This is a genomic window from Bradyrhizobium sp. SRS-191 (genome assembly GCF_024586915.1).
Classification (GTDB): Bacteria; Pseudomonadota; Alphaproteobacteria; order Rhizobiales; family Xanthobacteraceae; genus Bradyrhizobium.
This window is the reverse complement of record NZ_JANBVS010000004.1, coordinates 172,483-228,294: the sequence shown is the minus strand read 5'-3', so window position 1 is coordinate 228,294 and position 55,812 is coordinate 172,483. Positions and strand designations below refer to the sequence as shown.

58 protein-coding genes (2 of these 58 cut by a window edge) are annotated in these 55,812 nt (G+C 64.9%); 26 read left to right on the top strand and 32 right to left on the bottom strand.

From position 1 onward, the window contains the following. Positions 1-73, top strand: the 3' portion of a protein-coding gene (locus NLR35_RS09830) for a hypothetical protein (RefSeq protein ID WP_257166360.1). It extends 371 nt beyond the left edge of the window; 73 of the gene's 444 nt are visible here — the last part of the coding sequence; the start codon falls outside the window, past its left edge; its stop codon occupies positions 71-73. A 99-nt stretch (positions 74-172) separates the two neighbouring features. Here NLR35_RS09830 and NLR35_RS09825 read toward each other — a convergent pair whose 3' ends face one another. Next, complete coding sequence (locus NLR35_RS09825; protein WP_257166535.1) at positions 173-610, bottom strand: hypothetical protein; 438 nt, start codon at positions 608-610, stop codon at positions 173-175. A gap of 363 nt (positions 611-973) precedes the next feature. On the opposite strand from NLR35_RS09825, the gene NLR35_RS09820 reads away from it, so the two are divergent. Further along, entirely contained in the window at positions 974-1,426 is a 453-nt protein-coding gene (locus NLR35_RS09820) for an energy transducer TonB (protein ID WP_257166359.1), read from the top strand. Between the two features lie 75 nt (positions 1,427-1,501). Here NLR35_RS09820 and NLR35_RS09815 read toward each other — a convergent pair whose 3' ends face one another. Beyond that, positions 1,502-2,305 carry a response regulator gene (locus NLR35_RS09815; RefSeq protein ID WP_257166358.1) on the bottom strand — a complete coding sequence of 268 codons (804 nt, stop codon included), beginning with the start codon at positions 2,303-2,305 and terminating at the stop codon, positions 1,502-1,504. 197 nt (positions 2,306-2,502) lie between these two features. Here NLR35_RS09815 and NLR35_RS09810 point away from each other — a divergent pair, with 197 nt between their 5' ends. Both NLR35_RS09810 and NLR35_RS09805 read left to right on the top strand, forming a co-directional pair. Beyond that, complete coding sequence (locus NLR35_RS09810) at positions 2,503-2,739, top strand: NepR family anti-sigma factor (protein WP_257166357.1); 237 nt, start codon at positions 2,503-2,505, stop codon at positions 2,737-2,739. After that, a complete protein-coding gene (locus NLR35_RS09805) occupies positions 2,740-3,288 on the top strand; it encodes a sigma-70 family RNA polymerase sigma factor (RefSeq protein WP_006612137.1) in 549 nt (182 codons plus the stop codon). Positions 3,289-3,398: 110 nt separating this feature from the next. On the opposite strand, the gene NLR35_RS09800 is transcribed toward NLR35_RS09805, so the two are convergent. From NLR35_RS09800 to urtA, 15 genes are all read right to left on the bottom strand, one after another. Beyond that, complete coding sequence (locus NLR35_RS09800) at positions 3,399-5,054, bottom strand: HWE histidine kinase domain-containing protein (RefSeq protein WP_257166356.1); 1,656 nt, start codon at positions 5,052-5,054, stop codon at positions 3,399-3,401. Between the two features lie 287 nt (positions 5,055-5,341). Further along, complete coding sequence (ureG, locus tag NLR35_RS09795) at positions 5,342-5,965, bottom strand: urease accessory protein UreG (protein WP_257166355.1); 624 nt, start codon at positions 5,963-5,965, stop codon at positions 5,342-5,344. 86 nt (positions 5,966-6,051) lie between these two features. Then, positions 6,052-6,771: an urease accessory protein UreF gene (locus tag NLR35_RS09790; RefSeq protein ID WP_257166534.1), complete on the bottom strand. Its 720-nt coding sequence runs from the start codon at positions 6,769-6,771 to the stop codon at positions 6,052-6,054. Next, positions 6,758-7,390: an urease accessory protein UreE gene (ureE, locus tag NLR35_RS09785; protein WP_257166354.1), complete on the bottom strand. Its 633-nt coding sequence runs from the start codon at positions 7,388-7,390 to the stop codon at positions 6,758-6,760. The genes NLR35_RS09790 and ureE overlap by 14 nt, the downstream gene beginning before the upstream one ends. Positions 7,391-7,430: 40 nt before the next feature. Continuing rightward, positions 7,431-7,730 carry a putative quinol monooxygenase gene (locus tag NLR35_RS09780; RefSeq protein WP_257166353.1) on the bottom strand — a complete coding sequence of 100 codons (300 nt, stop codon included), beginning with the start codon at positions 7,728-7,730 and terminating at the stop codon, positions 7,431-7,433. 47 nt (positions 7,731-7,777) lie between these two features. Continuing rightward, positions 7,778-9,493, bottom strand: coding sequence for an urease subunit alpha (gene ureC, locus NLR35_RS09775; RefSeq protein ID WP_257166352.1), 1,716 nt, complete (start codon positions 9,491-9,493; stop codon positions 7,778-7,780). Positions 9,494-9,547: 54 nt separating this feature from the next. Continuing rightward, positions 9,548-10,087, bottom strand: coding sequence for an HD domain-containing protein (locus tag NLR35_RS09770; RefSeq protein WP_257166351.1), 540 nt, complete (start codon positions 10,085-10,087; stop codon positions 9,548-9,550). A 4-nt stretch (positions 10,088-10,091) separates the two neighbouring features. Further along, positions 10,092-10,397: an urease subunit beta gene (locus NLR35_RS09765; protein WP_257166533.1), complete on the bottom strand. Its 306-nt coding sequence runs from the start codon at positions 10,395-10,397 to the stop codon at positions 10,092-10,094. A gap of 124 nt (positions 10,398-10,521) precedes the next feature. Next, entirely contained in the window at positions 10,522-10,824 is a 303-nt protein-coding gene (locus NLR35_RS09760) for an urease subunit gamma (protein WP_257166350.1), read from the bottom strand. 48 nt (positions 10,825-10,872) lie between these two features. Next, positions 10,873-11,709 carry an urease accessory protein UreD gene (locus NLR35_RS09755; RefSeq protein WP_257166349.1) on the bottom strand — a complete coding sequence of 279 codons (837 nt, stop codon included), beginning with the start codon at positions 11,707-11,709 and terminating at the stop codon, positions 10,873-10,875. A 60-nt stretch (positions 11,710-11,769) separates the two neighbouring features. Continuing rightward, complete coding sequence (gene urtE / locus NLR35_RS09750) at positions 11,770-12,465, bottom strand: urea ABC transporter ATP-binding subunit UrtE (RefSeq protein ID WP_257166348.1); 696 nt, start codon at positions 12,463-12,465, stop codon at positions 11,770-11,772. Between the two features lie 3 nt (positions 12,466-12,468). Next, the gene (gene urtD, locus NLR35_RS09745; RefSeq protein ID WP_257166347.1) at positions 12,469-13,230 is read right to left on the bottom strand and encodes an urea ABC transporter ATP-binding protein UrtD; all 762 of its coding nucleotides are present in this window, start codon (positions 13,228-13,230) and stop codon (positions 12,469-12,471) included. A 4-nt stretch (positions 13,231-13,234) separates the two neighbouring features. Continuing rightward, the gene (gene urtC, locus NLR35_RS09740) at positions 13,235-14,398 is read right to left on the bottom strand and encodes an urea ABC transporter permease subunit UrtC (protein ID WP_257166346.1); all 1,164 of its coding nucleotides are present in this window, start codon (positions 14,396-14,398) and stop codon (positions 13,235-13,237) included. Next, the gene (urtB, locus tag NLR35_RS09735) at positions 14,395-15,957 is read right to left on the bottom strand and encodes an urea ABC transporter permease subunit UrtB (RefSeq protein ID WP_306577359.1); all 1,563 of its coding nucleotides are present in this window, start codon (positions 15,955-15,957) and stop codon (positions 14,395-14,397) included. The genes urtC and urtB overlap by 4 nt, the downstream gene beginning before the upstream one ends. Positions 15,958-16,097: 140 nt before the next feature. Continuing rightward, positions 16,098-17,420, bottom strand: coding sequence for an urea ABC transporter substrate-binding protein (urtA, locus tag NLR35_RS09730; protein WP_006612152.1), 1,323 nt, complete (start codon positions 17,418-17,420; stop codon positions 16,098-16,100). Between the two features lie 509 nt (positions 17,421-17,929). On the opposite strand from urtA, the gene NLR35_RS09725 reads away from it, so the two are divergent. From NLR35_RS09725 to NLR35_RS09715, 3 genes are all read left to right on the top strand, one after another. Then, positions 17,930-19,339 (top strand): DEAD/DEAH box helicase, encoded by a 1,410-nt coding sequence (locus NLR35_RS09725; protein WP_257166344.1) that lies wholly within the window; start codon positions 17,930-17,932, stop codon positions 19,337-19,339. A 24-nt stretch (positions 19,340-19,363) separates the two neighbouring features. Continuing rightward, positions 19,364-19,651: a translation initiation factor IF-1 gene (infA, locus tag NLR35_RS09720; RefSeq protein ID WP_006612154.1), complete on the top strand. Its 288-nt coding sequence runs from the start codon at positions 19,364-19,366 to the stop codon at positions 19,649-19,651. Between the two features lie 299 nt (positions 19,652-19,950). Next, positions 19,951-20,163 (top strand): cold-shock protein, encoded by a 213-nt coding sequence (locus tag NLR35_RS09715; protein ID WP_006612155.1) that lies wholly within the window; start codon positions 19,951-19,953, stop codon positions 20,161-20,163. A 145-nt stretch (positions 20,164-20,308) separates the two neighbouring features. Here NLR35_RS09715 and NLR35_RS09710 read toward each other — a convergent pair whose 3' ends face one another. From NLR35_RS09710 to NLR35_RS09695, 4 genes are all read right to left on the bottom strand, one after another. Then, positions 20,309-20,863, bottom strand: coding sequence for a TadE/TadG family type IV pilus assembly protein (locus NLR35_RS09710; protein ID WP_257166343.1), 555 nt, complete (start codon positions 20,861-20,863; stop codon positions 20,309-20,311). Between the two features lie 59 nt (positions 20,864-20,922). Further along, entirely contained in the window at positions 20,923-21,468 is a 546-nt protein-coding gene (locus tag NLR35_RS09705) for a TadE family protein (protein WP_257166342.1), read from the bottom strand. Between the two features lie 291 nt (positions 21,469-21,759). Continuing rightward, entirely contained in the window at positions 21,760-22,254 is a 495-nt protein-coding gene (locus NLR35_RS09700; protein ID WP_374940802.1) for a pilus assembly protein N-terminal domain-containing protein, read from the bottom strand. Between the two features lie 134 nt (positions 22,255-22,388). Then, entirely contained in the window at positions 22,389-23,216 is an 828-nt protein-coding gene (locus tag NLR35_RS09695; RefSeq protein WP_257166340.1) for a sterol desaturase family protein, read from the bottom strand. Between the two features lie 436 nt (positions 23,217-23,652). Here NLR35_RS09695 and NLR35_RS09690 point away from each other — a divergent pair, with 436 nt between their 5' ends. The 10 genes from NLR35_RS09690 (at position 23,653) to NLR35_RS09645 (ending at position 33,892) form a co-directional block, all read left to right on the top strand. Continuing rightward, the gene (locus tag NLR35_RS09690) at positions 23,653-23,817 is read left to right on the top strand and encodes a Flp family type IVb pilin (protein ID WP_008964729.1); all 165 of its coding nucleotides are present in this window, start codon (positions 23,653-23,655) and stop codon (positions 23,815-23,817) included. A gap of 322 nt (positions 23,818-24,139) precedes the next feature. Further along, positions 24,140-24,664 carry a prepilin peptidase gene (locus NLR35_RS09685; RefSeq protein ID WP_257166339.1) on the top strand — a complete coding sequence of 175 codons (525 nt, stop codon included), beginning with the start codon at positions 24,140-24,142 and terminating at the stop codon, positions 24,662-24,664. Between the two features lie 126 nt (positions 24,665-24,790). Further along, on the top strand, positions 24,791-25,591 hold the full coding sequence (gene cpaB, locus NLR35_RS09680; RefSeq protein WP_257166338.1) for a Flp pilus assembly protein CpaB: 801 nt from the start codon (positions 24,791-24,793) through the stop codon (positions 25,589-25,591). A 17-nt stretch (positions 25,592-25,608) separates the two neighbouring features. Then, entirely contained in the window at positions 25,609-27,090 is a 1,482-nt protein-coding gene (locus tag NLR35_RS09675) for a type II and III secretion system protein family protein (RefSeq protein ID WP_257166337.1), read from the top strand. 23 nt (positions 27,091-27,113) lie between these two features. Then, the gene (locus tag NLR35_RS09670; protein WP_257166336.1) at positions 27,114-27,851 is read left to right on the top strand and encodes a CpaD family pilus assembly protein; all 738 of its coding nucleotides are present in this window, start codon (positions 27,114-27,116) and stop codon (positions 27,849-27,851) included. Further along, positions 27,848-29,116, top strand: a complete 1,269-nt coding sequence (locus tag NLR35_RS09665; protein WP_257166335.1) for a CpaE family protein — start codon at positions 27,848-27,850, stop codon at positions 29,114-29,116. The genes NLR35_RS09670 and NLR35_RS09665 overlap by 4 nt, the downstream gene beginning before the upstream one ends. 21 nt (positions 29,117-29,137) lie before the next feature. Continuing rightward, a complete protein-coding gene (locus NLR35_RS09660; protein ID WP_257166334.1) occupies positions 29,138-30,601 on the top strand; it encodes a CpaF family protein in 1,464 nt (487 codons plus the stop codon). Between the two features lie 11 nt (positions 30,602-30,612). Further along, a complete protein-coding gene (locus NLR35_RS09655; RefSeq protein ID WP_257166333.1) occupies positions 30,613-31,587 on the top strand; it encodes a type II secretion system F family protein in 975 nt (324 codons plus the stop codon). Positions 31,588-31,597: 10 nt separating this feature from the next. After that, entirely contained in the window at positions 31,598-32,572 is a 975-nt protein-coding gene (locus NLR35_RS09650; RefSeq protein WP_257166332.1) for a type II secretion system F family protein, read from the top strand. An 84-nt stretch (positions 32,573-32,656) separates the two neighbouring features. Further along, on the top strand, positions 32,657-33,892 hold the full coding sequence (locus NLR35_RS09645) for a Zn-dependent hydrolase (protein ID WP_257166331.1): 1,236 nt from the start codon (positions 32,657-32,659) through the stop codon (positions 33,890-33,892). 6 nt (positions 33,893-33,898) lie between these two features. On the opposite strand, the gene NLR35_RS09640 is transcribed toward NLR35_RS09645, so the two are convergent. Continuing rightward, entirely contained in the window at positions 33,899-34,711 is an 813-nt protein-coding gene (locus NLR35_RS09640) for a tetratricopeptide repeat protein (RefSeq protein ID WP_257166330.1), read from the bottom strand. 200 nt (positions 34,712-34,911) lie between these two features. Here NLR35_RS09640 and NLR35_RS09635 point away from each other — a divergent pair, with 200 nt between their 5' ends. From NLR35_RS09635 to NLR35_RS09625, 3 genes are all read left to right on the top strand, one after another. Further along, complete coding sequence (locus tag NLR35_RS09635) at positions 34,912-36,294, top strand: M17 family metallopeptidase (protein ID WP_257166329.1); 1,383 nt, start codon at positions 34,912-34,914, stop codon at positions 36,292-36,294. Continuing rightward, positions 36,287-37,126, top strand: a complete 840-nt coding sequence (locus tag NLR35_RS09630; RefSeq protein WP_257166328.1) for a C40 family peptidase — start codon at positions 36,287-36,289, stop codon at positions 37,124-37,126. Before NLR35_RS09635 ends, NLR35_RS09630 begins: the two co-directional genes overlap by 8 nt. A 1,231-nt stretch (positions 37,127-38,357) precedes the next feature. Next, on the top strand, positions 38,358-38,942 hold the full coding sequence (locus NLR35_RS09625) for a DUF1349 domain-containing protein (protein ID WP_257166327.1): 585 nt from the start codon (positions 38,358-38,360) through the stop codon (positions 38,940-38,942). A gap of 108 nt (positions 38,943-39,050) precedes the next feature. Here the strand turns inward: NLR35_RS09625 and NLR35_RS09620 are convergent, their stop codons facing one another. From NLR35_RS09620 to NLR35_RS09585, 8 genes are all read right to left on the bottom strand, one after another. Continuing rightward, complete coding sequence (locus tag NLR35_RS09620; RefSeq protein ID WP_257166326.1) at positions 39,051-39,587, bottom strand: hypothetical protein; 537 nt, start codon at positions 39,585-39,587, stop codon at positions 39,051-39,053. Positions 39,588-39,633: 46 nt separating this feature from the next. Next, the gene (locus tag NLR35_RS09615; protein ID WP_257166325.1) at positions 39,634-39,891 is read right to left on the bottom strand and encodes a hypothetical protein; all 258 of its coding nucleotides are present in this window, start codon (positions 39,889-39,891) and stop codon (positions 39,634-39,636) included. 39 nt (positions 39,892-39,930) lie between these two features. Next, complete coding sequence (locus tag NLR35_RS09610; RefSeq protein ID WP_257166324.1) at positions 39,931-41,568, bottom strand: ABC transporter ATP-binding protein; 1,638 nt, start codon at positions 41,566-41,568, stop codon at positions 39,931-39,933. A gap of 33 nt (positions 41,569-41,601) precedes the next feature. Continuing rightward, the gene (locus tag NLR35_RS09605) at positions 41,602-42,774 is read right to left on the bottom strand and encodes an ABC transporter permease (protein ID WP_257166323.1); all 1,173 of its coding nucleotides are present in this window, start codon (positions 42,772-42,774) and stop codon (positions 41,602-41,604) included. A 2-nt stretch (positions 42,775-42,776) separates the two neighbouring features. Beyond that, complete coding sequence (locus NLR35_RS09600) at positions 42,777-43,889, bottom strand: microcin C ABC transporter permease YejB (RefSeq protein WP_257166322.1); 1,113 nt, start codon at positions 43,887-43,889, stop codon at positions 42,777-42,779. A 3-nt stretch (positions 43,890-43,892) separates the two neighbouring features. Continuing rightward, on the bottom strand, positions 43,893-45,767 hold the full coding sequence (locus NLR35_RS09595; RefSeq protein WP_257166532.1) for an extracellular solute-binding protein: 1,875 nt from the start codon (positions 45,765-45,767) through the stop codon (positions 43,893-43,895). 5 nt (positions 45,768-45,772) lie between these two features. Beyond that, on the bottom strand, positions 45,773-47,617 hold the full coding sequence (locus NLR35_RS09590; protein ID WP_257166531.1) for an extracellular solute-binding protein: 1,845 nt from the start codon (positions 47,615-47,617) through the stop codon (positions 45,773-45,775). Positions 47,618-47,992: 375 nt separating this feature from the next. Beyond that, positions 47,993-48,541, bottom strand: coding sequence for a cytochrome c family protein (locus tag NLR35_RS09585; RefSeq protein WP_257166321.1), 549 nt, complete (start codon positions 48,539-48,541; stop codon positions 47,993-47,995). Positions 48,542-48,793: 252 nt separating this feature from the next. On the opposite strand from NLR35_RS09585, the gene NLR35_RS09580 reads away from it, so the two are divergent. Then, positions 48,794-49,534, top strand: coding sequence for a 3-deoxy-manno-octulosonate cytidylyltransferase (locus tag NLR35_RS09580; protein WP_257166320.1), 741 nt, complete (start codon positions 48,794-48,796; stop codon positions 49,532-49,534). An 18-nt stretch (positions 49,535-49,552) separates the two neighbouring features. After that, entirely contained in the window at positions 49,553-50,413 is an 861-nt protein-coding gene (locus NLR35_RS09575; RefSeq protein WP_257166319.1) for a prephenate dehydratase, read from the top strand. Between the two features lie 183 nt (positions 50,414-50,596). On the opposite strand, the gene NLR35_RS09570 is transcribed toward NLR35_RS09575, so the two are convergent. Beyond that, positions 50,597-51,487 carry a LysR family transcriptional regulator gene (locus tag NLR35_RS09570; protein WP_257166318.1) on the bottom strand — a complete coding sequence of 297 codons (891 nt, stop codon included), beginning with the start codon at positions 51,485-51,487 and terminating at the stop codon, positions 50,597-50,599. 102 nt (positions 51,488-51,589) lie between these two features. On the opposite strand from NLR35_RS09570, the gene NLR35_RS09565 reads away from it, so the two are divergent. Continuing rightward, the gene (locus NLR35_RS09565) at positions 51,590-52,459 is read left to right on the top strand and encodes an SDR family oxidoreductase (RefSeq protein ID WP_257166317.1); all 870 of its coding nucleotides are present in this window, start codon (positions 51,590-51,592) and stop codon (positions 52,457-52,459) included. Between the two features lie 75 nt (positions 52,460-52,534). Then, positions 52,535-53,203 carry an NAD(P)-dependent oxidoreductase gene (locus NLR35_RS09560; protein WP_257166316.1) on the top strand — a complete coding sequence of 223 codons (669 nt, stop codon included), beginning with the start codon at positions 52,535-52,537 and terminating at the stop codon, positions 53,201-53,203. A 213-nt stretch (positions 53,204-53,416) separates the two neighbouring features. Here NLR35_RS09560 and NLR35_RS09555 read toward each other — a convergent pair whose 3' ends face one another. Beyond that, on the bottom strand, positions 53,417-54,436 hold the full coding sequence (locus NLR35_RS09555) for an LLM class flavin-dependent oxidoreductase (protein ID WP_257166315.1): 1,020 nt from the start codon (positions 54,434-54,436) through the stop codon (positions 53,417-53,419). A 372-nt stretch (positions 54,437-54,808) separates the two neighbouring features. On the opposite strand from NLR35_RS09555, the gene metF reads away from it, so the two are divergent. Next, the gene (gene metF, locus NLR35_RS09550; RefSeq protein WP_257166314.1) at positions 54,809-55,726 is read left to right on the top strand and encodes a methylenetetrahydrofolate reductase [NAD(P)H]; all 918 of its coding nucleotides are present in this window, start codon (positions 54,809-54,811) and stop codon (positions 55,724-55,726) included. Continuing rightward, positions 55,726-55,812, top strand: the start of a protein-coding gene (metH, locus tag NLR35_RS09545; RefSeq protein ID WP_257166313.1) for a methionine synthase. 3,786 nt of this gene lie beyond the right edge of the window; 87 of the gene's 3,873 nt are visible here — the first part of the coding sequence; it begins with the start codon at positions 55,726-55,728; its stop codon lies off the right edge, out of view. The genes metF and metH overlap by 1 nt, the downstream gene beginning before the upstream one ends.

The following is a 55,812-nucleotide window of genomic DNA, read 5'->3' as shown; positions in this document are numbered from 1 at the left end:
GGCCGTAGGGGGATTGGCGCTGGGCCTTCTCGCCCGCGGTCAGATGTCCGACAGCGCCGAAGCTGCCGAGTAATCAACACGGCGGCGGGCCGGATATCGTCGATCAACTTGGTGACGACAGACGCCGGCCGGCGCCATTAGCCGCGCATGCCGCCCCACGCCACCACGCTCCTCAGGTCACGCAACGGCCGGGCTGGAGGCGTTTCGCGATCTCGGTCAGGACGGACACGGACGGCTCGCATGCGATCGGCTTGGCCACCGGGCGGTCGTTCTCCGTGCTGATGATCTGGGATCCCTGCGGCGCGTTCGCCGCCCCGGCAGCAGCGCCCGAGGGCTGTAACGGGAGCCTCATCAGGAATGTGGTGTCGGCAAACGCACCGAGCTTGATCGACACGGTCCGCGTCGCCGTGGCGGCGGACACCACAGCGGCCCGGTCGGATTTGCCCTCGCGATTCACATTGCCCGCCGTTGCAGCGAGAAGCTCCGGCGCAGACGCCTGCATCGGCAGGCTCGACGCGAGATCATGTCCCGAGGCAAGCTGCATCGCACCCACCAGCATCACCGACGCTGCGAGCGCACCCGAAACCACCAGTTTTCCAGTCTGCGACATGTCTCTGCTCCCCTCGCCCGCAGGCGATCGGCTCTTCAACGTAAGTCGCAGGAACTGGGTTCTGGGACGGACAAATCACTTAACCGTGTCTTAAGCAGGCGCCGCTCGCCAAAAGTATTGGAGCCCCAAAAATATCGGTGCCCTATGGGAACGACTTTTCGGCTCGCGCGTCATCCCGGCAGCCGGTTATTCCCCCTGCCCCATTGACCGGCGACGCGGGGCACCGCCGTGGTGATGCCGGCGGTGCCCCGCATCCTTTTCTGGCCCGCCTTGGCAGGCGGCTGTTCCCCCTCGATCGATCCAGCGGTATATCTCAGCCTGTGCGGCCCCAACGATGGCAGCGCGGCGAGGATGGGAATGCGGATGGCGAGCCTGATCGGCGCGTTGAGGGGCCTTGCACTATCGTTGATCCTCGCCACACTGATTCCGCCCCCTGCCCTGGCCGGCAGCGCCAAGGACGACTGGATCAAGAGCCTCGTCGTCCGGCTGAAGCTGAACCGCCGCTCTCCGGCTCAGGCCACCGATGAGGGCGGAACGGCGAAGGTGGTCTTCCGGATCGACCGCACCGGTCATCTGCTGTCCGCCGCTCTCAGCGAGAGCACTGGCGACCCTGCGCTGGACCAGGAGGCCCTGGCCTTGATCGAACGTGCCCAGCCCTTCGCTCCGCCACCTCCAGAGCTGTCTGATGGTGACCTGACGTTCATGGTGCCGATCGTGTTTGCACCTCGGCGCACATCTGGCGTCCAGTTCGACGAAATGACACTGAATGACACCGTGCTGAAGGCCAGGCTGAACGGGATCTGCCGCGGCTGCTGAGCAAGCATCTTCGCAAAACAAATCGGCGCGCCCATCGAGAGCGCGCCGATCCATCTGAACCTAATCGAAAACGTCTCAGGCCGCGGGCTTCGGCATGCGATTGCGTGAATTACGCTGGAAGAACAGCGCCTGGCTGGCCACGGCTGAGACCATCGCAGGCTGGAACGGCTTGGAGATCAGGAAGGCCGGCTCCGGCCGCTCACCGGTCAGGAAGCGCTCCGGATAGGCGGTGATGAAGACCACCGGAACCTCGAACGTGCGCAACAGCTCGTTGACCGCGTCCAGGCCGGACGAGCCGTCTGCGAGCTGAATGTCGGCGAGGATCAGGCCGGGCTTCTTGTTCTTGGCAAGAGCAACCGCGTCGGCATGGGTGCGGGCGACCCCGATGACGTTGTGGCCGAGGTTCTTGACCAGGCTCTCGAGATCCATCGCGATGAACGTTTCATCTTCGATGATCAGCACATCGGTTGCGATCTCCGCCGCGAGCTCGCGGCCTGCAGCGTCGGCGAGGCGGCGGGTTTCCGCCACGTCGATGTCGAGAATGAATGCCACTTCCTCTTCCGGGAATCCTTCCAGGGACAGCAGCAGGAAGGCTTGGCGCGGTAGCGGAGTGATGTTGGACAAGCGCCGCTCGGGCGGCATCGGCAGCGTGGCCACCTCGGCGTCATCGTTGAGGGCGACGGAGTTCCAGATCTGTGTGAACAGTCGGAACAGCGCAGCGCGTGCCCCATACCGTTCGTCCAGCAAAGCCGGATCCTGGATCAGAGCCTCCAGCATGGCCCCGACGTAGGCGTCTCCGGAACCCTGGCTACCGGTGAGAGCACGCGCATACCGGCGCAACAGCGGCAAATGTTCAGCAACTAGCTGTGATCGGCTCATCCCCACTCCATTTGGTGATCTGGGCTTTCCGCCCGGGTTCCATGATGGGCTGATTACGCCTGAAACCAAGAAAAGTTCCCCAAACGCGTGGAACTTTTATCGCGCGGTTGCATTAGTTCCCGATCAGACCCCCTCGATGGCGAGGATAATTCTTGAAGCTTCAGGGACTTAACTCTCGGGGAAACGTGGAAAAGGTCATGAAAGATGTAAAGTCTCAAGCCAGCAAGAATGCGGCACCGCGCAAGCCCGGCGGACTCAACGCGGAAATCCAATCGAGGATCGGTCATCAACTCCGCGCGATGTACGACGATGTCGTGCGTCAGGGAGTTCCCGATCGGTTTACCGATTTGATCCGCAAGCTTGATGGGCCGACAGCTCAGTCCCACGTGGAGAACGGCGGGGGATCCAACGACCAGAACGACGGGAGGGAGTGAATGCCTCTCACTGATTCCTTGCGGGACGATATCCTTGCGGCCGTCCCAAGCCTCCGCGCATTTGCGATTTCCTTGAGTGGTAACAGCGATCGCGCCGACGACCTGGTGCAGGAGACGCTGCTCCGGGCATTGGCGAATATCGACTCGTTTCAACCGGGCTCCAATCTGCCCGCGTGGTTGTTTACGATCTTGCGCAACCTGTTCCGCTCCGACTACCGCAAACGCCGGCGCGAAGTTGAAGATGCCGAAGGCAACTACGCCAAGACGCTCAAGACGCATCCCTCGCAAGGGGCGCATCTGGAGTTCGAGGAGTTCCGTGCCGCGCTCGAGAAGCTGCCTCAGGATCAACGCGAAGCGCTGATCCTCGTCGGTGCGTCCGGCTTCTCGTACGAAGATGCGGCCGCCATCTGCGGTTGCGCTGTTGGCACCATCAAGAGCCGCGTCAACCGCGCGCGTTCGAAGCTGGCGGCTCTGCTCTACGTCGAAGGTGCCGAGGATTTCGGTCCCGATGAGACCGTGCGGGCCGTGATCGGCGGCAGCGGCGGCTGACGTCGCACACAGGTATTAGCAAATCGAAGAGGCGGCTCCATCGCGGGGCCGCCTCTTTTGCAATGGGCAATCAATGAGCCACCGCCGGTTCGGCCGGGTCACCCGCACAACTACTTGGGCGGACGGACCGGCGCGGAGAACTGCTCGGTGCGGTCACGCTCCGTCATGTCGATGACGGTCTCCATCGGAGCCGTCAGCTCATAGACGTAGCTGCCTTCGGTGAAAAAGCGCTTGGATGTGCCGCCCAGCGCCTCCGGCGCGACACGGTCGAGCAGGATCAGGCCGAAATCGCTGTCGGGACGCCGCGTGGCTTCGCTGGTGTTGCGCTCCTCCCAGCGGAAGTTGAACACGGCGTTGGGCTCCTCGCCCGTGACGTCCCACTTCGCCGTAATGTGCGGGTGCTTGCCGACCAGCGAGAGGCCCTCATCGGAATGCGACGCCAGCTCGAAGAACAAGAGCGACAGGCTCTGCGCTGCGCGCGCGCTCACCGTGATATCCGGCCCGCTGACCGCGATCCGCTCCGCATGGGGAATGGCGCGAGCTTCGAACAGACCGCGCAGTTGGACGCCCTGCCACTGACTCTCGCTCAACAGCGTGACGACGTTGGACATGGCGTGAATGCGCCCGATCAGCAGTTCACGGGCGACATCGATGTCGCTGCCATGCCTGAGGGTCCGTGTGACGATCGACTGGATCACCGCCAGGATGTTCTTGACCCTGTGGTTCAACTCATCGATGACCGCGGTCAGGCGCCGCTCGAAGCCGATGCGAACCTGAATCTCGCGACTGAGCCGCAGATTGTTGTACGCGACATAGCCGAACAGGCCGCAGATGATGCCGGTGAGCGCGAGCCCGATGACGCCGACGATCGCCGCCGTTTGTTGCGCGCGCCGCACGGCGTTGCTCTTGGCGTAGTACACCAGCGACCAGTCGTGGTTGCCGAACCCGACGGTGCGCGTCGAGGACGGCGAAGGATCGTCGGGGCCTCGCGTCCGGCTGGTCACCACGCCCTGGTCGTTCGCCACCAGCTCGTCTGAGGCGTTCCGTGGGTCCTTCAGCGCGACTGAAAACAGCGAGAGATCGTCGTTTGTCAGCAGCAGCGGGCCGATCTCATAGGAGAAGGTGACGAAGCCGGCGGGTGCCGTCGCGCCCTGCGGGACGACGGGAGCCGCCAGGACGATCCCGACCGGACCGTTGGCCCGCAACAGCGGCGTGGGATCGGACGCCACCGGCTTGCCTTCCGCCATCGCCCGGGCCAGCATCGGTCCGACGATGGGTTGGCTATCGAGCGCCATTCCCGGCAACCGCGATGTTTCGGCATTGCGCGGCTCGAGATCCATGAGGACGTCAAGGGGACGGTCGACGTTCGGCCCGAGCGGCGTGTCGTCAAAATTGCGAATGGTGGGGTTGGGAAAGCCGGCCTGACGCAGTTCGGCCTGCGCCACGGGGAGCTCATCCGGACGCAGTCGCGCAATCCAGGACGCCACCACGAAGTCGGTCTTGAAGGCGTAGATCGACGACCGCAGCGGCTCCAGCATGTTGGCCTTGATCACGGAGGGCGCCCGAAACAGGCCTGAAGCCACCCGTGCCAGCAGCTCGCGCTCGGTCAGCCGGTCCTGCACCAGGCTGGCATGGACGTCGATGGCGCGCGCCAGCGCAATGCGGTCGAGAGCCAGCTCCTGATCATGGACCCGGTAGGCCGCCAAGCCGGACAGCGCCGTCCCCACCAGCGCGATCAGACCAATGATGACACCCAGCCGGAACACTCGTTTACTCTAAGGTCAAGGGTTGGCGGAGGAAACGAGGCATTCAATAACCGGCTCTGCTACTCAAGTAACGCGCACCTGCAGGAAGTGATCGAGGCAAATCGACAAAAACTCTCCTAGGATACCGGCCGGTTATTCGCCGGCCATCTCCTTCCGGAAAGGCGCGCACCCCGGCGTGAGGCAACACGCAGAGGCTCAACTTGTTCCGGCCCGTTGTGGGCTTTTTTGCGTCTGGCCAACGCCCCGACACGTCCAGCAACGATGCGATCGGCCGTTCGGATCAAGCGCTAGGCCGACGGCGTCAGACCTCCCTTGGCTTCGATGAAGCCGATGATGCGGTCGAGGCCCTCGCTCTTTTTCAGGTTGGTCATGACGAAGGGACGCTCGCCGCGCATCCGCTTGGCGTCGGTTTCCATCTTCTCGAGCGAGGCGCCGACATGCGGCGCCAGGTCGATCTTGTTGATCACCAGCAGGTCGGAGCGAGTGATTCCTGGACCGCCCTTGGACGGGATCTTGTCGCCAGCCGCGACGTCGATGACGTAGATCGTGATGTCGGCAAGCTCAGGCGAGAAGGTCGCAGCCAGATTGTCGCCGCCGGATTCGATCAGCACCAGATCGAGGCCGGGAAACTTGGCGCGCATGTCGGCGACGGCCGCGAGATTCATCGAGGCGTCCTCGCGGATCGCGGTGTGCGGACAGCCGCCGGTCTCCACGCCGGCAATGCGGTCGGGGGTGAGCGAGCCGGAGCGGACGAGGAATTCCGCATCCCATTTGGTGTAGATGTCGTTGGTGATGGCTGCGATGTCGTAGCGCTCGCGCATCGACTTGCACAGCAGATCCATCAGCGCGGTCTTGCCGGAGCCGACGGGACCACCGACTCCGACGCGGAGCGGACCATGAGACGAAGCCATATCATATGCCCTTCTGCCGTCCCCGCGACGGCGGGGACTGATATTCACCAGAACTGATCGCCGCGCATCGGCACGGGCGCCTTCGCCTACGAGCGGAACAACCTCGTATACTGCGTCTCATGACGGAGGCTCGCGAGATCGGCCCGGAAGCATGCGCTGCCGATGTCGTCGAGCGAAGCAAGCAGCGCACGCTCGGCCGTCGCGACCACGACCGGCTCCAGCGCGGCCAGCACGCGCTGGCTGTCGGTCTGGCCGAGTGGAATGAGCCGGCTGCCGGCGGAAATCCAGTTCGACGTCAAGGCATGCAGAAACGCGTGCAGCAAGGGCTCCACCGCCACTCCATGAAGCGCGCCGACGAGCCCGACAGCGACCGGGTAGACGATCGCCTCACATTGCGACACCGCCTCGTCGAGTCCCGGACAGCTCCAGGCTGAGCGGGCGATCTCGATGAAGGCGCGCCCCTGCGCCGTCGTCTCGAGCTGACGCTCACGCGACGGCACGAAGGCGGCGGCCAACTCCGCGATCTCGCCGAGTTCGCGGCTCGATTCCGCCGCGCGGTGCGTATGGGCAAGGAACACGGCATCGCTGAAGCCGGCCCCATCGGTGAGCATCGTCGCAAGCCAGCTCCGAAGCGAGCCAGCGTCGTTGATGTCACCGGCTTCGACGGCCCATTCGATTCCGCTGGAGTAGGAAAAGCCGCCCACCGGAAATGCCGGCGACAGCCAGGTCAGCAACCGGTAAAGCGCGGCGTTGTCCAACCCGGTCTGGGCCGCCTCCAAGGAGCCCGTGCGCTCACTTGTGGTCATGAGCATGGGAATGACCGTGATGGTCGTGATCATGGTGGTCGTGGTCGCGATCATGATCGTGGCCGCAATGCTCATCATGCACATGATGCGCGTGGTCGTGACCATGGCTGTGATGCGCGTGATCGTGCCCACCATGAGAGTGATCATGGCCGTGGTGATCATGATGGTCATCGCCATGCGCATGGCTGGGCTCGGCGTAGGCGCCGCCTTCGGGATCGAACGGCGCCTCGATCTTGAGGACGCGCGCGCCGAGGCCCTTCACCATCGCCTCGATCACGTGGTCCCGGCGGATGCGCAGGCTCTTGGCCATGATCTGGGTCGGCAGATGCCGGTTGCCGAGATGCCAGGCGAGCCGGACCAGGTGATGCGGATCGCTGGCGCGGATCTCCAGCAGCGGCTCGGCGGCGGCGACGACCTCGATCAGACGGCCGTCCTCCAGCACCAGGGCATCGCCACCGCGAAGTGCGGTGGCGTGCTCGAGATCCAGCAGGAATTCCAGCCCGCGCGTGCCGGTCATCGCCAGCCGGCGCCGGTGCCGATCGTCGAAATCGAGCAGGACGGAATCGGCAGCGGCCTCTTTCCAACGGTGCTGCCCGAGCACGCGCGTGGCGCGGATCATGCTGATATCCTCATTCTCTCTTCGCCTCGTTCAATTCCGCTCAGCGGACATCGACCTTCTCAGGCGTGATGATCTCGATCTTCGGCGGAGCGGCCATGCACTTCACCGCCACGCGCCCGAACGTCTTCATGTGCTCGGTCGCGCGATGCGGCACCAGCGCCTCGGCGTTCTCCCACTGCTCGACGAAGACCATCTTGCTCGGATCCGTGACGCTCTCGTGCAGATCATAGGCGATATTGCCGGGTTCCTTGCGGGTCCCCTCGATGCAGGCGGTGGCGGCAGCAATGAATTCGGCACGTGTTTCGGGCTTGATGGTCAAGGTGGCAACGACATAGATCACGAAGCAGTCCTCCCGGTACGTTTCTGTTCTGGGTACCGGGGGGAAGTTTAGAACATGAAATAGCGCTGCGCCATGGGCAGCACCTCGGCCGGCTCGCAGGTCAGGAGCTCGCCGTCTGCGCGCACCTCATAGGTCTCGGGATCGACCTCGATGTTCGGTGTCGCGTCGTTGTGGATCATGCTCTTCTTCGAGATCTTGCCGCGGGTGTTCTGCACCGCATAGAGCTTCTTCGACAGGCCGAGCTTACGCGCCAAGCCGCCGGCCACCGCCGCCTTCGAGGTGAAGATCACCGAGGACGCCGTCAGCGACTTGCCGAAGGCCCCGAACATCGGCTGGTAATGCACCGGCTGCGGCGTTGGGATCGAGGCGTTGGGATCGCCCATCGGCGCGGCCACGATCGTGCCGCCCTTGATGACGCAGTCCGGCTTGACGCCGAAAAATGCCGGCGACCACAGCACGAGATCGGCGAGCTTGCCCTTCTCGACCGAGCCGATCAGCTTCGACACGCCATGCGCGATCGCCGGGTTGATCGTGTATTTGGCGATGTAGCGCTTGACGCGGAAATTGTCGTTGTCCTTGCCCTTGTCTTGCGGCAAGGCGCCGCGCTGCTTCTTCATCTTGTCGGCGGTCTGCCAGGTCCGGATGATGACCTCGCCGAGCCGGCCCATCGCCTGCGAGTCCGACGACATCATCGAGAGCGCGCCGAGATCGTGCAGAATGTCCTCGGCCGCGATCGTCTCCTTGCGGATGCGGCTCTCGGCGAAAGCGAGATCCTCGGCGATCGACGGATCGAGATGGTGGCACACCATCAGCATGTCCAGATGCTCGTCGATGGTGTTGCGCGTGAACGGCCGCGTCGGATTGGTCGAGGACGGCAGCACGTTCTTCAGGCCGGCGACCTTGATGATATCTGGCGCATGGCCGCCGCCGGCGCCTTCGGTGTGAAAGGCATGGATGGTGCGGCCCTTGAAGGCCTTGATCGTGTCCTCGACGAAGCCGGACTCGTTCAGCGTGTCCGAATGCAGCATCACCTGGATGTCGTGATCGTCGGCGACAGAGAGGCAGTTGTCGATGGCGGCCGGCGTCGTGCCCCAATCCTCATGCAGCTTGAGCGCGCAGGCGCCGGCCTTGACCATCTCGACCAGCGCGGCCGGACGGGACGCATTGCCCTTGCCGGAGATGCCGAGGTTGACGGGGAAGGCGTCGAACGACTGCATCATCCGCCCGATGTGCCACGGGCCGGGCGTGCAGGTGGTGGCGAAGGTGCCGTGCGAGGGTCCAGTGCCGCCGCCGAGCAGCGAGGTAACGCCGGACATCAGCGCGTGCTCGATCTGCTGCGGGCAGATGAAATGGATGTGGCTGTCGAAGCCGCCGGCGGTGAGGATCTTGCCTTCGCCCGCGATGACGTCCGTGCCGGGGCCGATCACGATGGTCACGCCGGGCTGGATGTCGGGATTGCCGGCCTTGCCGATCGCCGAGATCATCCCGTCCTTGATCGCGACGTCGGCCTTCACCACGCCCCAGTGGTCGACGATGACAGCGTTGGTGATCACGGTGTCGGCGGCCCCCTGCTTGTTGGTCGCCTGCGACTGGCCCATGCCGTCGCGGATCACCTTGCCGCCGCCGAACTTCACTTCCTCACCGTAGGTGGTGAAGTCCTTCTCCACCTCGATGATGAGATCGGTGTCGGCGAGCCGAACCTTGTCGCCGGTGGTCGGGCCGAACATGTCGGCATAGACGGAACGCTTGATCTTGACGGACATCGTTGGCCCCCGATTAGTTCTGCATAGCTTGTTGTCGAGACACCGGCGATCCGCTCACAGCGTCCCTCTCGCATTCGAAACGGTCTCGTCGAACAGCGCATCGAGCCGCGCGTTGATACCGCGGCAGCCCGCGACGACCTGCTCGGCCCAGCCGACATACTCCATCACCTCGAGCTGCTGCTCCAAGTCGGGTTCGAAGAAGATGCGGGCGCGGATGTTGCTGATCTTGTCGGCGATCTTGATCTGCTTGGCGCCGTCGGACTTGCCAGGCGCCGCGATCACCTGCACGGCGCGTCGCTCGCTCTTCGGCAAGGTCATGTCGTCCGTGACTTCCTCGACCAGGCCGGCCACGCGCGCGCCGAAACGCTGCGCCAGCTCGTCTCGCGTGGTGTCAGTGTCCTCGATCGTGTCGTGCAGCCAGCCGGCCGCGACCAGCTCGGCGTCCGCGCCGTCCGTTGTCGCAGCCAGGATGTTCGCGACCTCGGCGAGGTGATTGACGTAAGGCTCCTCGTCGCGGCCTTTGCGCTGCCGGCCGGCATGACGGCGCGCTGCCAGCTCGGCCGCTTCGGAGACGAGGCGCAGTCCGCTCAGCATCGGTCTACAACTTGCCCATCACGTCGCCGCGGAAGCCGTAGACCATGCGCTTGCCGGCGAGCGCCACCAGCTGCACCTCGCGGGTCTGGCCGGGCTCGAAGCGGACCGCCGTGCCGGCGGCGATGTCGAGCCGCATGCCCCGGGCCTTCTTGCGATCGAACTTCAGCGCCGGGTTGGTTTCGAAGAAATGGTAGTGCGAGCCGACCTGGATCGGCCGGTCGCCAGTATTGGCGACCGACAAGGTCACGGTCTTGCGGCCGGCATTGAGCTCGATCTCGCCGTCCTGGATGAAGAGTTCGCCGGGGATCATGTGGTCTTTCTCCGTCATTCCGGGGCGGTCCGCAGGACCGAACCCGGAATCTCAAAATCGATTGCAGACAATTTCTGGATTCCGGGTTCAGCCCTGCGGGCTGCCCCGGAATGACGTGCAATGATCACCGGATCGGCTCGTGCACCGTGACCAGCTTGGTGCCGTCCGGAAACGTCGCCTCGACCTGGATGTCGTGGATCATCTCCGGAATGCCCGGCATCACCTGGTCGCGGGTCAGCACCTGGGCGCCCGTCTGCATCAGCTCGGCGACGGTGCGGCCATCGCGCGCGCCTTCGAGGATGAAATCGGAAATGATCGCGATCGCCTCGGGATGGTTCAGCTTGACGCCGCGCTCGAGCCTGCGGCGGGCCACGATGGCGGCCATCGAGATCAGGAGCTTGTCCTTTTCGCGGGGAGACAGGTTCATGCGGCTTCTCTGGTGATCGCTTCTGGATAATCGTCGGTTGGTAAACGTCTAATTGAGCCACAGCCGCGGCAGCGGCACGGGCGAGGCTTGGCCGAGCACAGATATCATGTCCGCGCGCAGGCTCGCGGCATCTTGGGCACAGAAGCGCGCCATTGCAAATCCATTCCAGGCCGACAGCGCCGCCTCTCCCCGGCAGTCCGGCAGGCTCTCCCGGATGCGCTCGACGAGAGCGGCATCGCCCGGCACGATCAGCGCGGTGCCGATGGCCGCGCTGCCCTTGGCAATGGCGGGCTGCGCCAGCTTGTCGCCGATGTCGCCGTCGAGGCGGACGGTTTCGGCGAACACCAGTTTGCCGCCGCGCTTGAGCCGCCAGCGGTCGACGAACTCGCCCTCGCGCATGCGCTCGCCCATCGCCGTGCGGCCGAACACGACGATCTCGCAGAGGAGCAGCGAGGCGGTGTCGGCGAGGTCGATGTCGATGCGGCGGTGGATGCGGGCGCGGTCGAACAGAATCGTTTCCTGGGGCAGCCACGAGATATGCGCGCCGGCCTCGACCTTCAGCGCAATATCGAGATCGGCCGGCCGCCCGGAAGCGCGATAGACCTTCTCAGCGGCAGCGCTCGACAGCGTGACGCGACTGCCTTCGCCCGCCGCAACCTCGATCGCAAACCTGTCGCCGCCGGCGATGCCGCCGGCGGTGTTGACGAACATCGCCGAGAGGCCGTCGTCCTCGGGCGAGGGAAAGCGCACGCGCAGCGAGCCGGATTCATGCAGATGATGACGCCGCGTCATGCCGTCCCGCAGCCGCACGTCGAAGCGCACCGCGCCGCGGGCGCGGTTGGCCTCGAAGATCTCGGCAGCGGCGCTGGCGGGATCGGCCCGCATCGATCCCCTCCTTTGGGACCGGACGCAGCGAAGACCGCGCCCCACAAAATCAGATGACGATCACAGCGCCATCTGGCGGCTGATTTCGGCCTGGTCGAGATTGGCGCGCGTGCAGCTGAACTTCACCGCGCCGCGATCCATCACCGCGAAGTTGTCGCCGAGTTCGCAGGCAAAGTCGAGATACTGCTCGACCAGGACGATCGCGATGTTGCCAAGATTGCGCAGATACGAAATGGCCCGGCCGATGTCCTTGATGATCGAGGGCTGGATGCCCTCGGTCGGCTCGTCCAGCAGCAAAAGCTTCGGCCGCATCACCATGGCGCGGCCGATCGCGAGCTGCTGCTGCTGGCCACCGGACAGGTCGCCGCCACGGCGACCGAGCATCGATTCCAGCACCGGAAACAGCGAGAACACGTCGTCCGGGATGCTGCGGTCGGCGCGCTTGAGCGGGCCGAAGCCGGTCTTGAGGTTCTCCTCGACTGTCAGCAGCGGGAAGATCTCGCGCCCCTGCGGCACGAAGCCGATGCCCTTGCGCGCCCGCTCATAGGGTTTGAGGTGCGTGATGTCGGCGCCGTCGAAGGTGATGCTGCCCGACGCCAGCGAATATTGTCCGACCAGCGCCCGCAGCAGCGAGGTCTTGCCGACGCCGTTGCGGCCGAGCACGCAGGTGACCTTGCCGGGCTCGGCTGCGATGGAGACGCCGCGCAGCGCCTGGGCGGCGCCGTAATAGAGGTTGATATCCTTGACGTCCAACATCGCCTAGCGCCCCAGATACACTTCGATTACGCGGTCGTTCGACGACACCTGATCGATGGTGCCCTCCGCCAGAACCGTGCCCTCATGCAGGCAGGTGACCTTGACGCCGAGTTCGCGCACGAAGGTCATGTCGTGCTCGACGACCATGACGGTGTGATCCCGATTGATTTCCTTGAGCAGCTCAGCCGTCTGATGCGTCTCGACGTCGGTCATGCCCGCGACGGGTTCGTCGACCAGCAGCAGCTTCGGATCCTGCGCCAGCAGCATGCCGATCTCCAGCCACTGCTTCTGGCCGTGTGACAGGCTGCCGGCGAGCTTGCGCCTGAGATCCTTGAGCCGCACGGTTTCGAGCACCCGGTCGATCTGCTCGGCCTCGCCCTTCGAGCCGCGCCAGAACAGCGTGCCCTTGACGCTGTGGTCGACATTGAGCGCGAGCAGCAGATTGTCCTCGACCGACTGGCTCTCGAACACCGTGGGCTTCTGGAATTTGCGGCCGATACCGAGCTCGGCGATACGCGTCTCGTCCAGGCGCGTGAGATCCGTCTTGCCGTCGAACAGCACCGTGCCCTCGTCGGGCTTGGTCTTGCCGGTGATGATGTCCATCATCGTGGTCTTGCCGGCGCCGTTCGGGCCGATGATGGCGCGCATCTCGCCGGGCTCGAGCGTCAGCGACAGATTGTTGATGGCGTGGAAGCCGTCGAAGGAGACGTGCACGCCGTCGAGATAGAGCAGCGACGAGGTCGCACGGGTGTCCATCACGTTCACAGGCTCACTCCGCCATCTTGGGTTCGGTGACACCGTCCTCGCGAGCGGCGCTGTCGGCATTGGGCTTGGTGGCGCCGAGCTGGTCCCACCATGCATTGAAAGTGCCGATGATGCCCTTGGGAAGCAGCAGGGTCACCAGCACGAACAGTGCGCCGAGCATGAACAGCCAGTACGGGGCGAGGACGCCCGACGTAAAGAAGGTCTTGGCGTAGTTCACGACGACGGCGCCGAGCGCGGCGCCGACCAGCGTGCCGCGGCCACCGACGGCGACCCAGATCACCGCCTCGATCGAGTTGCCGGGAGCAAACTCGGACGGGTTGATGATGCCGACCTGCGGGACGTACAGAGCGCCGGCGACGCCGGCCATGCAGGCCGACAGCGTGAACACGAACAGCTTGTAGGACTCGACGCGGTAACCGAGGAAGCGCGTGCGCGACTCGGCGTCGCGGATCGCGATCAGCACCTTGCCGAGTTTCGACGACACGACGGCACGGCAGATCAGGAACGCGAGGATCAGCGCCAGGCAGCTCAGCGCGAACAAGGCGGCGCGCGTGCCCTCCGCCTGGACGTTGAAGCCGAGGATATCCTTGAAGTCGGTCAGGCCGTTGTTGCCGCCGAAGCCGAAATCATTGCGGAAGAAGGCCAGCAGCAGCGCATAGGTCATCGCCTGGGTGATGATCGACAGATACACGCCAGTGACGCGCGAGCGGAAGGCGAGCCAGCCGAAGCCGAACGCAAGCAGGCCAGGCACGACGAGCACCATCAGCGCGGCGAACCAGAACATGTCGAAGCCGTGCCAGTACCAGGGCAGCTTGGAGTAGTTCAGGAACACCATGAAGTCGGGTAGGATCGGATTGCCGTAGACGCCGCGGCTGCCGATCTGGCGCATCAGGTACATGCCCATCGCGTAGCCGCCGAGCGCGAAGAACGCGCCGTGGCCGAGCGAGAGGATGCCGCAATAGCCCCAGATCAGATCGATCGAGAGGGCGAGGATCGCGTAGCAGACATATTTGCCCCATAGCGCGACCAGATAGGTCGGCACCTGCAGCGCGGAGCCCGCCGGCAGCAGCAGGTTGGACAGCGGGATCAGGATGCCGCAGGCAGCAACGACCAGGAGAAAGATCGACGCGCCGCGATCCAGCGAGCGGGTGAGCATATGCGGCATCATGCTTCCACCGCCCGGCCCTTGAGCGCGAACAGGCCGCGCGGGCGCTTCTGAATGAACAGGATGATCAGCACCAGGATCGCGATCTTGCCGAGCACGGCGCCGGCCACCGGCTCCAGGAATTTGTTGGCGATGCCGAGCGTGAAGGCGCCGACCAGGGTGCCCCAGAGATTGCCGACGCCGCCGAACACCACGACCATGAAGGAGTCGATGATGTAGCTCTGCCCGAGATTGGGGCTGACATTGTCGATCTGCGACAGCGCCACGCCGGCGATGCCGGCAATGCCCGAGCCGAGCCCGAAGGTGAGCGCATCGACCCGCGAGGTCGCGATGCCCATCGACGCCGCCATGCGCCGGTTCTGCGTCACCGCGCGCATCTCGAGGCCGAGTGCGGTGTAGCGCAGCATGGCCAGCAGGATCGCGAACACGGCCATGGTGAAGCAGAGGATCCAGAGCCGGTTGTAGGTGATGGTGATCTGACCCAGCTCGAAGGCGCCGCTCATCCAGGAGGGATTGCCGACTTCGCGGTTGGTCGGGCCGAAGGCGGAGCGCACGGCCTGCTGCAAAATCAGGGACAGTCCCCAGGTGGCGAGCAGCGTTTCGAGCGGGCGGCCGTACAGGAAGCGGATGATGGTGCGCTCGATCAGCACACCGATGGCGCCGGCCACCAGGAAGGCGAGCGGGGCCGCGATCAGCAGCGAATAGTCGAACAGTGCCGGATAGCGCGTGCGGATGACCTCCTGCACCACGAAGGTGGTGTAGGCGCCGAGCATCACCATCTCACCATGGGCCATGTTGATGACGCCCATCACGCCGAAGGTGATGGCGAGGCCAATCGCGGCCAGCAGCAGCACCGAGCCGAGCGAGAGGCCGTACCAGGCGTTCTGCACGCCGGACCAGATCGCGAGCGAGCCCTGGATCGACGAGATCGCGCTTGCCGCCGCCTTGGTGACATTGGCCGGCTGGTCGCCGCCGCTGATCTCGGTCAGCAGCGCCAGCGCTTCCTGGTCACCGCGCGAGCGGATCGTGGCAACGGCTTCGAGCTTGTCGACCTCGCTGGCATCGGACTTGAACAGCAGGATCGCGGCGCGCGCTTCAGCGAGCGCCTGCTTGACGGAACGATTGGTTTCCTTGGCGAGCGCCGATTCCACGGTCGGCAGCGTCGCCTCTTCATGCGACTTGAACACGGATTTCGCCGCGGTCAGCCGGGTGTTGGTGTCGGGCGACAGCAAGGTCAGGCCGCCGAGCGCAGCATCGACGCTGCGACGCAGCCGGTTGTTGAGGCTGACGGCCGCGGCATTGTCGGGCAGCTTGTCGACGGCGGCGCCGGTCGCGGCATCGATGATCTTGCCGTCGGCCTGCTTGATGAAGACCTTCTTGGTCTCGGCATCGAACATCAGCCGCTCGTCCTGCAGCGCGCTGATGATGGGGAAAGCCAGCGGGTTGCCGGACACGGCGATCTCGCCCACCGCATCGTCGGTGTCGGAGAAATCATCATTGGCGAACTTGGCGACCGATTCCTCGAAGCTGGCGGCGAAAGCCGGAGCGGTCGCGACGATCAGAGCAATGGACAGAAGAAGGCCGCGCACGAGCGCGAGAACAATGGCAGGCACTGGACAACCCCGGCAGGAGTTCAAGAGGTCGAGAGAAGGCGGCGCGGTCCGCCGCCTTCTCCGATCGTGATGACGTCGTACGACTCAGATCAGGTGCCCGAGCCCAGGCACTTGTTGGTCTTGACGTTGTAGTTGCCGCACTTCTTGCCGACCCAGTCGCCGATCAGGTCCTTGGAGCCCTCGAGCTCCTTCGACCAGGCGTCGCCCGGGACGAGATCCTTGGTCTTGTAGACGACGCTGAACTGGCCATCGCCCTTGATCTCGCCGATGAACACCGGCTTGGTGATGTGGTGGTTCGGCAGCATCTTCGACACGCCGCCGGTCAGGTTCGGCGCCTCGGTGCCCGGGAGGGCGTCGATGACCTTGTCCGGATCGGTCGACTTCACCTTCTCGACCGCCTTCACCCACATGTTGAAGCCGATCACGTGGGCTTCCATCGGGTCGTTGGTCACGCGCTTCGGGTTCTTGGTGTAGGCCTGCCAATCCTTGATGAACTTCTCGTTCGCCGGGGTCTTGATCGACTCGAAGTAGTTCCAGGCGGCGAGGTGGCCGACCAGCGGCTTGGTGTCGATGCCGGCGAGCTCTTCCTCACCCACCGAGAACGCGACGACCGGAATGTCCTTGGCCTTGATGCCCTGGTTGCCGAGCTCCTTGTAGAACGGAACGTTGGCGTCGCCGTTGATCGTCGAAACCACGGCGGTCTTCTTGCCGGCCGAGCCGAACTTCTTGATGTCGGCGACGATGGTCTGCCAGTCGGAGTGACCGAACGGCGTGTAGTTGATCATGATGTCGTCCTGAGCCACGCCCTTCGACTTCAGGTAGGCTTCCAGGATCTTGTTGGTGGTGCGCGGATAGACGTAGTCGGTGCCGGCCAGCACCCAGCGCTTCACCTTCTCTTCCTTCATCAGGTAGTCGACCGCCGGAATCGCCTGCTGGTTCGGCGCCGCACCGGTGTAGAACACGTTGCGCTCGCTCTCCTCGCCCTCGTACTGCACGGGGTAGAACAGGATGCTGTTGAGCTCCTTGAACACGGGGAGCACCGACTTGCGCGACACCGAGGTCCAGCAGCCGAACACGACCGCGACCTTGTTCTTGGTGATCAGCTCGCGCGCCTTCTCGGCGAACAGCGGCCAGTTCGAGGCGGGGTCGACGACGACGGCTTCGAGCTTCTTGCCGAGCACGCCGCCCTTCTTGTTCTGTTCGTCGATCAGGAACAGGATCGTATCCTTCAGCGTGGTCTCGCTGATGGCCATGGTGCCGGACAGAGAATGCAGAACGCCGATCTTGATGGTGTCGTCCGCGGCCATGGCCGGGCCGAAGCCGGCTGCGCCCAGTGCCAGGCCGGCAGCAGCAGCCAGCCAGCGACGGCGGCTGAACGGCGCCGTTAATTCCTGAGTGAGTCGAGTAAGCATGAGGTAATATCTCCCTGACGCAGACGTGCTTCGCAGCCAAGGCGGCCGGCGGTCTGCGGCGGAAGAATCGCAAGAAGCGTGCCATGCCGTTCACATCCGGTAAGCCATTGACCCGAATATGGAACTCGGCAAAATCGCGGCGGAAGGTCGCAACCACCTGCCGCACCTTTAGGCAAGCACGATGATTAATCAGCTGGCATTGAGCGCACGATTTATGCACTTTGTTTCGATTGGCTAAATTTAAAGCAGCAGGGTACCGCCTGGATCGCCGATCCGTTGCGCAGCGGCCTTGAAAGTGCCGTCCACCTGTTCCATATAGCTGATAGATCGAGGCGAATCGGCCGGATCTCTGCAAGCCGCGTGTTCTTTAGCTCGACCCGAGCTTCTGGCTTTGCATCCTCCCCTATCCAATCTCGACGCTCCAAACACGCGGGTGTCTCTTCAACCACCCACCCGCGTCCGGCTGCCTGCCGACACGGGCCTTATCCTCTTATGGAAAGCCCCATCTTTTGACCTCCTTTCAGGACTTCAACCTCGCCGACGCGCTGACGCGCGCGCTGAAGGAAGAGAATTACACCACCCCCACCCCGATCCAGGCCCAGACCATCCCGATCGCACTCCAGGGCCGCGACGTGATCGGCATTGCGCAGACGGGAACCGGCAAGACCGCCTCGTTCGCACTGCCGATCCTGCACCGCCTGCTCGAGAACCGCATCAAGCCGCAGCCGAAGACGGCGCGTGTGCTGGTGCTGAGCCCGACCCGCGAGCTCTCCGGCCAGATCCTGGACAGCTTCAACACCTATGGCCGCCACATCCGCCTGAGCTCGACGCTCGCGATCGGCGGCGTTCCCATGGGCCGTCAGGTCCGCGCCGTCATGCAGGGCGTCGAGGTGCTGGTCGCCACGCCGGGCCGCCTGCTCGACCTCGTCCAGGGCAACGCCCTGAAACTGACCCAGGTCGAGTTCCTGGTGCTCGACGAGGCCGACCGCATGCTCGACATGGGCTTCATCAACGACATCCGGAAGATCGTCGCCAAGCTGCCGATCAAGCGCCAGACGCTGTTCTTCTCGGCCACCATGCCGAAGGACATCGCCGAGCTTGCCGACTCCATGCTGCGCGATCCGGCCCGCGTCGCGGTGACCCCGGTCTCGTCCACCGTCGAGCGCATCGCCCAACGCGTCATCCAGGTCGATCACTCGGCCAAGCCGAACCTGCTGGCTCAGCTGCTCAAGGATGAGCCGGTCAACCGCGCGCTGGTGTTCACCCGCACCAAGCACGGCGCCGACAAGGTCGTGAAGAGCCTGGAAAAGGCCGGCATTCCTGCCCAGGCGATCCACGGCAACAAGTCGCAGAACCATCGTGAGCGCACCTTGGCGGCGTTCCGCACCGGCGAGATCCGCACGCTGGTGGCGACTGACATTGCCGCCCGCGGCATCGACGTCGACGGCGTCAGCCATGTCGTAAACTTCGACCTGCCGAACGTGCCCGAGACCTACGTCCACCGCATCGGCCGCACCGCGCGCGCCGGGGCCGAGGGCGTCGCCATCTCGCTCGTGGCCGGAGCGGACGAGCTGTCCTACCTGCGTGACATCGAGCGGCTGACCAAGGTCACGCTGCCGCGCGAGGATCGCCGCACGCCGGGCCTGCGCGAAGCTGCCCCCCCGGCCAAACCGCCTCACCGCGGCGGCCGACCTGGCATGCAGAATGCGCGGACCAACGAGGGCGGCAACGCCGCAAAAGGCCCTCGCCGCCGCCGACGTTCCAATGCTAAGGTGCCGGCTCTGCCAGGCAATCGTCAGGAGCCCAACCGGCCGTCGCAAGGCGGCGGCAAGGCCGGGTCGATTCAAGGCGTTGCATTCCTGCATCGCGAGGGCAGACCCAAAAACCACGCTCACAACCGCAACCAACGGCCAAACTAGACGTCTGTCGATCTGGAGAAAGACATGGCTAAGGAAGAGCTGATCCAGTTCGAAGGGCTGGTCACGGAAATCCTTCCCGACGCGCGCTATCGCGTGCAACTCGACGCTGGGCACGAGATCGTCGCCTACACGGCGGGCAAGATGAAAAAGAATCGCATCAAGACGCTCGCGGGCGACCGCGTGACCGTCGAGATGTCGCCCTACGACCTGGAAAAGGGCCGTCTCATCTTCCGCCACAAGGACGAGCGCCCCAGCACCCCCGGTGGTCCTCCGCGCGGCGCCCAGCGTGGCGGCCAGTTCCGCCGGCGCTGACGTCTGGGGCGGCACGACGGGCCGCCCCTCTTCGCCTTGATGAAGTCTTGCGCAATCAGCGACAATCCAACGCGTCGGCGACCAGCCGGCGCGTCAAAAAAACGTGCGCCCTCCCGCACCTCAGGATTGTTTTGCGCGGCCATTTCCAATAATATATCCCGCAATCGATTTTCGGCCGGACGAGATTAGCTATTACCGGTACAGCCGGTTCAGACGCTGACGACCCTTCCAAAAATTCGATCTAACCAACCCAGGGTCCTGGGTTACGACATTTGATATCTGAGAAGGGAACTACCCCCGTGAGCATGGGAACCGTGAAGTGGTTTAACGCAACCAAGGGCTATGGCTTCATTCAGCCGGATGACGGCGGCAATGACGTGTTCGTGCACATCAGCGCCGTCGAGCGCGCCGGTCTCGGCACGCTGCGCGAAGGCCAGAAGATCTCCTACGAGATCGTGGCTGACCGCCGTTCGGGCAAGTCCTCGGCCGACAATCTGCGCGCTGCCAACTGAGCAGCGGGAGGGCGATCGCCAGATCGCCTCCGAACAAACGAAAGGCCGCCTTGCGCGGCCTTTTTTCATGTCCTGATTTCAGATCTGATTTTCAGGCCGGCCGCCGTCCTCGCCGCGCGGCCCCCGCCCGGCGACAGGCCGCTGCTCAGCAGCTCGTCAACGGGCTGTAGTAGACGCAGGTCGACTGCCGCGGACGGGTGTAGGCGACGTCGCTCAGATTGATGCCGGTCTTGGCCATCACGTAGCCGATGGTCGGGACATATTGGTAGCTCACCTCGCTGAAGATGAGATAGGTGCCGCTGACCAGCAGGTCGGCCGGGATGCCGACCGTCGTGTCCTTCGTGCGCGGTGCGGATCCCTTGCTCCACTTCACCGTCGCCTGCTTCGTGGTCGGATCGACATACAGCTCGGTGATCGTCGCGTTCACCGGGGTCGTCGAATACGGGTACATGATGCCGGTCGACGCGGCGAAGAAGTTCGACATGTCGGTGTCGCCGACCGAGGTCGACTGCGAGGTCAGGTCGGACAGCGTCCGCGCCATCAGCGTGACCTTGCGGTCGACGGCAATCGCCGAACAGAATTCAACGGTGCCGAAGAACATCACCAGCATCAGCGGAACGATGAAGGCAAACTCGGTGGCGGCGACGCCGCTTCGATCGGCGCCGAAGGCGCGAAAGCGACGTAGCAGGCGGCGTTCCATCTTCGACCTCGGTCTATCTTCACAACGCATGATGGAGTTCTATTGGCGTCCTGGAGCCCTTATGAATAAGGCTCGTTCTTGAATGCAGCCGTTCCCACCAGCAGCCGCTTGCTGCCCGACAGGTTGGCGATGTTGTAGCCCAGCCCGGTCACGAAGATCGGCCACTGGTAGAACAGCCTGACCACCACGATGTCGCCGGCGGCGCCCGGGCTATAGGTCATGTTGTTGATGAAGTTGCCGCTGTTGTCGATCTGATTGCTGATCGAGACGCTGCCGAACGACGAGTAGCTCTTCACGTCGATATAGATCTTGTTGCAGTCGAACAGCGCCGGCACCTGGGTGCAGACATAGCTCGCGAACTGCGATTGCGAGTAGGAGCCCTGCTGCGCCTGCCCGGTCAGGATCATGCGCGCGGAGTCCTGCGTGATCGTCTCCAGCACCTGGCCCGCGAAGAACATCAGGGCCGTTTCGATGATCGCGAACAGCAGCGCGAAGAACACCGGGGCAACCAGCGCGAATTCGAGCGCCGCCGACGCCCGCCGGTTACGCCGAAAGCGTCGCAGCAGTCTGCGGAACGATCCATTCGCGGTGGCGGAGGCTTGCATTGTTCGACCCGGATTTGGAAAGGCACATCAACCTGGGTGAAAGAAATAGCGGAAACTCGTTGGGAAAGAGTTTCCTACGATCGGAGCAAGATGGCCGGCGGCCGCAACCAGCCGCTAACCATGCAAGCGTCCGCTGCACGTAAGGGCCTTTGGTCCAGCGCGAGATCGAGATGAGCTATCGAGATCGGGTCAGCCGAAAGCGGCTGATCGAAACGCACACGCGACAAGCCGGGCCGGCATCACCCGGCCACGATCTGGCTCTGACCTCAATGGCGAGACGTCGTCCGTGCCTCAGTTGGTCTTGGCAGACGCGGCATTGCCGGCGGCCTGGCTCGACATCGTGCCGGCCTGGTCGAGCACCGACTTGAAGTATGTGTCGCCATCACCGAGGGTGACGCGCCGCTGGCAGACCGGCATGCAGCTATAGGTCTCGCGGTCCACGCCGCGATAGACCGTCACCAATCGGTCGGTCGGGCCCGCCACCTGGATCTGGCGATCGATCAGCACCTGGCCGCCGCGGTCCATCGCGATGAAGTTGGTGGCGCCATAGCTCTTGCCGGTGACGACGATGATGCCGCCGCTCTGCAGGGTCACGTCGGCGATCATCGGGTTGCCGACGACGAGGGTCGCGACGCGGTCCGGGAGCTTGACGAGCTTGGCCTGGTCGACGTTGACGGCAATGGCAGGGTCAGGATCGGCCGACGCCGCAACCGGCCACAGCAGCAACGCGGCGAAGGCCGCCCGCAATGCGAGGGATACACAAGGACGCGACATACGGAACGACATACTCAACCCCGGGACATTGACGAGCCGTCTCAAGCGATACACAGCGGTGACGGCGCCCCACGCGGCAAATCTGCGCTTAATTGGTGAACGATCTACCAACGCAGCCGAAATCTCTCGAACACCCGTCCGGCCGCTCACCGGCGGAACGGAAACGCCAGCTGGCCGGCGAACTCACCGGGCATCGTCGCTTCATCCTTGCCGTACTCCGCGGGCAGCTGGCCCTCCGGCATCCTGAACGTCCCGAACATGATGTCCCAGAGCGGGAACGTGCCGGCAAAATTGGTGTTGCCGCCTTCTTCCATCGCAGTGTGGTGCCAGCGATGGAAAACCGGGGTCGCCAGGACATATTTGAACGGCCCGAGCGTCCAATTGAGATTGGCGTGCACGAAGGCCGAATGGAACGTCGTGAACGGGCCCACCCAGATCATCACATTGGGCGAGATGCCGGCCATCAGCAGGATCACGTCGACGGCAATGGTGCCGAGGACCAGGTTGATCGGATGAAAGCGGGCCGCCGAGATCCAATCCAAGTCCTCCGAGGAGTGGTGAACGGCATGGTACTTCCAGAACTCGCCGCCGTGGAACAACCGGTGCGTCCAGTACAACATGAAATCGGCGAGCACGATGAACAATAGCCCCTGCAGCCATTCCGGCAATTGCGCCAGCGGGCCATGGCCATTCTCATAAAAGGCGATCAGCTCGTCCGCGTCGTGGATCTTGAAGATCACGCCGGCGCCGAGCACCAGGAAACCGATGCGGAGCACGCGGGCGAACACCGGCACGAAGAACCAATAGACCATGTCGGTGACGAGCTCGCGCTTCTGCCACCACGGCTTGCCCGGATTGCAGGCCCAGAAGTGGCTCAGCACCGAGAAGACGACCGCCACGATCAGCGTGATCGGCAGCACCTTCTCGATGGTCTGGCCGAGCATCAGCACGACTTCCCACGGCAGACCGGACATAACATCCCTCATCACATGAACTTTCCCGACGGGTACTCCTTGGCGCTTAAGGAGCCGTGAACCTCGCCGCTTCCGCGGCAGGAACTGCAGCGTCGAGCAAGCGCCAGATGAGGCAGGATCACGAGATCGGCTTGGGCGATCGTCCTGGACGATCGACTTTGGCGATCGACTTGGGCGATCGAACCGGCAGAAGCACTCCGTCGTTCGTGACCATCACGGGCCGGAGTTGAAAGCCAGGCTGCCTGCTTCCAATTTTCATTGCGCGATTTAGCCCAAATTTACTCTGCGCAAGAACGCCGGTCCGCGGCGATGTTTCATCGGTTGAATTAACTACGCCGAAATTCCTGCCCTCTAGGGTGCCTACATGGTCACGGTGCTGAGAACGCCGCAACGACCAGATTTTGTTCGACCAGCCACGTGTACATGGAGTTACCCTATGAAGAATCTTCTTGCTCGCTTCGTGAAGGATGAATCCGGCGCGACCGCCATCGAGTACGGCCTGATCGCTGCCGGCATCTCGCTCGCGATCATTGCTGCGGTGAACGGTCTCGGCTCCAGCCTGAGCTCCAAGTTCGGCTCGATCAACTCGTCGCTGAAGTAAGCAGTCGCCACGACCGAGCAAAGAAGGCCCCGGAATCCCCGGGGCCTTTTATCATTTGGCCCTTCAGCTTCGCGGCGTTCAGTGATGCGTAACCACGTTGTCTCCGCAGCCGCAGCCCGGCGCCCGTCACGGCAGGTCGATGCGGTCCTGCCCTTGATCTGCAGCGCGCTCGCCCTGTCCATCCTCGCTCTCGCAGCCCGCATTGTCAGCGTCTGGTGAGACCGGACGGCACGACGCCGGATCGTTTCCCGATCATTTATCTGTTGCCGCTAAGTTGGCCGCGCCGGCGCATTCCGCGCCGGTTCGATGCCGTTGAGAGCCCATGACCCTCGATCTCGCGCGCCTGCTGCTATTTCCGGCCCTGATGGCCTTCGCCGCGGCGAGCGACCTGTTCACGATGACCATTTCGAACCGGGTCTCGGTGGCACTCGTCGCGGGATTCCTGGTGCTGGCGCCGCTGAGCGGAATGGGCCCGAACGACATGCTGATGCATGCCGGCGCCGGCGCGCTGCTGCTGGTGATCGCCTTTACGTGCTTTGCATTCGGCTGGATCGGCGGCGGCGACGCCAAGGTCGCTTCGGCTGCCGCCCTTTGGTTCGGCTTCGCCCATCTGATGAACTATCTGTTGTACGCCTCGATCTTCGGCGGCGTGCTCACGCTCGCGCTCATGCAGTTCCGGCAATGGCCCCTGCCCTACATGCTCGCAGGGCAACCCTGGCTTGCGCGTCTCCACGCCAAGGACAGCGGCGTTCCCTATGGCATCGCGCTCGCACTGGGCGCCCTAATGGTCTACCCGGAGACCGAGTGGGTGAAGGCGATCGACGCTGCGCGTCTTGCGTTGCTCTGAAAACACCGTGTGAACGCGGTGTTAAGGCGATTTAGATACGCCTCATTAACCATGCTTTGACGAATAACTGCTCAACTCCCATCACGGCGGCGCAAGCGTCGCGGCGTAATGTGGAAAGTGAAGCGTATGAATACCGCACGCATTGTGGTTCTGACCATCGCTGTGGGCGCTGGCGGCATAGCCGCATATCTGGCGAGCGGGTCCGACGATCGCCCGGCTCCCGTTGCCGCAGTCGCGCCGGCGGTCGAGACGGTCGATGTTCTCATCGCGAAGTCGGACATCCCTCTCGGCCAGTCGATCAAGCCGGAGCACCTGCAATGGCAGAGCTGGCCCGCCGCGACCACGAGTTCCAGCTTCATTCAGCGCAAGGACCGCGCTAAGGGCGATACCGAGGTGACCGGCATGATCGCCCGGGCGCCGTTCATTGCCGGCGAGCCGATCCGCGAGCAGAAGCTGGTCAAGGCCGATGGCTCCGGCTTCATGGCGGCGATCCTGCCGTCGGGGATGCGCGCGGTCTCGACCGAGATCTCGCCGGAGACCGGCGCCGGCGGCTTCATTCTGCCCAACGACCGGGTCGACGTGATCCTGTCCAAGCGCGAGCGGATGCCGGATCAGCCGAATGCCGGCGACATCGTCAGCTCGGAGATCTTCCTGTCCAACATCCGGGTCCTGGCGATCGATCAGGCGCCCAAGGAGAAGGACGGCCAGACCACGGTCGTCGGCAAGACGGTGACGCTGGAGCTGAAGCCGGAGCAGGCCGAGTCGCTTGCGCGGGCGCGGCAGACCGGGACGCTATCGCTGGCACTCCGCAGCATTGCAGATGTCAACATGGCCGAGAAGCTGCCGGATGAGAACAGCCGCAGGCGCAGCGACAGTGTTGCCGTCGTTCGCTTCGGCATTCCCAGCACCATGACGACGCAGAAGTGACCGAGAGGACTACCAAGATGACTTGCAGCGAAAATCAGCGGAAACCGTGGACCCTGATGGTCCGCGCGCTGTCGTTTTCGGCCGCTGCTGCGCTGACCCTTAATCCTGCGCTTGCACCGGTGATTGCGGCGGATTACCGCCCCGCGGCCGCCACGGCTGCCGCCGACGGCCAGATCAACGCGCGCTTTCTCGCGCTCGGGATCGGCAAGTCGGTGGTCATCGACCTGCCGCGGGACATCAAGGACGTCCTCGTCGCCGATCCGAAGATCGCGAACGCCGTGGTGCGCTCGTCGCAGCGCGCCTACATCATCGGCGCGGCGATCGGTCAGACCAACATCGTCTTCTTCGACGCCCAGGGCCAGCAGATCGCGGCCTATGACATCGCCGTGAAGCGCGATCTGAACGGCGCACGCGCAGCGCTGAAGCAACTCTTGCCGAACGCCGACATCCAGATCGAAGGCCTCGGCGAAAGCGTCGTGCTGACCGGCTCGGCCTCGAGCCAGATCGAGGCGCAGCAGGCCGGCGAATTGGCCGCGCGGCTCGCGGGCGGCGCGGAGAAGGTCGTCAACTCGATCACCGTCCGCGGCCGCGACCAGGTCATGCTGAAGGTGACGGTCGCCGAAGTGCAGCGCTCGGTCGTCAAGCAGCTCGGCATCGACCTTTCCGGTCAGCTCAACTACGGCACCGCCGTCGTCAAATTCGCCAACTCCAATCCGTTTACGGCCTATGGCAGCAACCTCGTCTCCAACAACGCCGTGAGCGCGGCGCTGGGCGGAGCGACCCCGTCCGTGCAGGCCACGCTGCGAGCCATGGAGAACGCGGGCGTCATCCGGACTCTGGCCGAGCCGAACCTGACCGCGATCTCCGGCGAGTCGGCAACCTTCATCGCCGGCGGCGAGTTTCCGGTTCCGGCCGGCTATTCGTGCGATCCGACGACCCACGTCTGTACCACGCAGATCAGCTTCAAGAAGTTCGGCATCTCGCTCAACTTCACGCCGGTCGTACTGAGCGAGGGCCGCATCTCGATGCGGGTGATGACCGAGGTTTCGGAGCTCTCGAACGAGAATGCGATCACCCTGTCGCAGGCGGTGAGCGCCACCACCACGAACTCGCTGACAGTGCCCTCGATCAAGACACGCCGCGCCGAGACGACGCTCGAGATCCCTTCGGGCGGCGCGATGGCCATGGCCGGCCTGATCCAGCAGCAGACCAAGATGGCGATCAGCGGCATGCCGGGCCTCATGCAGCTTCCGGTGCTCGGCGCGCTGTTCCGCAGCCGTGACTACGTCAACAACCAGACCGAACTGATGGTGATGGTAACGCCGTTCGTCGTGCGCGCCGTCGCGCAGAAGGATCTTTCCCGTCCGGATGACGGCTTTGCGGCGGCTTCGGATCCGCAGGCCGAGCTCCTGGGCAGCATCAACCGCATCTACGGCGTGCCCGGACGGACCGAACCAGCCCGCAACTATCGCGGCACCTACGGCTTCATCACGGACTGAGCAGGGACCAAGGACTTGCACCCATGACCACGACACCCCGCCTTGCTCGCCGCCGACTGCAGCTTGCCGCCGCTCTTGCCGGGACCGCGGTCCTGCTCGGCGCCTGCAACTTCCGCAGGGACCCGGCCGTCACGGCCAGCATTCCCGACGACTACCGGCTGCGTCACCCGATCGCGGTCCAGGAAGCCCCGGACTCCCTCGTCGTGTTCGTCGGCCAGGGCCGCGGCGGCCTGATGGCCGAGCAGCGCGCCGAGGTCATGGGATTTGCGCAAAGCTGGACGCGCCAGGGCACGGGCGCGATCGTGGCCGACGTGCCGAGCGGCACGCCGAACGCCCGCGCGGCCGCCGATTCGATGCGCGAGATTCAATCCCTGTTCGCGGCGGCCGGCGTTCCGCCGCACGGCCTCACGGTGCGCAACTACCAGCCCAAGGACCCGCGCCAGATGGCTGCGATCCGGCTGAGCTATCCGAAGCTCTCGGCCACCGCAGGTCCCTGCGGTGTCTGGCCGGACGATCTGGGGCCCTCGATCAAGAACAAGAACTGGTTCGACAACAAGCCCGACTGGAACTTCGGCTGCGCCTATCAGCGCAACATGGCCGCGATGGTCGATAACCCGGCCGATCTGGTCCAGCCCCGAGCCGAGACCCCGTCCTACACCGCCCGGCGCACCGCGTTGTTCGAGAAATACCGCAAGGGAGCGTCAACCGCGATCACGTATCCCGAGGCCGACAAGGCCAAACTCAGTGACACAGGCAAATGATCAGCTACGCCCGACAGACCCAAGAGGAGCAGCCTGACGTCGTGCCGCCGCCGGCCGACGATCACATCGCGCCGGCGCCGCGTGTCTCGGTGCAGGCGTTCTGCGAAACGGTGGAAACCGCCGCGACCGTGCAGGCGGCCGGTGAGGACCGGCGGCTCGGCAAGGCGCATCTGAAGGTTCAGATGGGCGGCATGGCGGCGGCGATCGAAGCCTATCGCTCGGCACCGACGCCGAACGTCATCATTCTGGAGACCGATGCGCGCTCCGACATCCTGGCCGGTCTCGATCAGCTCGCGACGGTCTGCGATCCCGGCACGCGCGTGGTCGTGATCGGCCGTGTCAACGATGTCACGCTGTATCGTGAGCTCGTGCGCCGCGGCGTCAGCGACTATGTGCTGTCGCCGGTGACCCCGATCGACGTCGTGCGTTCGATCTGCAACCTGTTCTCGGCGCCGGAGGCCAAGGCCGTCGGGCGCATCATTGCCGTGGTCGGAGCCAAGGGCGGCGCCGGCGCATCCACCATCGCGCACAATATCGCCTGGGCGATCGCCCGCGATCTGTCGATGGATTCGGTGGTCGCCGATCTCGATCTCGCTTTTGGCACCGCCGGCCTCGACTACAACCAGGACCCGGCGCAGGGTATTGCGGACGCCGTCTTCTCGCCCGATCGCATCGACATCGCCTTCATGGACCGGCTGCTGTCGAAATGCACCGATCACCTCAGCCTGCTGGCCGCGCCGGCGACGCTCGACCGCGTCTATGATTTCGGCGCCGAGGCGTTCGACGCGATCTTCGACACGCTGCGCGCCTCGATGCCGTGCATCGTGCTCGACGTGCCGCACCAATGGTCGGGCTGGACCAAGCGCGCGCTGATCAGCGCCGATGACATCCTGATCGTCGCAGCGCCCGATCTCGCTTCGCTGCGCAACACCAAGAACATGTTCGATCTGCTCAAGGCGGCCCGCCCCAACGACCGCATGCCGCTGTACTGCCTGAACCAGGTCGGCGTGCCCAAGCGGCCGGAGATCAATGCCAGCGAGTTCGCCAAGGCGATCGAAAGTCCGCCGATCGTGACGATCCCGTTCGAGCCGCAGATCTTCGGTGCGGCCGCCAACAACGGCCAGATGATTGCGGAGATGTCGCCCAATCATCGGACGACCGAGATGTTTCTCCAGATCGCGCAGCGGCTCACCGGCCGCAGCGAGACCAAGAAGCCGAAGGGCTCCTTCCTGTCGCCTCTGCTGGACAAGCTGAAGGCGAAGTAAGCACGCGTGGAGTTTTAGGTCGTGTTTGGTAAGCGTAGCGGAACGGACAACGATACAAGGACCCTCAGGCCGGCCGCGCCAGCGCCGGAGCTGGCGCCGGCCGCCCCCCGTGCGGCCGCCCCGGCCGTGTCGTCGCCACCTCTGGCCCCGACCCGGCAGGCTGCTCCGCCGCCCCCACCGGTGGTCGAGGCCCGACGCTCGGACAATTACTACCAGGTCAAGGCGACGATCTTCGGGGCGCTGATCGAGGCGATCGACCTCGCCCAGCTCGCGAAGCTCGACGGCGAATCCGCGCGCGAGGAAATCCGCGACATCGTCAACGAGATCATCGCGATCAAGAACATCGTGATGTCGATCGCCGAGCAGGAGGAGCTGCTCGACGACATCTGCAACGACGTGCTTGGATACGGTCCGCTCGAGCCCCTGCTGTCGCGCGACGACATCGCCGACATCATGGTCAACGGTGCCGGCACGGTCTTCATCGAAGTCAACGGCAAGATCCAGCGCACCGGCATCCGCTTCCGCGACAATCAGCAATTGCTGAACATCTGCCAGCGCATCGTCAGCCAGGTCGGCCGCCGCGTCGATGAATCCTCGCCGATCTGCGACGCCCGTCTCGCCGACGGCTCCCGCGTCAACGCCATCGTGCCGCCGCTGGCGATCGATGGGCCCGCGCTCACCATTCGTAAGTTCAAGAAGGACAAGCTCACTCTCGATCAGCTGGTCAAGTTCGGCGCCATCTCGCCGGAAGGCGCGGAAATCCTGCAGATCATCGGGCGCGTCCGCTGCAACGTGCTGATCTCCGGCGGTACCGGCTCGGGCAAGACGACGCTGTTGAACTGCTTGACCAACTACATCGATCATGACGAGCGCGTCATCACCTGCGAGGACGCGGCCGAGCTTCAGCTGCAGCAGCCGCACGTGGTGCGCCTGGAAACCCGGCCGCCCAACATCGAGGGCGAAGGCCAGGTGACCATGCGCGAGCTGGTCAGGAACTGCCTGCGTATGCGTCCCGAACGGATCATCGTCGGCGAGGTCCGCGGCCCGGAGGCGTTCGACCTCCTCCAGGCCATGAACACCGGTCACGACGGCTCGATGGGCACCTTGCACGCCAACAACCCGCGCGAGGCACTGTCACGCTGCGAATCCATGATCACCATGGGCGGCTTCTCGCTGCCCTCGCGGACCATCCGCGAGATGATCTGCGCCTCGATCGACGTCATCGTCCAGGCCGCCCGCCTGCGCGACGGCTCCCGCCGCATCACGCACATCACGGAGGTGATGGGCATGGAAGGCGACACCATCATCACCCAGGACGTCTTCCTCTACGACATGGTCGGCGAGGACGCGAACGGCAAGATCATCGGCCGGCATCGCTCGACCGGTATCGGCCGCCCGCGCTTCTGGGAGCGTGCGCGCTATTACGGCGAAGAGAAACGGCTTGCGGCTGCGCTCGACGCTGCCGAAGTCGCGAGCAAGGAATAGAGGGCACCCCCATGAAGTTTCAGGCTCTCGCCCTCGCCTTCCTCGCCGCGACCGCCATCGGCGGCATCGCCTGGGTGTTTCTGTATCCTCTGCTGTCCGGCGAGCGGAAGGCCGAGCAGCGGCGCAGCAGTGTCGCCAAGGCCGAGCCGGTGGTGCGGCAGACCGAACGCACGCAGCGCTCGCGCCGCGAGCAGGTCGAGACCTCGCTGAAGGATCTCGAAGCCAAGGCGCAGAAGCAGAGCAAGGTGCCGCTGAACGTGCGCATCTCGCAGGCCGGCCTCGACTGGACAGTGCAGAAGTTCTGGATCATCTCCGGCGTTCTCGGCTTCGCCGTCTCCGCCGTCACCTTCTTGGCCGGCGGTGGTCCGCTCGGCGCGCTCGGCCTCGGCTTTGCGGCCGGTCTCGGCCTGCCGCGCTGGATTCTCGGCTACCTGAAAAAGCGGCGCGAGAAGAAATTCCTGGCGGCGCTGCCGGACGCCGTCGACGTCATCGTCCGAGGCATCAAGGCCGGCCTGCCGCTGTTCGAGTCCATCAAGGTCGTCGCCGCCGATGCGCCGGATCCGCTGCGCAGCGAGTTCCTCGCGATCATCGAGACCCAGGCGATCGGCATGCCGCTCGGCGAAGCGTGCGCGCGGCTGTATGAGCGCATGCCGCTGCCTGAGGCCAACTTCTTCGGCATTGTCATTGCGATTCAGCAGAAGTCCGGCGGCAACCTCTCCGAGGCGCTGGGCAATCTTTCGAAGGTGCTGCGCGACCGCAAGAAGATGGCCGAGAAGATCCAGGCGATGTCGATGGAAGCCAAGGCCTCTGCCGGCATCATCGGCTCGCTGCCGCCGATCGTGATGCTGCTGGTCTACCTGAGCACGCCTGACTACATCTCGCTGCTCTGGACCCATCCGACCGGCCAGCTGATGCTGGTCGGCTGCGTGATCTGGATGTCGATGGGCATCCTGGTCATGAAGAAGATGATCAACTTCGATTTCTGAGGGGTGGGCCATGGTCGAATTTCTGGTCACCAAGCTGCACGATCCGCACTTCATGACGATGTTCTTCGCCGCGATCGCGGCGAGCGCCACCGTCTACACGCTGATCATGCCGCTGTTCGCAGGCGAGAACCTGAACAAGCGCATGAAGGCGGTCGCCAGCGAGCGGGAGCGCATCAAGCAGCGCGAGCGTGAGCGGCTGAATGCCGGCGAGAAGGTCTCGTTGCGGCAGACGCCCAAGCAGCTGGTCTCGAGGGTGGTGGAAGATTTCAACCTCACCAAATGGCTGGCCCAGGAGGCCGCGCGCGACAAGCTGATCATGGCCGGCTATCGCGGCCAGGCGCCCTACATCACCTTCCTGTTCGCACGCCTCGTGACGCCTGTGGTGCTGTTCGTCGGAACCGTGCTGTACGTCTTCGTCATCGCCAATCTGCAGAAATCGATGCCGGTCAAGATCGGCATCTGCGTCGGCATGGCCTATCTCGGCCTGCAGGCGCCGATGCTGTTCCTCAGCAACGCGATCTCCAAGCGCCAGCTGTCGATCAAGCGCGCCTTCCCCGACGCCCTCGACCTGCTGCTGATCTGCATCGAGTCCGGCATGTCGATCGAAGCGGCGTTCCGCAGGGTGTCGATCGAAATCGCGAGCCAGTCGATCGCGCTGTCGGAAGAGTTCACGCTGACCACGGCGGAGCTGTCCTACCTGCAGGACCGCAAGGTCGCCTATGAGAACCTCGCCCGCCGCACCGGCCTCGAGGGCGTCAAGTCGGTCTGTCTGGCGCTCCAGCAATCGGAGCGCTACGGCACGCCGCTCGGTCAATCGCTGCGGGTGATGGCGCAGGAAAATCGCGACATGCGCATGAACGAGGCCGAGAAAAAGGCCGCGGCGCTGCCGCCGAAGCTGACGGTGCCGATGATCCTGTTCTTCCTCCCGGTGCTGTTCGTGGTCATTCTGGGACCGACCGGCATCAAGGTCGCGGCCATGCAGTAACTGATGCCCCGCCCGGCGAAATATCGCTTGCGGTCGCGGCGCCACTTTGAAAGCTAGGCGGAGCATGATCGAGGTCTCCGCCTGATGTCCGACACTCTCCGCCGCGCCGATGGCGCCCGCGTCCTCGCCGACCTGAACGCGCTGCGCGCCTTCGGCACCTACAAGACCGGCGTCCACCGGCCGACCTTCTCCGAAGCGCACCGCCAATCACTGACCTGGATCGCCGCGCGCCTGCCCGACGCGCAGCTCACGGCCGAGATCGACGGCATCGGCAACGTGCTGGGCACGAGCGCGAAGCCCGGGCCGAAGCTGCTGGCGGGATCGCATCTGGAGAGTCAGAACTATGCCGGCTGGCTCGATGGCCCGCTCGGCGTGATCTACGCGCTCGAAGCGGCCCGTGTGCTCAATCCCGATCCCGCCATCGCAGGCGCCGTCGAAGTCGCCTCCTGGTGCGACGAGGAGGGGCACTTCGGCGCCTTCCTCGGCAGCCGCTCCTATGTCGGCGATGTCAGCGAGGCCGACATCGATGCCGCCCGCGACCGCAGCAGCCCGCGCACGATGCGCGAGGCGCTGGCCGACATGGGCTTCGCGGGACGTCCCCGCCTGCACGCCGAGCGCGGCCGCCATATCGGCTATCTCGAGGCCCATATCGAGCAGGGCGATACGCTGGAAAAGGGCGAGCTCAAGGTCGGCGTCGTCACCTCGATCGTCGGCATCTGGCAGTACCGCATCGTCTTCACCGGCGAGCAGAACCATGCCGGCACGACGCGGATGGCGGTCCGCAAGGACGCCGGCCTCGCGCTCGCCCGGTTCTGCGTCGACATCGACGCGCGCTTTCCCTCCGCCTGCGGCCCGCGCACGGTGTGGACCACCGGCCGCATCACGCTCGATCCGGGCGCGCCGAGCATCATCCCCGGCCAAGCCGAGATGCTGTTCCAGATCCGCGACGACAATGCGGCCGTGATCGACCGCCTCGAAGCGCTGCTGCGTGAGATGGCTGCGCAGGCCTCTGCGGCCGGTCCGTGTCAGGTCACCGTCGAGCGCATCCGCACCGGCGCGCCGGCGATGATGGATCGCGCCTTCCAGGACGCGATCGAGGCCGCGAGCCGCGATCTTGCCGGAGGCAAATCGCTGCGGATGCCGAGCGGCGCCGGGCACGACGCGCAAGTGCTGGCGACGATCATGCCGGCGGGGATGCTGTTCGTTCCGTCGATCGGCGGCATCAGCCATCACTGGACCGAGAACACGTCCGACGCTGACATCGTCACCGGCGCCGATGTGTTCGTGGAGACCTGCCGGCGCCTGCTCGCGGGCTCGTGACCAGCGTCAGTCCGGCTGGCTGAGCGAAGCCATCGGCGCCGTGTTGCGCGCCTTGCCCTTGCCCTGGCCTTCGCGCTGGCCCTGGATCATCTGCTTCAGATAGGCCACGTTTGCCGCAGCCTCATCGGGCGGCAGATCGGCGCGTGCGATCTGCTCGGCTTCGGCGAACCGGCCCTGCAGGCCGACCACCAGCGCGAGATTCTGCCGCACGCGGGCGTCCGCCCGCTGCGAACCGTAGGCCTGGCGCAGCGCCTGCTCGGCGTTCGGCAGGTCGCGCGTCAGCATGTAGGACAGGCCGAGGTTGGACAGCACCGAGGGTTCGCCGGGCACGATCTTGAGCGCGCTCTCGTAGTAGCGCCGCGCCTCGTCGTGACGGCCCATCTGGTCGAGCACCGTGCCCTGCACCGACAGCAGCTTCCAGTCGGGATTGTCGGGCGAGTGGGCGCGCGACAGCACGTCGAAGGCCAGCTTGAAATTGCCGTTGTCGGCCAGTGCGCGGCCATAGGCGGCGAGCACGGTCTTGTTGCCGGGGATCGTCAGCGTCGCCTGCTCCAGCACCGCGACGGCCTGCTCGCGCTGACCATTGTTGCGCAGCGCCTGGCCGTAGGCGACGGCCATCGCCGCATCCTTCGGATTGGCGCGGTAGCGCTCGCCATAGACCTCGGCCGCCCGCTGCGGGGTCGCCGGCGGCGGCTCGGCACGGCTGCCCAGCGAGCCCGTGACATCGGACACGGTCTGGCAACCGCCGAGGCCCGCGGCGAGGAGCGCGGCGATGGCTGCGGAGGCGAGGAGCCGGGTGATCGAAGGCTGTCGACGCATTTTCACTGGACTCGTAGGACGAGCGAAATTGAACGCGCCAGCAATAAACTGTTAACGCTAACAGCCGGTTAATGGCGGGATCGCGGACCCTGATGGCTGCTCTGCGTCGGTTTGCGGGCCATGCGTCCGGCACGATTGCAGCCGCCGCCGAACTCTGCGAAGTCTGATGCCGAAGCGCGTCCCTTAAGGAACGATTAGGCATGCCGTCGATCTTCGAGACCTCGTCCACACCTTCCGCGGTTCCGATCACCTTCGTGACGAAGTCGAGCTGGCCCGGCATCAAGGAGAGCCTTTCCCCGGAAGCCCGCAACTTCGCCGAGGCCAATGTCTACGCGGCCAAGCCCGGCAGCTGCCTGATCCTTCCAGGCTCCGACGGCCGCATCGCGCAGGTGCTGTTCGGCATCGAGGATGCCGACGCCAGGCACCGCGATCTGTTCCGGCCCGGCAGCCTGCCCGGCCTGCTTCCCACCGGCATCTACCGCTTCGCCAACGCGCCGCATGACGCCCGCCTTGCTGCGCTGGCCTTTGCGCTCGGCAGTTACCGCTTCGGCCGCTACCGCAAAGCCGAGGAGCCTGACGTGCGCCTCGTGCCGCCGGACGGCGTCGATGCCGCCGAGCTCGATCGTCTCGCCGACGCCGCGTGCCTCGCGCGCGATCTCGTCAACACGCCGTCCAACGACATGGGGCCGGAGGAGCTCGAGGCGGCCGCCAAGCAGGTTGCCGAGCGCTTTGGCGCCCGCTTCAGCAGCATCGTCGGTGATGAGTTGCTGCAGCAAAACCATCCCCTCATTCACGCCGTCGGCCGCGCGTCGACGCGGACGCCGCGGCTGATCGAATTGAACTGGGGCGACGCTGACCATCCCAAGGTCACCCTGGTCGGCAAGGGCGTCTGCTTCGACACCGGCGGCCTCGACCTCAAGCCGTCCAGCAGCATGCTGCTGATGAAAAAGGACATGGGCGGCGCCGCCAACGTGCTGGCGCTGGCGCAGATGGTGATGGATGCCAAGCTCAAGCTGCAGCTGCGCGTGCTGATACCCGCGGTCGAGAACGCGGTGGCCGGCAACGCCTTCCGGCCGATGGACGTGTTTCCCTCTCGCAAGGGCCTTACGGTCGAGATCGGCAACACCGATGCCGAGGGCCGGCTGATCCTGGCCGACGCGCTGGCGCTTGCCGACGAGGACAAGCCCGAGCTGCTTATCGACATGGGCACGCTGACGGGCGCGGCGCGGGTCGCGCTCGGCCCCGAGCTGCCGCCGTTCTACACCAATGACGAGGCGCTGGCCGCAGACGTCGCCCGCTGTGCGGCAGCCGAGAACGATCCGCTGTGGCGGATGCCGCTGTGGGCGCCGTATGACTCGTGGCTCGACTCCAAGGTCGCGACCCTCAACAACGCGCCATCCGGCGGCTTCGCCGGCTCGATCACCTGCGCGCTGTTCCTGCAGCGCTTCGTCGAGCCGACGACGAGGTGGCTGCATCTCGACATCTTCGCCTGGACGCCGTCGGCAAAGCCCGGCCGTCCCGAGGGCGGCGAGTGCCAGGCGGCGCGCGCGCTCTACAAGCTGCTGAGCGAGCGCTATGGCTGATCCGCGCATCACGCCGGCACGCGGCGACATCGCGGCCAGACATCTCCAGGGGCAGGTCACCGCCGAGCGCTTCGTCGACGGCGAGACCCTCGTCATCGCCGATCCCCTCGCACCGCTGCGCCTGCAGCCGCAGTCCGGTGCCGAGCTGGCAACGCAGGCGCTGAAGGGCGAGCGCGTCACGATCTACGATCGCAACGGCGAGGGCTGGGCCTGGGGCCAGCTCGAACGCGACGGCTATGTCGGCTGGCTGCCGGACGCCGCTCTCGCGGTCCCCTCTGCTGCGCCGACTCATAAGATCGGCGCGCTGCGCAGCTTCGCGTTTCCCGGTCCGTCGATCAAGCTGCCGCCAGTCGAGACGCTGCTGATGGAATCGACCATCGCCGTGATCCGCGAGGAAGCCGGTTTCGTCATGACGGCCGAAGGCTGGTGCGTGCCGCGGCAGCACGTCATTGCCCTTGACCATGTCGAGTCAGATTTCGTCGCGGTCGCCGAGCGCTTCGTCGGCACGCCCTATCTCTGGGGAGGCAAGAGCAGCCTCGGCATCGACTGCTCGGGGCTGGTGCAGGTGTCATTGAATGCCGCGGGCGTGTCATGCCCGCGGGATAGCGACATGCAGCTGGCGGCACTGGGGCGCGCGGTCGAAAGCAGCGAGCCGCTCCGCCGCGGCGATCTGATCTTCTGGAAGGGCCACGTCGCGATCGTGCGCGATGCCGAGACGATGGTGCATGCCAACGCGTTTCATATGGCCACGCAGATCGAGCCGATCAGCGCAGCGATCGCGCGCATCAAGACCAGCGGCAGCGACGTGCTGGAGATCAAGCGGCTGGGTTGAGTGTGTAGGGTGGGCAAAGGCACGATCGCAACGCGATCGTGACGTGCCCACCGTCGCAGATACGCGCGCGGTTGGAACGGTGGGCACGGCGCGCGACAGGCGAGGTCGGAGCAGCCATCGAGCAAGCACCTTTGCCCACCCTACGGCCTTATCACGTTGAAAAATCCCGATCGTGCAACAAGTCGCGGTGCTGGTGACTGCGCCCTCTCCCCTTGCGGGAGAGGGCATGTAGGACAGAGCTGCAGGCGCGGTCGGGTGAGGGGTATGCATCTACGAGTATCGCTTGCGGAGAGATACCCCTCACCCAACCGAGCAAGCCGCGCTTTCCTACATGCCCTCTCCCGCAAGGGGAGAGGGCACAATGACGGCCATCGTACTGACAGTCCATTGCGACAAGCCGCGATGTTTATCGCGCGTTCAAATCGATTTACATCTCAAACAGCATAGGGACGAGCGTCCGCACTCTCGCGGCATGATCCGCCCGAGCTATGCGACAGTCATCCGCCCTCGGCAAGTGAGAGGGCGCAGGGAAGGCCGGGTGCCGAGCGCACCCGTGGTTGCGTGCAGAAAAGCACGCGTAGTCGCCACAGGTACGGGCCGAACATCCGGCCTCCCCTGCGCGACGGGCTTACGGCTTATACGTGCTCTCCCCAGGGACCGGCTGTCTTGCCCCTGTCGGCCGCGGGCCTCATCAGCGCCTGCGACCTTGACGCCAGCATCGGGGCGCCAGGACCACACGACTTCACCGTCCGCATGACGCCGTTCGTCCGTGCGCATATGCACACGCAGCATCATCGCGGCCATCGCATCCCGCACCGACGTCCGTGACGACGCGTACGTCCCTCTCGTGGGGCAGGACGAAGCGGAGTATGCACGAATTCCGAAAAATAGAAACCAGATTATTTTTGCGAACAGGGCTGGACAGGCATCTCCAAAAGGCTGCTCGTCGGGCAAATCAGTGCTGCATCGCTCGCAGGTGACGAAACCCGGCGATTTAGCTGATAGATGTTGCCGGGGGTGGCATGCCGATGGCCGCAGCTGATCACGTCAGCTGTCCAGATCGAAGTCCCACGGGGCTTCGAGGCGGAACGTCAGCTGCTCCCGAGAAGCATCGCGATCTCATGCTCGAAGCCAAAACTTTCCGGGGTGTCCGTTGTTGACACTCGATCCCTGCGCAAACGGCGGCGGCGACGCCGCACCGAGACCGGCTCATGCTTGAAGCGAGGCTAGAATGACATTGGGAAGACCGGACGGCATTTGGCTGAACGAGCCAAAACAATGGACCGAGACGGACGACGTCCTCCAAATGATCACGGACAATGCCACCGACTTCTGGCGTGAAACGCATTACGGCTTCGTGCGCGACAGCGGACATTTTCTCGGTTTCCCGGGCGGGAAGGCCTTCACGGCCGAATTGCGCATCCGTAGCCATTTCCAGGCGCTCTACGATCAAGCGGGCCTCATGGTGCGCGTCGGCGCAGATCGCTGGCTCAAGGCGGGAATCGAATTTGCGGACGGACGCGCCATGCTGTCGAGCGTGTTGACCGATGGACGGTCGGATTGGGCAACGGCCCCCTATGAGCACGACGCAAGCGACTTCCGCTTGCGGGTCACCGTCGAACATGGCGTTCTTCGCTTGCAAGCGTCGAACGACGGCAGGCTTTGGCCTCTGATGCGGCTTGCGCCGTTTGCCGCGGACGGGTCCTGTCTCGTCGGACCGATGGCCTGCACGCCGGAGCGAGCCGGGCTGGTCGTATCGTTCTCTGATTTTCGCCTGACACCGCCGCTTCGCAAGGAGCTTCACGACCTGGAATGAGCAGGGCGTCCAGAGCTGGAAAGTCCTCGAACTGGTGCCATCGGACATTCCGGACCTACTGATCGGCACTCATTGATCGGCTGACGAAGGATCTCAGCATGAACAGGATCACGACGTGTTCTTGTCCTGCGCAAATCGCTCGACGAGGTCGGACCAGAACGGGATGTGTTTGATCTGCGCGGGCCATGGCTTGCTGCTCCAGCCCATGAACTCTCGTTCAAAATAATCGTTCAGATTGGCGCCGTAGTAAATCGCATCGATCCCGTAGATCGAGAGAACCGGGTTGCCCGCTTCATGCGGCTGCTCAGGCAGATATCGATGAGCGATCAACGGGATGAGTTTGGGTGCCCGGGACACGATGTCCCGAAGCACCTCTTCGCGGGCGCGTGCAGTCGAAGGCAGCCTTCCCCACTCCGACCACCACAATCGTCCATTCTCGACAGAATGCAGAAGGCTTTCGAACGGCCACTCGAGCGCTCGTCTGATCGCACGATCGTCCGTCCAGTCGTGGCCATCCACCGGCCGCCTCCGCCTCAGGAGCGCGGTCAGATCGGGAGGAAAGACCAGTCCAGATCGACGTTGCGCCCGGTCGAGCTCGGCTTGCGTATAGCCCTTGGTCCAACGCACCGCGTCCCTGCCGGACATTTCCATGCTTCCGTTTGTTGCGGCACGATCCGCCCTCGTCGGCGACCTAGCTTTGATAGATCATCGACGCCTTCGCAGCGATCCGATGATCGGCGTCAGGACGCCCCGGAAGTGACATTCTGTCAGTGACGACTCCGGTGAGATAGTTCGCGATCGACTCGGCATCGGCACCGTCTTCAAGCATGTTGAAGACCTGGAGAGCGTAGCGATCATATTCGTCTTCGGCGCCCTCGCAGCCGGAAACGCCGATGGGGTCCCACTCGGACAGCAGAAGAGCTTTGATGAGATCCAACTTGGACGGCATTGTCTCGCGATTGCCTGGGTCCCGATGCGCGCCGATCGTCTACGGAGCCGCCGCCCCGTTCCCCGCCGTCTCGTTCCTGAACGCCGCCGCGAACAGCGCGCGCGTGTAGTCGGTCTTGGGGGCCTTGAACAGCTGCGCGGCCGGGCCCTCTTCCACCACCTTGCCGTGGCGCATGACGATCAGGTGGCTGGCGAGCGCGGCGACGACCCGCAGGTCGTGCGAGATGAACATGTAGGTCAACTCGCGCTTGCGCTGGAGATCGCGGAGCAGCTCGACCATCTGCGACTGGAACAGCATGTCGAGCGCGGAGGTCGGCTCGTCGAGGACGACGAAGGACGGCTCGAGCACGACGGCGCGGGCCACCGAAATGCGCTGGCGCTGGCCGCCGGAGAATTCATGCGGATAGCGGAAGCGCGTCGCCGGATCGAGGCCGACATCGGTGAGCGCCTTGACGACCTTGGCCTCGCGCGCATCGTCCGACAGCTTTGGCTGGTGCACGGTCAGGCCCTCGGCAATGATGTCGCCGACCGACATGCGCGGGCTGAGCGCGCCGAACGGATCCTGGAAGACGATCTGCATGTCCCTGCGGAACGGGCGGACGTCCTTGAACGACAGACCCTGGATCTCGTTGCCGAGAAACACGATCGGGCCGTCGGACGAGATCAGCCGCAGCAGCGCCAGGCCAAGCGTCGTTTTCCCGGAGCCGGATTCGCCGACGACCCCGAGCGTCTCGCCCTTGCGCACGGCGACGCTGACGCCGTCGACGGCCTTGATGTGGCCGACGGTCGAGCGGAACAGGCCGCGCTTGATCGGAAACCAGACTTTCAGGTCCTTCGCCTGCATCACCACCGGCTGATCGGGGCGCGGCGGCGCCGGGTCGGGCTTGGGCTCGGCGGCGAGCAGCGCCTTGGTGTAGGGATGCTGTGGCGCGGTGAACACCTGCTCGACCGGGCCCTGCTCGACGATCTTGCCGCCATTCATGACGCAGACGCGATCGGCGATGCGGCGGACGATGCCGAGATCGTGGGTGATGAACAACAGGCTCATGCCGAGCCGCGCGCGGATATCGGCGAGCAGCGCCAGGATCTGCGCCTGCACGGTGACGTCGAGCGCGGTGGTCGGCTCATCGGCAATCAGCAGATCCGGCTCGTTGGCAAGCGCCATCGCGATCATCACGCGCTGGCGCTGGCCGCCGGATAGCTGATGCGGATAGCTGCCGAGCCGGGTCTCCGGCTCGGGAATGCCGACCTGGGTCAGCAGCTCGAGCACGCGCTTGCGCGCGGCGCTGTTCGAGATCGGCTGGTGCAGTTGCAGGATCTCGCTGATCTGCCGCTCGATCGTGTGCAGTGGATTGAGCGAGGTCATCGGCTCCTGGAAGATGATCGAGATGTCGCTGCCGCGGATCTCGCGCATCTGGCCTTCCGACAGCGGCAGCAGATCGCGGCCCTTGAAGCGGATGCTGCCCGAGGGATGCGAGGCGACCGGATAGGGCAACAGCTTCAGCACCGAGAGCGCGCTGACGGATTTGCCGGAGCCGGACTCGCCGACCAGGGCGACGCATTCGCCGCGCTTGATGTCGAAGGAGACGTGGTCGACCGCGGTCGACGCGCGGCCTCCCTGGTGGAACGCCACCGAGAGATCGCTGACCGAAAGAAGCGGCTGGGTCATCGCGTCCATGTCATCGTATCCATGTCATCGTATTCCTGGCGCTCACCTGAACGTCTTGCGCGGATCGAAGGCGTCGCGCACGGCCTCGCCGATGAAGATCAGCAGTGACAGCATGATCGCGACCGAGAAGAAGCCGGTGAGGCCGAGCCACGGCGCCTGCACGTTGGCTTTCGCCTGCGACAGCATCTCGCCGAGGGACGGCGAGCCGGGCGGCAGGCCGAAGCCGAGGAAGTCGAGCGCGGTCAAGGTCATCACTGAGCTGGAGACGATGAAGGGCAGGAAGGTCATGGTCGCAACCATCGCGTTCGGCAGCAGATGCCTGATCATGATGACAGCGTTCGAGACGCCGAGCGCGCGGGCCGCCTGGATATACTCGAAATTGCGGCCGCGCAGGAATTCGGCGCGGACGAGGCCGACCAGCGAGACCCAGGAGAACAGCAGCATGATGCCGAGCAAAGTGAAGAAGCCGGGCACCAGAACCGCGGACAGGATCAGCAGCAGATAGAGATAGGGAATCGCGTTCCAGATCTCGATGAAGCGCTGGAACAAGAGATCGACCCAGCCGCCGAAATAGCCCTGCACGCCACCGGCGGCGATGCCGATGATCGAGGAGAAGAACGTCAGCGACAGGCCGAACAGCACGGAGATGCGGAAGCCGTAGATCAGGCGCGCGACGACATCGCGGCCCTGGTCATCGGTGCCGAGCCAGTTGTATTCGAGATCCCGGCAGCTCTTCAGCCCCTTCTTCTCGACCACCGCCTTGCACTGCGATTCCTTCAGCATCCAGGTCGGCGGCGACGGCGCCGGCGTCGGCAGATCGAGATTGTGCGTGGCGTAGGAGTAGCGGATCAGCGGCCAGATCACCGTGCCGCCCTTGTCCGCGATCAGCTTCTGCAAGTACGGATCGCGATAGTCGGCCGCGGTCTCGAAGTCGCCGCCGAACGCCGTCTCCGGATAGGAGACGAAGGCCGGCCAATACAGATGGCCGTCGAACTTGATCAGGAACGGGCGATCGTTGGCGATCAGCTCGGCGAACATCGAGACGATGAACAGGACCAGGAACAACCACAGCGACCAGTAGCCGCGGCGGTTGGCCTTGAAGTTCTGCCAGCGCCGCTGGTTGAGCGGCGACGGTTTGAAGCGATGCCGCGTCGGCGGCACGGCTTCGCCGAGCGGCGCCTGGGTGGTGGTCTCGACCGGGGCTGTCTTGAGCATCGTCAGACCTCCCGCGCCTCGAAGTCGATCCGCGGATCGATCCACATATAGGTGAGGTCGGAGATCAGGTTGATCACGAGGCCCAGCAGCGAGAAGATGTAGAGGTTGCCGAACACGACCGGATAGTCGCGGTTGAGGATGCTCTCGAACGACAGCAGGCCGAGGCCGTCGAGCGAGAAGATGGTCTCGATCAGCAGCGAGCCGGAGAAGAAGGCGTGGATGAAGGTGCCGGGGAAGCCGGCGATCACGATCAGCATGGCGTTGCGGAAGACGTGGCCGTACAGCACCTGGGTCTCGCTGCAGCCCTTGGCGCGCGCGGTCATGACGTATTGCTTGCGGATCTCGTCGAGAAACGAGTTCTTGGTCAGAAGCGTCATGGTTGCGAAGGCGCCGAGCGCCATCGACACCAGCGGCAGCGTGAGGTGCCAGAAATAATCGATGATCTTCCAGTACCAGGGGAAGTCGGCCCAGCCGTCCGACGTCAGGCCGCGCAGCGGGAAGATGTTGAGGAACGAGCCGCCGGCAAACAGGATGATCAGCAGGATCGCAAACAGGAAACCTGGAATGGCGTAGCCGACGATGATGACGGCGGAGGTCCAGACATCGAAGCGCGAGCCGTCCTGGACCGCCTTGCGAATCCCCAAGGGGATCGAGATCAGGTAGGTCAGCAGGGTCATCCAGATGCCGAGCGACATCGAGACCGGCAGCTTCTCCTTGATCAGCTGCAGCACGGAGGTGTCGCGAAAGTAGCTCTTGCCGAAATCGAAGCGGGCGAAGTTCCAGACCATCAGCGCGAAGCGCTCCGGCGCCGGCTTGTCGAAGCCGAACTGCTTCTCCAACTGCTTGATGAAGGCCGGATCGAGGCCCTGAGCGCCGCGATATTTCGAGTTGGTGTCACCGCCCGAGCCGACCTGGCCCGGCGGCCGCGCGCCGAAATCCGAGCCGCTGCCGCCGGAGATGCGCGACGTCCCGCCGGTGTCGGCGCCAGTCAACTGCGCGATGACGCGCTCGACCGGGCCGCCCGGCGCGAACTGCACCACGACGAAGGAGATGAAGAGGATCCCGAGCAAAGTCGGGAGCATCAGAAGCGTGCGGCGGAAAATATAGGCGGCCATGAACTACTTCGCAGGCTCCAGCTTTGCGGCCTTGGCGGCATCGTACCACCAGATGTCGGGGGCGCCGACGCCGGAGGCGTATTTCGGCGGCTTCGGCGGGTGGCTGAATTGATCCCAATAGGCGATCGGATGGGTCTGCCGGTACCATTGCGGGATCCAGTAATGCCCGGCGCGGAACACGCGATCGAGCGCCCGGCAGGCGAAGGTCAGATCGCCGCGGGTCTCCGCCGCGATCGCCTTGGCGACCAGCGCATCGACAGCGGGATTGCTGATCCCGGCGAGGTTGTAAGACCCCTTGGTCTTGGCCGTGTCGGAGGTGAAATAGGAGCGCAGGCCGTCGCCGGGGGTCGGCGACATCGACAGCCGCTGCACCGTGATGTCGAAATCGAAATCCTCGACCCGTGCGCGATATTGCACGGCATCGACGATGCGCAGGTCGGCATCGATGCCGAGCGTCTGCAGGTTCTTGATCAAGGTGCCGTGGTGCGGCTTGAACGAGACCTCGTCGATCAGGAACTCGATCGAGAACACCTCGCCGGACGGCAGCAGCCGCTTGCCGTCCTTCACGGGCAGGCCGGCCTGCTGCAGCAGTTGCGTGGCCTTGCGCAGCAGCGCGCGATCCTGGCCCGAACCATCCGAGGCCGGCGGCACGAACGGCTCGCCGAACACATCGTCGGGCACCTGGCCGCGGAACGGCTCCAGCAGCTTCAGCTCCTCCGGCGACGGCGGCCCGACAGCGACCATGTCGGAGTTCTGGAACGGCGACACCGTGCGCGCATAGGCGCCGTACATGATGGTCTTGTTGGTCCACTCGAAGTCGAAGGCGTAGGTCAGCGCCTGGCGGACGCGCGGATCGGAGAACTTGTTGCGGCGCGTGTTGATGAACCAGCCCTGCCCGCCCGACGGCGTCTCGTCCGGCAACAGCTCGCGCTTGACGCGGCCGTCCTTGATCGCAGGGAAATCGTAGCGCGTCGCCCAGATGCGCGAAGTGAACTCCTCGCGGAACAGATAGCTCTTGGCGGTGAAGCCCTCGAAGGCAACGTCGCGGTCGCGATAGAACTCGTAGCGGACGATGTCGAAATTATACATGCCGCGGCTGACCGGCAGATCGGCCGCCCACCAATCCTTGACGCGCTCGAACTCGACGTAGCGGTTGATCTCGTATTTGCCGACCTTGTAGGGCCCAGAGCCAAGCGGCACGTCGAGCGGATTTTCGTCGAACACGCGGTTGGCGTAATAAGCCTTCGAGAAGATCGGCAGGGTCACGACGTAAAGCGGCACGTCGCGGGCGCGCTTCTCGACGAAGCTGACGACGACGGTTGCATCGTCGAGCGCTTCCGCCTTCACGAAGTCGCGCAGCTGCACGACGATCAGCGGGTGGCCCTTCTCCTTCAACGTGTTCAACGACCAGGCGACATCGTGCGCCGTGATCTTCGAGCCGTCATGGAAGCGCGCCTCGGGCCGTAAGGTGAAGCGATAGGTCAGCTTGTCCGGCGAGATCGCAACCGACTTCGCGACCAGCCCGTAGACCGCGTCCGGCTCGTCGGCTGCCCGCACCATCAGGGTCGCGAAGGTCATGTCCATGCCCTGCGCGCCCTCGCCTTTCAGGACATAGGCATTGAACGAGTTGAACGTCTGGTAGGACTGGTTGTAGGCGCGCACCGAGGGGATCAGCGAAAACATCCCGCCCTTCGGCGCGTCCGGATTGACGTAGTCGAACTGGCGGAAGTCGGCCGGGTATTTGAGATCGCCGAACGCCGAGGTGCCGTGCGACTCGGCGCCGAACTCCGCGGCGACAGCCGGCTTCAACAACGGCGCCGTGAGCGCGCCGAGCCCGAGCCCGAGCCCGAGCAAGCCGCGGCGCGACAGATGCGACAGCGTGCTCAAGAGCGCTTCACCTTGGCAGCCTTGTCGGCGTCGTACCACCACAGCGACGGCCAGCCGGTGCTGGCGTATTTCGGGAACGGCTCGAAATGGCTGAAGCGGTCCCAGCGCGCGCTGCGCAGGAAGGGATAGGTGAACTGCGGAACGACGTAGAAATTCCACAGCAGCACGCGGTCGAGCGCATGCGTCGCCGCCTCGAGCGTGGCGCGATCCTTGGCGAAGATGATCTTCTCGATCAGCTCGTCGATCGCGGGGTTCTTGATGCCGGCCGAATTCTTCGAGCCCTGCTCGTCGGCGGCCTTGGAGCCCCAGAAATCGCGCTGCTCATTGCCCGGCGACAGCGACTGTCCCCAGACGTCGGTGATCATGTCGTAGTCGAAGGTGCGCACCCGCTGCTCATACTGGACGTTGTCGACCTGGCGTACCGTGACGGTGACGCCGAGGCGTTCCAGCGAGGGCTTGTAGAACAGCACGATGCGCTCGGACGACGGATCCTGAACCATCAGCTCGATGGCGACCTGCTTGCCGGCGGGGTCGACCAGCTTGCGGTCCTTGATCTCGTAGCCGGCCTCCTTCAGGAGCTTGTTGGCCTCGCGCAGATTGGCGCGGACGTTCTCCGGATTGCCGCCGACCGGATTCTGGTAGGCCGTGGTGAACACCTCCGGCGGCACCTTGTCGCGCAGGCCCTCGAGGATCTGCAACTCATGGCCCTGCGGCAGGCCGGAGGAGGCAAGCTCGGTGCCTTCGAAATAGCTGTTGATCCGCTTGTACTGGCCGAAGAACAGCTGCTTGTTCATCTCCTCGAAGTCGAACGCGTAGTTGAAGGCGCGGCGCAGCCTGACGTCCTGGAATTGCGGGCGGCGCAGGTTGAACACGAAGCCCTGCATGCGGCCGGAATCGCGGACCGGGAACTCCTCCTTGACCGCACGCTTCTCGGCGATCGCCGGGAAGTCGTAGGCCGTCGCCCATTGCTTGGCCGAGTTCTCGTTGATCCAATCGGCCTGATCGGCCTTGAAGGCTTCGAGCGCGACGAGGTTATCGCGGAAATACTCGAACTGCAGCTCGTCGAAATTGTTCTGGCCGATCCGGACCGGCAGGTTGGCGCCCCAATAATCCTTGACGCGCTCGACCTTGATCGAGCGTCCCGGCACGAACTCCTTGATGCGGTACGGGCTCGACCCGAGCGGCGGCTCCAGCGAGGTCGCGGTGACGTCACGCTTGCGGCCCTGCGCGTCGGTGCCTTCCCACCAATGCTTGGGCAGCACCAGCAATTCGCCGACGATGTGCGGCAGCTCGCGATTGCCGGGGCCGTCGAAGGTGAACTTGACCTCCTGGTCGCTGACCTTCTCGGCCTTCACGACATGCCGGTAATAGGAGCCGTAGAACGGGCTGTTCTTCTTCAGCACGTCGAGCGAGAAGATCACGTCCTCGGGCGTCACCGGCTTGCCGTCGTGCCAGCGCGCCTCCTTGCGCAGGCGATAGATCACCCAGGAGTAATCGTCGGGATAGGCGGCGGCCTCAGCGAGCAGGCCGTATTCGGTCGAGACCTCGTCCTGCGCCCGCGACATCAGGGTCTCGTAGACGGTCATCGCGGCGGCGGCGATATTGCCCTTCACATACATCACGACGATGTTGAAGTTGTCGAAGGTCCCGAGCGAGATCATCCGCGCCGTGCCGCCCTTGGGCGCATCGGGATTGACGTAGTCGAAGCGCTTGAAGTCGGCCGGGTACTTCAGCTCGCCGAACAGCGATAGGCCGTGGCGCCAGACCAATTGCTCGCCGGCCTGCGCCTGCGCGGCATCGAGAGGAGCAAGGCTGGCGGCGGCGCCGAGCGCCGGGGTCATCGCAGCGAGGACGCTGCTCTGCAGGAGCTGTCGTCGGGTAATCGTCAAATGAGACTTCCTCTGAATAAGACCGCTCGGGAGCAGGTGGCCGGTCTCGGCCGGTCCTGCTTCCAGATCCAACGTGTGATCGTAACCCATTTCGCGAGGGCAGGTTGCGCGGGCCGGCGCCTGGGCGGCTCGACCTGCGATCCCGTTCCATTCAGGGGACCAATATACGGCAAGGTTTCGACCAATAACCTTGCTTTTTCCTCATGATACCGGGTTGTGAACGAACCGGATGCGACCAAAGGTCCCAAATGCGGCGAAATTCGCTCCCGGAACGCAAAACGGCCGGGCGAGGCCCGGCCGTTTGCAATGCGAGATTGAGGCCGCGCCTTACTTGGCTGCGGTCGGCAGCGGCGCCGGATTGTCCGACAGCGAGTTCAGATAGGCGAGCACGTCGGCGCGCTCGGAGTCTTTCTGGATGCCGGCAAAGCCCATCGCGGTGCCCGGGATGTAGCCCTTCGGGTTGGCGATGAACTGGTTGAGCGCGTCGATGGTCCAGGTGCCGCCCTTGGCCTTGATCGCGGCAGAGAAGTTGAAGCCACGGCCTTCGCCGACATGATCACCGACGATGCCGTAGAGGTTGGGACCGACGGCATTCTTGCCGCCCTTGTCGAAGGTGTGGCACGAGGCGCACTTCTTGGCGGCGGCGGCGCCCTTCTCGACCGAGGCGGTCTGCAAGAGCTTCTCGATCGGCTCGGCGGCGGCGGGCGCGGCACCCGACTTGGCGGCGCCCTCGGCCTCCTTCACGGCGATCTCGAAACCCGGCTTTTCCGGCATCTTCGGCGCGAAGATCGCGTTGGCGGAGAAGCTCGTGACCAGCACGACCAGACAGGCGGCCAGCACGGCGCCGAGGATTTTGTTCAGTTCGAAGGAGTCCATTTTGGAATCAGGCTCCGAGGGCGGAATTCATTGCTTGGGAGGCCGCGGGGCCGCGGCCGTGAATCGCCCCAGGACTCGAGAATGAACTCGTGAAGGCATCGAGCGGAATCGAGCCGTCGCGCCTCCCCCTGCGGCAGAAGTGAGATATCGGTTTGCCCGTGCTCTGGCAACCCGTATAAACGGGCTGTTTTTGCTGTCCCCACTCCCGTCCGGACGCGCTGTTGCGACCGGCTCCGACCTGCCGTTCCCCGGATGACCCGACCCAACATCCTCGTGCTGATTCCCGCCCGCATGGCCTCCACCCGCCTGCCCGGCAAGCCGCTGCTCGATATCGCCGGCCAGCCGATGATCGTGCAGGTGCTCCGCCGCGCGGAAGAGGCGGCGATCGGCCGCGTCGCGGTGGCGACCGACACGCCGGAGATCGCGGCTGCCGTGACCGCGGCCGGCGGCGAGGTGGTGATGACCAAGCCGGACCATCCCTCCGGCTCCGACCGCATCTACGAGGCGATGTGCAAGCTCGACCCGGGCGGCGAGGCCAAGATCGTGGTCAATCTGCAGGGCGATTTCCCAACGATTGATCCCCAGAGCATCAGCGACGTGCTGCCGCCGCTCGATGACCCCGCGGTCGACATTGCCACGCTCGCGGCCCAGATCCACACCGAGGAGGAGAGCCTCAATCCGAACGTGGTCAAAGCGGTCGGGTCTCCTCTGGGCGGCCGGCGCATGCGTGCGCTGTATTTCACCCGGGCCACGGCGCCACATGGCGACGGACCGCGCTACCACCATATCGGCCTCTACGCCTATCGCCGCGCGGCGCTGGAGCGCTTCGTCCGCCTGCCGCCGTCGCCGCTGGAGCAGCAGGAGAAGCTGGAACAGCTCCGCGCGCTCGAGGCCGGCATGCGCATCGACGTGATGGTCGTCGATGCCGTCCCGCGCGGCGTCGACACCCCGGCCGACCTCGAAACCGCACGCCGGCTGCTGTCACAGACCTAAGCTGCTACAAGGCCCCTCATGAGCAAGATCTTGAAAATCGCATTCCAGGGCGAGCCGGGAGCCAATTCCCACATCGCCATTTCCGAGGCCTATCCGACCGCCGAGGCCATGCCCTGCCCGACCTTCGAGGACGCGCTCAGCGCGATCTCGTCCGGAGAGGCGGATCTCGGCATGATCCCGATCGAGAATTCGGTGGCCGGCCGTGTCGCCGACATCCACCATCTGCTGCCGGGATCGGGCCTGTACATCATCGGCGAGTGGTTCCTGCCGATCCGCCATCAGCTGATGGCGCTGAAGGGCACCAAGCTCGCCGACATCAAGACCGTCGAGAGCCACGTCCACGCGCTCGGCCAGTGCCGCCGCATCATCCGGCAGCTCGGCATTCGTCCGATCGTCGCCGGCGACACTGCCGGCAGCGCGCGGGACGTCTCCCAACGGGGCGACAGAAGCGTCGCCGCGATCGCCTCGCGGCTTGCCGCGGACATTTACGGCCTCGAGATTCTCGCCGAGGACATCGAGGACGAGGCGCACAACACCACCCGCTTCGTCGTGCTCGCCCGCGAGCCGCAATGGGCCGAGCAGAATTCCGGCCCGCTGGTGACGAGCTTCGTGTTCCGCGTCCGCAACCTGCCGGCGGCGCTGTACAAGGCGATGGGCGGCTTTGCGACCAACGGCGTCAACATGACCAAGCTCGAGAGCTACATGGTCGACGGCAATTTCTTCGCCACGCAATTCTACGCCGATGTCGACGGCCATCCCGAGGACAAAGGCCTGGCCTTCGCGCTGGAGGAGCTGAAGTTCTTCTCGCGCGAGCTGCGGATCGTCGGCGTCTACCCGGCGCACCCGTTCCGCGCGACGTTCAGCGAGACGCGCGAGTAAGTCTCTCGTGTTGCCCCGGCGAACGCCGGGGCCCATCATCACAGGGCGGAGTGGTTGGAGCATGGTCTCTCCCACCGTCTTCTCGCCGCGACATCACGCGGTATGGGTCCCGGGTCGGCGCCCCACCAGCGCTGCGCGCTGCTGGGGCTTGCCCGGGACGACAGCGGAGGTTTACGGCACCCGCTACGGCTCGACATAGGCAGCGAGTTCGGCGGGCGTTCCCGTGGGGAAGGCCTCCTTCAAATGATCTAGGAATGCGGAGACGCGCGCGCTCAACAGGCGGCGGGACGGATACAGCGTCCAGAGCGCGACCGGCGGCACATCGACATCAGCCCAATGCACCAGCCGTCCCGCCGCGATGTCGCGGCCGGCCAGCGACAGCGGCAGGCAGGCGGCGCCGATGCCGGCGCGGACCGCGTCGCGGACCATGATCAGCGACGACATGCGCAGGATCGGATCGATGACGATCCTTGAGCGTCCGCTCGGCGTAGTGACGTCCCAGGCCGAGATCTGGTCGGTACTGCGCACGATCGCGGGGACTGCGGCGGCGTCCGCTGGCGGCGCAAGCGCGGGGTGGGCCACCACCACCATCTGGTCGCGCAGGAAGATACGGCCGACCAGGCTCTCGTCCGGGGCGGGATTGACCCGGATCACCAGGTCGTAGCCCTCCTCGACCATGTCGACGGTGCGGTCGTCGGTCGTCACGTCGAGCCGCACTTGCGGATATTTCAGCGCGAAGGTCGCCGCGAGCTTGCCCATCGCGGTCTGCGCGAACAGCAGCGGCGCGCTGATGCGCAGGCGGCCGCGCGGCGTCTGCCCGCCCGAGGCAATCGCAGCGACGGTCTCGTCGAGCTCGGTCAGCAGCGCGCCCGTGCGCTCGAACAGCGCCCGCCCCTCCTCGGTCAGCTTCAACGCGCGCCCGCCGCGCTCGATCAGCCGGATGTCGAGGCCCGCCTCGAGCTCCGCGACGCGGCGGGACAGCGTCGCTTTCGGACGGCCGCTGGCGCGCGCGGCGCGGCCGAAGCCGCCGTGACGGGCGACCAGCGTGAAGTCGGCGAGCGCCGGAAGATCCATCTGTTCCACTAGTGAGACGACCTGTCCAAATATAACGTCTATTGCCTCGCGTGTGGATCATTATTTTCCGGGCATCGCTTCATCCAACCCGGAGATACCCCCATGACCATCCTCGTCACCGGCGCCACGGGCACCGTCGGCCGTCACGTAGTCGACCACCTCACCAAGCGCGGCGCCGACGTGCGCGCCCTCGTCCGCGATCCCGCCAACGCCAACCTCCCGGGGGGAGTCGCCCTCGCCAAGGGCGACCTGCTCGACGTCGATTCGCTGCGTTCCGCCATGTCGGGCGTGTCGACGCTGTTCCTGCTCAATGCGGTCACGCCGGATGAATTCACTCAGGCGCTGGTCGCGCTCAATGTCGCCCGCGAAGCCGGCATCGAGCGCATCGTCTACCTCTCGGTGATCCACAGCGACGTCTACGTGAACGTGCCGCACTTCGCCGGCAAGTTCGCGGTCGAGCGGATGATCGAGCAGATGGGCCTGAACGCCACCATCCTACGGCCGGCGTACTTCATGAACAACGATCTCACGATCAAAGATGTCGTGCTCAACTACGGCGTCTATCCGATGCCGGTCGGCGCCAAGGGTCTCGCGATGATCGACGCCCGTGACATCGGCGAGATCGCGGCGGTCGAGCTGATCCGCCGTGAGCAGTCGGCAACACCGTTGCCGCTGACGCGTATCAACCTGGTCGGCCCGGACACGTTGACCGGCGCGGATGCCGCCGCTGCTTGGTCGGACATGCTCGGACGCTCGATCGCCTACGGCGGCGACGACACCGCGGGCTTCGAAACCAATCTGCGGCAGGTGATGCCGAGCTGGATGGCGTTCGACATGCGGCTGATGGCCGAGCGCTTCGTGAGCGACGGGATGGTGCCGGACGACGGTGATGTCGCGCGCCTCACCGCGCTGCTCGGCCGGCCGCTGCGCTCCTATCGCGACTTCGTCGCCGAGATCGCGGCCTCGGCCTGAGGCCGCACCGTCTGATCATCCCCCCAACAACATGCGGGCCGCAACGCGTCCCGCTTCCATCTGAAGGAGGCCGCCATGACCGGTCTGAACAACGACAACGCTACGACATCAAAGCCGAGCATCCTGGTGCTCGGCGCCACCGGCGGCACCGGGCAGCTGATCGTGCGCGACGCTCTGGCGCGCGGCTACAATGTCAGCGCGCTGGTGCGCTCGCCCGACAAGGCCGGCGATCTGCAAGGCGCGCGCCTGATCGTCGGCGATGCGCGCGATGAAGCCACGCTGCGCAAGGCGCTCAAGGGACAGGACGCCGTCATCAGCTCGCTGGGCACGGCGCTCAGCCCGCTCCGCGAGGTCACGGCGCTCTCGACGTCGACACGGGCGCTCGTCGCTGCGATGAAAGCCGAGCATGTTGCGCGTCTCGTCGCGATCACCGGGATCGGCGCCGGCGACAGCAAAGGGCATGGCGGCTTCGTCTACGACCGGCTGATCCTGCCGCTGCTGCTGCGCAACGTCTACGCCGACAAGAACCGGCAGGAGGCGATCATCCGCGACAGCGGCCTCGACTGGGTCATCGTCCGCCCGGCCATGCTCAACGACAAGCCGGGCGGCCAGGCAGTCCGCGCGCTGACGGATCTCTCAGGCTTCCACGGCGGCACGATCGCGCGGGCCGACGTCGCGCGCTTCGTTGTGGATCAGGTGAGCGACGACAGCTTCCTGCACCGTTCGCCGCTGATCACGTGGTGAGATGGATCGGGCGGGGTGCAGGCTCTGGTGCTTCAAGAGCCGACAGGCGCGGAGGGAAGAACGCGTCCACGCTTCCGTCATTCCGGGGCAATCGTCCATGCGGCGCATGGACGATTGAAACCGGAATCTCGAGATTGTGGGAAAGGGTGCAAACCAAGCTCGAGATTCCGGGTTCGAGGCCTGCGGCCTCGCCCCGGAATGACGTCGCGCAGATTACGCCGCCGCCTGGCGCGGCAGGCCGAAGGCGTCGGCGAGCAGGGTGTAGGAGCGCTTGCGGGCCTCGTGGTCGAAGATCGCGGTGATGACCATCAGCTCGTCGGCCTGGCTCGCCGCGATCATCGGATCGAGCTTGGCGCGCACCGTCGACGGCGAGCCGACGAACAGCCGCGAGCGGTTGCGCGCGATCGAAGCACGGTCGGAGTCTGTATACGGATAGGCTGCGGCCTCCTCGGGACTCGGCAGCGGCAGGAACTGGCCGCGATCGCGCCTGAGACGGTTGAGGTCCATCGACGACGCCAGCCGTTCGGCCTCAGCATCAGTCTCCGCCGTCACCACGGCCACCGCCAGGATCGCATGCGGCTGCGAGCGCCAGCGCGAGGCGATGAAATGGGCGCGATAATTGGTCATCGCGTCGATCGCATCGTGATTGGCGAAATGATGCGCGAAACCAAAGCCCATGCCCATCTGCGCCGAGAGCTCGCTGGAATAATCGCTGGAGCCGAGCAGCCAGATCGGCGGCAGCGGCGCATCGTCGGGCATCGCAATGACATTGTTGTAGGGATGGCCAGCGGGAAACTCACGCGTCTCCCACAAGGTCAGTTCGTGCAACCGCTCCAGAAAGTCGTCGCCCTCGCGGCGGTCGAGCCGGCTGCGCAGCGCGTAGGCCGTGGTGCCGTCGGTGCCGGGCGCACGGCCCAGACCGAGGTCGATGCGACCAGGGAAGAGCGCCTCCAGCATCTTGAAGCGCTCGGCCACCACCAGCGGCGCATGGTTTGGCAACATCACGCCGCCTGAGCCGACGCGGATATGCTTCGTCACGGCCGCGATCTGGCCGATCATGATGTCGGGCGCCGGGCTCGCCACCGAGACCAGGCTGTGATGCTCGGCGAGCCAGTAGCGGACATAGCCGAGCTGGTCGACATGGCGGGCCAGGTCGATGCTGTTGCGCAACGCCACGGATGCTGGCGTGGCCGTCGTGGTGACGGAGAGATCGAGGACTGAAATCGGGATCATGGCTTCAACCTAGTGACTGGGACGCCCGCCACAATGGGCCAAGCGCGCCGGTGGTCTGCCGGAAATGCAGGGATCAGATCGAAGTTCTGTTGGGACGATCAGGCTGTATACATTCAACGATCAACCCTATCCCACCCTAAAATTTGGGACGATTTAACTGGTTCGTCGCAACTTATATTGGTAACGCTGGTCTTTTCCCGCCCACTCGAAGATCCACAAACCACACCGAAAATGCCACTCATCCTCCCATTGTGGGCCAAATCCCATTTCCGGTGGGCTGTTTATTGCGGCGCACTTCCCCTATCTTGGCGCATCTGAGCAGCGATCCGCTCTCAAGTTGAAATTTACGCGCCATCGGGAACCTGCGCCGCCATGACCGACCTCGCCACCGCCATCACTGACGGACACGCCGCGATCATCCGGCCGAAAATCTCGTTCGAGTTCTTCCCGCCCAAGTCGGAGGACATGGACCGGACGCTGTGGAGTTCGATCGAGCGTCTCGCCCCCTTGGAGCCGAGCTTCGTCTCCGTGACGTATGGCGCCGGCGGCTCGACGCGCGAGCGCACCCACGCCACCATCGCGCGCATCCTGAAGGAAACCGCGCTGCTGCCGGCCGCGCATCTGACCTGCGTGGGCGCCTCCCGCGGCGAGATCGACGATGTGGTCGATCGCTATCACGAGGTCGGCGTCCGCCACATCGTGGCGCTGCGCGGCGATCCGCCCGGCGGCATCGGCACGCCCTACACCACCCATGCCGATGGCTATCAGAGCTCGCCCGAGCTGGTCGCCAGCATCAAGAAGCGGCATCCGGACATCGAGGTCACGGTCTCGGCCTATCCGGAGAAGCACCCGGAGAGCCGCGACTTCGACGCCGACATCGACATGCTCAAGGCCAAGGTCGATGCCGGCGCGACGCGGGCGATCACCCAGGTGTTCTTCGACAACGACGTCTACTTCCGCTACCTCGACCGCGTCCGGGCCCGCGGCATCGACATTCCGATCGTGCCGGGCATCATGCCCCTGCACAATTTCAAGCAGGCGCGCGGCTTCGTGAGCCGTAACGGCACCACCGTGCCGAGCTGGCTGGCCGAGAAGTTCGACGGGCTCGACGACGATCCCGAAACCCGCAAGCTGGTCGCGGCCACCGTCGCTGCCGGCCAGGTGCAGAAGCTCGCCAAGCATGGCGTCGACACCTTCCATTTCTACACCATGAACCGCGCCGACCTCGTGTTCGCGATCAGCCATCTGCTCGGCATTCGCCCGAAGTCCGCCCACAAGGCTGCCGCCTGATGTCCGCTCCTGTTTCCACCGCGCGTACCGCCTTTCTCGCTGCTGCCCGCGAGCGCATCCTCATTCTCGACGGCGCCATGGGCACG

Bases quoted from the DNA above. Each gene is read 5' to 3' on its own strand.
- NLR35_RS09825 (WP_257166535.1), bottom strand. From the start codon at position 610: ATGTCGCAGACTGGAAAACTGGTGGTTTCGGGTGCGCTCGCAGCGTCG.
- NLR35_RS09820 (WP_257166359.1), top strand. From the start codon at position 974: ATGGCGAGCCTGATCGGCGCGTTGAGGGGCCTTGCACTATCGTTGATC.
- NLR35_RS09815 (WP_257166358.1), bottom strand. From the start codon at position 2,305: ATGAGCCGATCACAGCTAGTTGCTGAACATTTGCCGCTGTTGCGCCGG.
- NLR35_RS09810 (WP_257166357.1), top strand. From the start codon at position 2,503: ATGAAAGATGTAAAGTCTCAAGCCAGCAAGAATGCGGCACCGCGCAAG.
- NLR35_RS09805 (WP_006612137.1), top strand. From the start codon at position 2,740: ATGCCTCTCACTGATTCCTTGCGGGACGATATCCTTGCGGCCGTCCCA.
- ureG (WP_257166355.1), bottom strand. From the start codon at position 5,965: ATGGCTTCGTCTCATGGTCCGCTCCGCGTCGGAGTCGGTGGTCCCGTC.
- NLR35_RS09790 (WP_257166534.1), bottom strand. From the start codon at position 6,771: ATGACCACAAGTGAGCGCACGGGCTCCTTGGAGGCGGCCCAGACCGGG.
- ureE (WP_257166354.1), bottom strand. From the start codon at position 7,390: ATGATCCGCGCCACGCGCGTGCTCGGGCAGCACCGTTGGAAAGAGGCC.
- ureC (WP_257166352.1), bottom strand. From the start codon at position 9,493: ATGTCCGTCAAGATCAAGCGTTCCGTCTATGCCGACATGTTCGGCCCG.
- NLR35_RS09770 (WP_257166351.1), bottom strand. From the start codon at position 10,087: ATGCTGAGCGGACTGCGCCTCGTCTCCGAAGCGGCCGAGCTGGCAGCG.
- NLR35_RS09765 (WP_257166533.1), bottom strand. From the start codon at position 10,397: ATGATCCCCGGCGAACTCTTCATCCAGGACGGCGAGATCGAGCTCAAT.
- NLR35_RS09760 (WP_257166350.1), bottom strand. From the start codon at position 10,824: ATGAACCTGTCTCCCCGCGAAAAGGACAAGCTCCTGATCTCGATGGCC.
- NLR35_RS09755 (WP_257166349.1), bottom strand. From the start codon at position 11,709: ATGCGGGCCGATCCCGCCAGCGCCGCTGCCGAGATCTTCGAGGCCAAC.
- urtE (WP_257166348.1), bottom strand. From the start codon at position 12,465: ATGTTGGACGTCAAGGATATCAACCTCTATTACGGCGCCGCCCAGGCG.
- urtC (WP_257166346.1), bottom strand. From the start codon at position 14,398: ATGATGCCGCATATGCTCACCCGCTCGCTGGATCGCGGCGCGTCGATC.
- urtA (WP_006612152.1), bottom strand. From the start codon at position 17,420: ATGCTTACTCGACTCACTCAGGAATTAACGGCGCCGTTCAGCCGCCGT.
- infA (WP_006612154.1), top strand. From the start codon at position 19,364: ATGGCTAAGGAAGAGCTGATCCAGTTCGAAGGGCTGGTCACGGAAATC.
- NLR35_RS09710 (WP_257166343.1), bottom strand. From the start codon at position 20,863: ATGGAACGCCGCCTGCTACGTCGCTTTCGCGCCTTCGGCGCCGATCGA.
- NLR35_RS09705 (WP_257166342.1), bottom strand. From the start codon at position 21,468: ATGCAAGCCTCCGCCACCGCGAATGGATCGTTCCGCAGACTGCTGCGA.
- NLR35_RS09700 (WP_374940802.1), bottom strand. From the start codon at position 22,254: ATGTCGTTCCGTATGTCGCGTCCTTGTGTATCCCTCGCATTGCGGGCG.
- NLR35_RS09695 (WP_257166340.1), bottom strand. From the start codon at position 23,216: ATGTCCGGTCTGCCGTGGGAAGTCGTGCTGATGCTCGGCCAGACCATC.
- NLR35_RS09690 (WP_008964729.1), top strand. From the start codon at position 23,653: ATGAAGAATCTTCTTGCTCGCTTCGTGAAGGATGAATCCGGCGCGACC.
- NLR35_RS09685 (WP_257166339.1), top strand. From the start codon at position 24,140: ATGACCCTCGATCTCGCGCGCCTGCTGCTATTTCCGGCCCTGATGGCC.
- cpaB (WP_257166338.1), top strand. From the start codon at position 24,791: ATGAATACCGCACGCATTGTGGTTCTGACCATCGCTGTGGGCGCTGGC.
- NLR35_RS09675 (WP_257166337.1), top strand. From the start codon at position 25,609: ATGACTTGCAGCGAAAATCAGCGGAAACCGTGGACCCTGATGGTCCGC.
- NLR35_RS09670 (WP_257166336.1), top strand. From the start codon at position 27,114: ATGACCACGACACCCCGCCTTGCTCGCCGCCGACTGCAGCTTGCCGCC.
- NLR35_RS09665 (WP_257166335.1), top strand. From the start codon at position 27,848: ATGATCAGCTACGCCCGACAGACCCAAGAGGAGCAGCCTGACGTCGTG.
- NLR35_RS09655 (WP_257166333.1), top strand. From the start codon at position 30,613: ATGAAGTTTCAGGCTCTCGCCCTCGCCTTCCTCGCCGCGACCGCCATC.
- NLR35_RS09650 (WP_257166332.1), top strand. From the start codon at position 31,598: ATGGTCGAATTTCTGGTCACCAAGCTGCACGATCCGCACTTCATGACG.
- NLR35_RS09645 (WP_257166331.1), top strand. From the start codon at position 32,657: ATGTCCGACACTCTCCGCCGCGCCGATGGCGCCCGCGTCCTCGCCGAC.
- NLR35_RS09640 (WP_257166330.1), bottom strand. From the start codon at position 34,711: ATGCGTCGACAGCCTTCGATCACCCGGCTCCTCGCCTCCGCAGCCATC.
- NLR35_RS09635 (WP_257166329.1), top strand. From the start codon at position 34,912: ATGCCGTCGATCTTCGAGACCTCGTCCACACCTTCCGCGGTTCCGATC.
- NLR35_RS09630 (WP_257166328.1), top strand. From the start codon at position 36,287: ATGGCTGATCCGCGCATCACGCCGGCACGCGGCGACATCGCGGCCAGA.
- NLR35_RS09625 (WP_257166327.1), top strand. From the start codon at position 38,358: ATGACATTGGGAAGACCGGACGGCATTTGGCTGAACGAGCCAAAACAA.
- NLR35_RS09620 (WP_257166326.1), bottom strand. From the start codon at position 39,587: ATGTCCGGCAGGGACGCGGTGCGTTGGACCAAGGGCTATACGCAAGCC.
- NLR35_RS09615 (WP_257166325.1), bottom strand. From the start codon at position 39,891: ATGCCGTCCAAGTTGGATCTCATCAAAGCTCTTCTGCTGTCCGAGTGG.
- NLR35_RS09610 (WP_257166324.1), bottom strand. From the start codon at position 41,568: ATGGACGCGATGACCCAGCCGCTTCTTTCGGTCAGCGATCTCTCGGTG.
- NLR35_RS09605 (WP_257166323.1), bottom strand. From the start codon at position 42,774: ATGCTCAAGACAGCCCCGGTCGAGACCACCACCCAGGCGCCGCTCGGC.
- NLR35_RS09600 (WP_257166322.1), bottom strand. From the start codon at position 43,889: ATGGCCGCCTATATTTTCCGCCGCACGCTTCTGATGCTCCCGACTTTG.
- NLR35_RS09590 (WP_257166531.1), bottom strand. From the start codon at position 47,617: ATGACCCCGGCGCTCGGCGCCGCCGCCAGCCTTGCTCCTCTCGATGCC.
- NLR35_RS09585 (WP_257166321.1), bottom strand. From the start codon at position 48,541: ATGGACTCCTTCGAACTGAACAAAATCCTCGGCGCCGTGCTGGCCGCC.
- NLR35_RS09580 (WP_257166320.1), top strand. From the start codon at position 48,794: ATGACCCGACCCAACATCCTCGTGCTGATTCCCGCCCGCATGGCCTCC.
- NLR35_RS09575 (WP_257166319.1), top strand. From the start codon at position 49,553: ATGAGCAAGATCTTGAAAATCGCATTCCAGGGCGAGCCGGGAGCCAAT.
- NLR35_RS09570 (WP_257166318.1), bottom strand. From the start codon at position 51,487: ATGGATCTTCCGGCGCTCGCCGACTTCACGCTGGTCGCCCGTCACGGC.
- NLR35_RS09565 (WP_257166317.1), top strand. From the start codon at position 51,590: ATGACCATCCTCGTCACCGGCGCCACGGGCACCGTCGGCCGTCACGTA.
- NLR35_RS09560 (WP_257166316.1), top strand. From the start codon at position 52,535: ATGACCGGTCTGAACAACGACAACGCTACGACATCAAAGCCGAGCATC.
- NLR35_RS09555 (WP_257166315.1), bottom strand. From the start codon at position 54,436: ATGATCCCGATTTCAGTCCTCGATCTCTCCGTCACCACGACGGCCACG.
- metF (WP_257166314.1), top strand. From the start codon at position 54,809: ATGACCGACCTCGCCACCGCCATCACTGACGGACACGCCGCGATCATC.